Genomic DNA, 49,179 nt, shown 5'->3' with positions numbered 1-49,179 from the left:
CTAGGAAGGCGCAGGGGAACAATAGTATCCCTGACCAACCTACGAATACGAAGCGATCGCGCTTGAGCCAGTCGTCTAGAACGTCAAACCACCCTCTACTGGGGGCGCGTCCAACTGCGATGGTCATTAGAGCAAATCTCCAAATGTTTATAAGTACAGGTTGTATCTGTATTATAGATGGCGATATAAAAGCCTTCCATAAGCAGAAAGTTAACCGGGTTGTTAACCAAGTTTACAATTTTTTACACACCTTTAATCATATTAGGTGTAAATCGCTAATTTTTCTAGGGGTTTTGTAATAAAAATTAATTTTTGCTCCAGATGAGGTGGGGATTGGGGAGCAGGGGGAAAATTCCTCTCCTCTGCACCCTTCCCCTTGCCCCTCTGCCTCTTCCCCATGCCCAATGCCTCATACCCATTTCCCTAGAATCAGTCAGCTGACGCTAAAATGAGTCCTACAGTTAAATTTGATTATTGCTAAATGTTTACCATCGATTTAAGCATCAGAAACACTGCTTTCCCTATCTCAGTACAACGTAAGTCAGCAGAGGATGCTGAGGCTGTCTATCAGCTGATTTTGGCAGCAATCCGCTCTGGGAACCCTGACATTGTAGAACTCAAGTGCGAGGGCAAGACAGAGAAAAAAATTGCTGTCCGCGCTAGTGAAATTTCTGGGGTGCAGATTGTTCAGAAAGATGGTACAACCCCAGGCGGTGGCAGACCACCTGGCTTTTTTGCTGTAGCTGCTGAGTAACCAAGGTTGACAAATGGCTCAAGTGGGCATTGAGGTCAAGGATTTAAATTTCAGTTGGCCGAATGGAGAGAAAGTTATCAAATCTTGCTCTTTAGAAGTACCCAAGGGTGAATTTTGGATGCTCTTGGGTACTAATGGCAGTGGAAAATCAACATTACTTAGACTGTTGGCGGGGTTATTAGCTCCTGAATCGGGCGAAATTCGGGTTTTGCACCCCGTTGGCTTTGTATTCCAAAATCCGGATCATCAACTGGTGATGCCAACGGTTGGTGCTGATGTGGCTTTTGGATTGGTAGAAGAAAAGTTGCCACCTGCTGCCACGAGAGCAAGAGTTGAGGAGGCACTAGGAGCGGTGAATTTGCTGACACTCCTACGACGGCCTATCTATGCACTCTCTGGGGGACAGAAACAGCGAGTCGCGATCGCAGGTGCGATCGCTCGCCGCTGTGAAGTTTTATTATTAGATGAACCCACTGCCTTGCTAGACCCAGATAGCCAGTTGGATTTAGTTGCTGGTGTCCGCCGCCTTGTCAAAAGTCGAGGTATTACAGCCTTGTGGGTAACACACCGATTAGACGAGTTAAATTACTGTGACGGTGCTTTCTTGCTAGAAAAAGGCTCTCTGGTAGATAGGGGTGAAGCCCAACGCCTCAAGCAACGTCTGATGGAGGTACATAGCGAAGCCTCCTAATTAAGTGCTGAGTAAATAAGTAAAATTAATTGCACTTAGCACTCAGCATTCCTAAACACTACTAAAAAAGAACTGAAACGCGCCTTTTAAACAAAGGCGCGTTTTAAGTTGGCGCGTCTGTCTTAGGGTTTAGTTTTGTGAGGATGCCGTATTTTTTATTCTGTGTAGCATAGTGTTACATACAATGCATCAATTATTATAAAACTTATGAATGAATTTTGTTAACTCTAGAAAATTGTGATTAAAAACCATGCCCCGTTCCTTACTCCAAGCCGTTTTGTTAGTGGACGGCTACAATATAATAGGCGCTTGGCCTTGCCTTAAAAAAACGCGTGATAGCGTTGGACTAGAGGCCGCACGGGGTGAACTTGTGGAAGCGATGACTGGTTATAGTGCGTTTCAAGGTTACACAACTCAGATAGTTTTTGATGCCCAATATCAGAACACCTCTAGTAATAAAGAAATTGTTACTGAGCTTTTATCTGTTTATTACACTGATTTTGGGCAAACAGCAGATACTTATATCGAAAAATCCTGCGCTTCTTTTCGCCACCAAATAGCCCAATCTTTGATTTCTCGTGTGATTGTTGCTACATCAGATCGGGCACAGCAGTTGATGATACAAGGGTATGGGGCTGAATGGTTATCGGCACAACAACTCTGTGGGGAAGTAGAAGCAACTGTCTGCCGGATGCGACAAAAGTATCATACGCGCAAACAATCTAAGAGTCGGTTTTTAGCTAATGCCATTGATGCTAAGGCGCGGCAGCGTCTGGCTGAATTACGAATGGAATTGTAGATATTTAGTATCTCAGAGTCTCTGCTTAAGTTCCTGAATCGATTTTGGCTGCAAAAATTCTCTAAATTAAGTTTCTAAAAAAAATATTGGCGAAAGTACTTGCCAAATCTTATTTTTAGCCCTACTATTATAAATCGTGAGTGGTCCTCAGTAGCTCAGTGGTAGAGCGATCGACTGTTAATCGATTGGTCGCTGGTTCGAATCCAGCCTGGGGAGTTTATCAATTTTGGATTTTAAATTTTGGATTCTAGATTATCCATTACAGACTTATGGCCGCTTGACTCGGCTGTGACGTTTCTGAATCATGGGTCTTTTGGTGCTTGTCCTAAACAAGTGCTGGAGTTTCAACAAAGATTGCGATCGCACCTCGAACAGGAACCCCTACGCTTTTTTGGTAGAGAGTGGGAACCTCTGCTAGACGATGCCAGAAGTAAGTTGGCGGCGTTTGTGAGTGCTGATGTGCAGGATTTGGTATTTGTCCCCAATGCGACGACTGGTGTTAATTCGGTATTAAGGTCGCTGACGTTTTCACCAGAGGACGAAATACTTACAACTAACCACGAATACAATGCTTGCCGCAATGCACTTGATTTTATTGCCAGTCGCACTGGTGCGCGAGTGGTAGTGGCAAAAATTCCTTTCCCCATTGACTCGCCACAGCAAGTAATCGCAGCAGTAATTGAGCGAGTTTCGGCAAAAACACGATTAGCACTTTTGGATCATGTTACCAGCCAGACAGGTTTAATCTTCCCGATTCAAGAGTTGGCGAAGGAGTTGCAACAACGGGGTGTAGATATATTGGTAGATGGGGCACATGCGCCTGGAATGATTTCTCTCGATTTGCGAGAGATTGGCGCAACTTATTACACTGGGAATTGTCATAAATGGCTGTGTGCCCCAAAAGGAGCAGCATTTTTGTATGTGCGACGAGATAAACAGTCAGAAATTCGTCCTCTGACAATTAGCCACGGAACAAACTCGCCACGCACTGATAAAACCCGCTTTCAGTTGGAATTTGACTGGACAGGTACAGACGATCCTACAGCTTATATGTGTGTACCAGAAGCGATCGCTTTTATGGGTTCCTTGCTACCTGGTGGGTGGACAGAATTGAGACAGCAAAATCATCAGCTAGTGTTACAGGGAAGACGGCTACTTTGTGAAGCGCTGGAAGTGCAGCCGCCTTGTCCTGAAGAAATGATTGGTTCAATGGCGGTTGTGCCAATGCCTGCGACTTTGGAAAACCGCGATTTCATGTCTATACATGATGAGTTGTTTGATAAGTTTGGTATTCAAGTGCAGGTGATGCCGTGGCAGGAAAAACCTCGGCTGTTGGTAAGGATTTCGGCGCAGATTTACAATACTTTAGACCAGTATGAGTATTTGGCAAAGGTATTAAAGGGATTGTGCTGTTAATCTAGTTTAGGAAATTGGCGATCGCGTCAAGGGTATGTTTTGCACTTGTAGGAGTAAACATTGGCCCATTTGCCAAATAAATATTTTTATTAGATGCCACGTTTAAGGCAAGAGACGCGATGAATCGCCGTCTCTACAAATCGGGATATCGTAAAGACGGTGATTTATCGTGTCTTTGCGATCTGCAAAGAGATTATGGGGCTAGTGCTATTCTTTTTTATGACAATTTGCGATCGCTCTCTCCTGTGCTGGATAATCCACGGAGAGACTTCCACACAGCAAGACAAAGGTGTTATTCGCAAACTAACGCGAAAAGAGATTTTGACTCCAGAAGGCAATGCTTTTCAAGTGCCTTTAGTACAAAAATATATAGAACAGTTGCTAGAAGAAGAGTAAGCCAGCACTACACTAGTGCATTGACCTGTACCTTTGATGCATTGACCTGTACCTTTGATGCATTGACCTGTACCTTTGATGCATTGACCTGTACCTTTGATGCATTGACCTGTACCTTTGATGCATTGATTTGTACCTTTAATGCATTGGCCTGCATCTTTAATGCATTGACCTGCACCTTTAATGCATCGACTTACAAAAATTAAGTAGAGACATAGCACTGCTACATCTCTACATTTGTTATTAATATCGCTTTTTCAATTCAACTTAACTATGAAACATCACAGTTACTAAAGGCAGGAACGCCAACAGAAAGCCATGCCAGGATTGCAATTGAGCTTCTGGGGTTGGTTCTGGAGGTGCTAATAAAGCTTCTACTCTTTGTTCTAAGCGATCTGCACCAGAGGAACCTAATGCAGCACAGCAAATTTCCGATAAGACGGGGCCGCTACTAACTACTAATAAAAGTGATTCCGCTAACACCAGAGGATCTACCTGTAATGCTGCATAACCGTCGGCACGAAGTTCGCGCAAAGCTAAAAGTTCTTCCCACAAAGTCTCTGTATTCGGCAACCATGCAGTGCAAGAACGCACCCAACCCAGCCAGAAAAACCAGAACGTATCCCTATAATAGTGATGCCCTTGCTCATGGGCTAAGACGCTTTCTAAATGAGCCGGTGAGAGAGTTTGCACTAATCCTTGGCTTACCACTAATTCTGGTTGCCAAAAACCGATTTGACCTGCAAACAACGCGCCCGTTTGCAGCAGTCTGGCTCGTCTATCGCCAACATTCACTAAAGGGCAGTTACGGGCAGATTCTACAGACTGCCAACCCTGGAAAGCAAGTTTAATGCATGAAATGGCAAAAAATGCCAAATAAATTAATGCTAGTAAATAGCTAATTGAGCCTGTATACATTCCGCCCATTTGTCCTTGAGGCCCCATGAATAGGACAGCGATCGCTGTCATGAAAATTAGCAAGGGCGGAAAGAGAAACAAAAATAGCGATCGCTGCCACCGCAGATTCCAATTGCCTTGGGGTTGATTCCAGGCGGATCTTAACCACCAGGCAACTGCCAAAGCATTCAAAATCATTATCAGATGCATCATTGTTCCTCCCTGGCTTGGCGTGCAGATTGAATACGTTTGGCGATCGCAGCTATTTGCTCACTGGCTGCTTCATCTAGGCTATCGGCAAAGGCAGCAACAACATCGGGGTTACCCACCGCTAGAAATCGCTGTAATTGCTCGTGAGCTTTGATGACATCTGATTGCTGCTTACTCAGCATTGGCCGCCAATAGAATGCCCGCTCTTTCTTGTCGCAGGCTAGCCAACCTTTATCAGTGAGGCGACGTAAAACAGTGGTGACAGAAGTATACGCTAATTCGCGGTTGGGATCAGCGAGAATGCGATCATGCACATCTTTTACTGTGGCTGAACCAAGTTCCCAGATGATATTTAAAATTTCCGCTTCCAACGGGCCTACAGATAGTTGTTTAGGGCGGTAGTCGGGTAAAGGTGCCATAGCGATTTTCGATTTGGGATGAGCGGAGTGGAGGTAAAAATTTTAGTTTTTATTTGGCAAGGTTAGTCAGGATGCGTAGTGGTGCTAACTTGGAATGCCAAATACAGCTTGAGAAAATCTGTTCTTGTTTTAGATTACAGGATAGTGCAGCAAATCTGAAAGTCTAAAAGCATAAAAATGGACTTTTTGAGTATTTTTGTATTGAATGGGTTACCATCGTGCATTTTGATGCTAAAAAATTCTTTGGGAACAATTGTGACTATAGTTAGTGACACCAACTAGGTAGAATGTTATTTGCGGCAATAGTATTAAAACAGGTATATCCAGCCCGTGAAGTTATTCGTATACCACACTCCTGAATTGACTCCAACGGATAAAGCGCCAGAATGTGCGATCGCAGTCGATGTATTGCGAGCCACTAGCACAATAGCGACTGTCTTAGCATCTGGAGGCGAAGCTGTACAAGTATTCAGCGATTTAGATCAGTTAATTGAAGTTAGCGAAAAATGGCCCTCTGAAAAACGGCTGCGGGCTGGAGAACGCGGCGGTGCAAAAGTCGCTGGCTTTGAGTTGGGTAACTCTCCCCTCGACTGCACACCAGAATTAGTAGAAGGGCGGCGCTTGTTTATCAGCACCACAAACGGCACTCGTGCTTTACAACGGGTACAAGACTCTTCAAATGTCTTAGCAGCAGCCTTAATTAACCGGGCGGCGGTGGTGCAATTTCTCCTGGAGAAGCAACCAGAGACAGTGTGGATTGTCGGTTCCGGTTGGGAAGGCAGTTATTCTTTAGAGGATACAGTTTGTGCAGGTGCGATCGCTCATAGTCTTTTGGAGCAAACCCAGTTGTCACCAGAGGAATTAGCTGGTAATGATGAAGTAATTAGTGCGATCGCTCTTTACTCTCAGTGGCAAGATAACTTATTGGGATTACTTCACCAAGCTAGTCACGGCCAACGATTGTTGCGTCTTGACTGTCTAGATGATTTAAAATATTGTTCCCAAACTGATCTTTTAGATGTCTTGCCAATACAGCATGAAACAGGAGTGTTAAAAAGTCAAAAGAAATAGGGAATGGGGAGTGGGGAATAGGGAAGAAACTTAATTAACGCGACGATGTGCAATTTATGATTGGAACCCCGCTTCCATTCCTCTCCCCGTTTCGGGGAGAGGCTTTGATTATTGCTCCCCTTGCCTTGCAGAAAAGGGGTTGAGGGTTAGGTTTTAGAGAAAGTCGCACACGGCGTTAATTAACAATGCCTATTCCCCATATCCAATTTTCAAATCTTTGAGCATTTGGCGGAGTCTTTGTCGCCAATGGGGGGGATAAGTCCCTAAAATTGCCTTAATTTTTCCACAAGCAAGCACAGAATAAGCTGGGCGACAGGCTGGTGTCGGATAGTCGGCAGTTGTAATGGGGACAATACGTTCAACTTTTAAAGGGAAGCCTAGCTGTTGGGCTTCTTCAAAAATGGCAACGGCAAAGTCATACCAGCTAGCAACGCCGCTATTAGTGTAGTGATAAGTGCCGCTAACTTCTGGGGTTAACTGGGGAATCGTCTGGGCTATGACTGTGGCTATATCTTGCGCCCAAGTCGGGCTACCAATTTGATCGGCGACAACACGGAGTTCTTGGCGTTCTGCACCTAGCCGCAGCATGGTTTTTACAAAGTTACTTTTGCCAAAGGTTCCATAAACCCAAGCAGTGCGGAGGATGAGATGATGGGCGCAAGTTTCCCGAATAGCTTCTTCTCCAGCAAGTTTGGTTTTACCATAGACACTCAAGGGATTAGTTACATCGGTTTCCTGATAAGGGCTACACCCATTGCCATCAAAAACGTAATCGGTCGAAATATGAATTAGAAAAGCTCCTAATTTTTGGCTTTCTTGGGCAATAATTAGGGGTGCCGTAGCATTAATAGCGGTAGCAAGTTCAGCTTCGCTTTCGGCTTTGTCTACAGCAGTGTAAGCAGCAGCGTTAATTATGATTCGCGGCTGCTTTGATCTGATAACGTTGCGGAGGGTATCGGGTTGGGCAAGGTCTACTGTTGGGCGTTCTACTGAGATAATATCGCCATAGGATGGGAGTATTTGTTGTAGTTCCTTACCCACTTGACCATTGCTACCAATCAGCAAAATTGATTGACTCATCCTAATTAGTTCTCGAACCTAACGCAATCATTAAGCTTAATCAAATACTTCAGCACTTCTCAAAGGTTTCCCGGCTTGGTCTTTAGCTGATAAAATCGGTGACGCACTTAGGGGCCAATCTATAGCTAAATCTGGATCGTTCCATAGAATTGTGCGATCGCCTTGTGGTGCGTAGTAATCTGTAGCTTTGTAGAGAACTTCGGCTATTTCTGAAAGCACCAGGAAGCCATGAGCAAAGCCTGGTGGTATCCACAGTAGGCGTTTGTTCTCAGCACTGAGTTCATAACCCACCCACTTACCGAAAGTAGTCGAACTTTTTCTAATATCTACGGCTACGTCAAAGATAGTGCCAACAATAGCCCGGACAAGTTTACCTTGGGGTTGTTGGATTTGGTAGTGCAATCCCCGCAGGACATTTTGTTTTGAGCCAGAGTGGTTATCTTGAACAAAGTTAGTAACAATACCAGTCTCTTGGGCAAATTTTCGATCGTTGTAGGCTTCAAAAAAGAACCCGCGATCGTCTGCAAATACTTGGGGTTCGAGTTGTATAACTTCGGGAATTTTGGTATGTACAATGCTCATTAATATTATTTCGAGTAATCTGCCACAGTGTTAATTGTGAGAGTAATTTAATGCTTGTATTTTACAGCTAGCAGGTAACACTTCGACTGTGGCTTTTCCTGTTTTTAACAAGTACATCACGTTAATTCAATTTGACAGTCATCGCCAATCATAAATCGTAAGGCTTTGGGGCGACGGGGTGCAAGGGTCAATTGTGCTCTTTGCCCAATCACGCTATCAATAATGCGTTGATGGATTCCGGCAATTTTAGCACTTTCTAAAATCACACTGTGTTCTAAATCTGTATCAATGAGTGTCGCATTGTTAGCAATACTACTATAAGGGCCAATAAAACAGTTTTCTAGATGACAATTGTTACCAATGACAACTGGCCCCCGAATTGTACAGTTGATTACTTTAGAGTTTGAACCGATTTGGACTCGCCCAATAATCTGACTTTGGGCATCAACTTCGCCAAGAACTGATGCTGTCAGATAGGTATCGAGAATCAATCGGTTAGCTTCTAACAAGTCATCTTTTTTACCAGTATCTAACCACCAACCTTTGAGATTGTAAGCTAAAACTTGCTTTTCCTGATTAATGAGGTATTGTATAGCATCAGTAATTTCTAGTTCGCCTCTGGCGGAAGGTTGAATATTTGCGATCGCATCAAAGATGAGATGAGAAAAGAAATAAACTCCTACCAATGCCAGATTTGAAGGAGGAACTTTGGGTTTTTCAATTAACTGTAATACCCGTCCTGTTTCATCGACCTCAGCCACACCAAAGGCGCTAGGGTTTGCAACCGAACGCAAGAGAATCAAAGCATCTGGTTGTTGTTGGCTAAATTGTTGTAGAAAGTAACGTAACTCACCTAGTTGAATCAGGTTATCGCCCAAGTACATGACAAAGGGAGAATCTCCTAAAAAGGGACGAGCGATTTGGACGGCGTGAGCAAGTCCGGCTGGCTGTTTTTGTACTATGTAGGTGATGTTTGCTCCAAAGCATTCTCCATTACCAGTTTTCCCTTGGACTTCTGCCCCAGTTTCCGGGCTGATGATGATACCAATATCAGTAATACCAGTAGCGACCATTTCTTCAATGCCGTACCATAAAACAGGTTTGTTAGCAACTGGTACGAGTTGTTTTGCTCCGCTATAGGTGAGGGGACGTAGGCGTGTACCTTTCCCGCCAGAGAGAATTAGTGCTTTCATAGGGATTAAGGATTAATTATGAGTCATTAGTCAAGATAATCTGAAATCTGGACAAAATCCTAAATCCTGGGATCTAAATTCTGGCGTTAGTTTATCTTTTATATGTAGCGGGATAACACTTCGATGGTTGCTTTTCCTGTTTTTTCCCAACTGAATTGTTGGGAGTGAGTGATAGCTTGACTAGAAAGGCGCGATCGCAACCCCAAATCAGTTGCAATAACCTGCATCGCCTCTATAATTTCTGTGGTGTTGTAGGGGTTGATCAGAATCGCCGCATCGCCAGCTACTTCTGGTAAGGAGGAGAGATTGGAGGTAATGACGGGAGTACCGCAAGCCATCGCTTCTAGGATAGGTAAACCAAAACCTTCCCAGAGACTAGGGAAAACGAGAGCGATCGCTTCATTGATGATTTTTGGCAATTCGCTGTAAGGAACATAGTCAAGAAACTTTACCTGATTAGTTACACCCAATTCTGCAACTTGCACTTTTAAAGTAGGGGTGTAACGTGAATCACTTGGCCCTACTAACCATAGTTCATAGTCTTTGCAGTTAGGTAAAGCCGCAAAAGCACTGATGAGTCGCTGGATGTTTTTGTATGGGTCTTGGCGGCCAATGTAGAGAAAGTAGTTGCTGGTGGGGAGGTTGAGATGATGGAAGTGAGTGCGATCGTAGGCTAGGGGAATGGGAGTAATTTTGTTTGCAGAAATTCCGTAAAAGTTTGTGATGTCCTTAGCTGTAGCCTGAGAGTTACAAATAATGTGTTGTGCTTGGTTAATGACTTGGGGAATGTAGTAGCGGTGATAGGGTGTCAATGGTGAAAAACGTTTAGGAAAACGCAACGGGATAAAATCGTGAACCATCACGACAAAACGACAGTTGCTATAAAGGGGTGCTTCTGGAAGCGAGGAAAATAAAATCTGCGATTTTAGCTTTCTATAGATTTGTGGCAATTGGAATTGCGTCCAAACAAGGCGTTTCAAATGACCTTTTATCCCTTGTTCTGCGGTTTGGTTAGGAGGAATTGGGTAGCAGTTGTAACCAGGAATATTCTGAGAAACTAGGAGTGTAGGATAAAGTTGTTGTAAGTGAGGCAGCAAATTGAGAGCGTAGGTAGTGATACCTGTGGGTTTAGTTAATAGAAATGAGAGATTAATTAATAATGTCATTATTTATAATTAACCATAAAATAATTTAGTCTAGTTTTTATTTATATCTAATACTTAATAAGTATCCATTGTTAAATAAAATAATTTCAGTAGTGATGATATCCCGCTTTTGTCACTCTCCGGGAGGGCGATCGCTAGAAGCCCGATGAGGCAATCAATACAAGCTATACTATTAGAAAAAAGTTGGTCTTGTATTTGTTATTAGAAAATAATCGCGCAAACGCCTGCTATACAAAAGCTCTAGAATTCAGAAATGGCAAAATTTTTCGGAGAGTGACAGAAGAGGGATATAGCGGTTCCCACTCAGATGCGGTACAACATTATATCGCTAGGTGTAGGGGCACGGCAATGCCGTGCCCCTACGGGTGTACCTCACGTAAACGAGAACCGCTGTAGTCTATTTTAGTATTTACATATGAACTTTTTATTAAAATATTAATAATAGAATTTAATAAGTTATTTATTCTGGTTGTTTATGACATAATCCCATATACCACAAATTTTACCTAATGCAGCTTGTGGTTTTAGTATAATCCCTAAAACAGCCTTTAATATTTGAAAAGCTAATCTAATATTAAAGATAAATTTATTTGTATATTTATCCATTGTCAACAAATAGCTATACGTGCTATTCCTAATTTTTTGGAAAACATTTCTATTGGTAATACTTGATGGTTGATGCAGCACTGAAAAACTATTATTTATAGCAACTAAATGTCCTTGATTAGCATAGCGTAAACAAAAATCTACATCTTCATAATAAAGGAAATAAGCAGTATCAAAATGAGGACATTCAGTAAAATTATTCAAATTAACGATTAGACTACACCCTGAAACCCAATCACAATTAACATAGTCTACATTCATATTTGTTAATTTTTTTTGGGTAATGATTGCACCCGTTTTAGGAACAAATCGACCGCCGGCAAACCAAATTTCACCTGTCGGTGTATAGATAAGTGTACCAAGAATTGAAATTTCTGGATGCGACTTAAAAAATGGCTTAACTTTATCTAAATTATTTTCTATAAAATATGCATCTGGATTGATTATCCAAACATACGCCTGGGGATCTTGAATGTAAATCCATTTTAAGCCTAAATTACAAGCACAACCAAAACCTAAATTAGTTCCAGCATCAAAAATCAATACAGATTCAGTTTTGAGAAGATCGATAGAATTATCATCAGGTGAGTTATTGATGATAATTACTTTGTAATCAACATAGTTTGTTTTTCGTATAGAATTGATTAATTCCAATACTAAATTTGTAGAATAATAATTAACAATTAAAAAATAAATCACTATAGTTTAATTGAGTTGAAACCTTAGTTAATTTTGCTGAAAATACTTCATATAAAAACTGATAAGTGACCCGCTCTGATAGAAGTAATTTTATTGAATTATTTGTTGTTGACTATTCCGTTAAATTCTCTTTTTAATAACTTAACACCAAGTTTTTCCAAGCTTTCCTTGAAAACCGTGAAATGTTCCCAGCAAGCAAGCCCATACTTTTAAGGTTTTGTCTTCCGGGTCATATAGCAAAATTGTAACTATCCTGCGGAGTAAATATTTTATGCGTCGCCCACAACTGGTTAGTCGATACAAGCCTTGAGCGTTGCTAGTTTCTAAATAAGTATGGTTTCGATTAATGTAGTAGTTACGTAGATCAGAATATTGGTGAATAATTATTTCTCGTTGGCAAAACTTAACTTTAACTGGATTACCAAAATTATGATACATGATAGCTGTAGTAACTATCAAATTATGGAATCCTTGTTGTCGTAATCTCAGTCCATAGTCAAGATCAATCCCATCTATAAACAATTCTGCACGAGGAGGATCAACAGTTTTAGCAGCAGCAATGGAAATCAAAGAACCAGAAGTTATAGGAGAGTCGCACTCATAAAAATCAACATTCTTATTGTGCTTCCAACCTATAAACTGGTCTCCTACAAAAACTGCTCCCTGTACAACTTCTTCAGTTTTGTGATCAATGGCAGTAGGAGCAATAATCCCAATCTTGTTACCATACTCTAGGGACAACTTATTGTAAGTTTCCAAGAGAATTTCCAAACAATTCTTCGTCGGTAAACTGTCTTGATCAAAAGTCCATAAAAAATCATAACCTTCTTTTGTTGCCCATTCCAGCGCAAGTGCCAAGCCTTGACCAATCCCAATATTTTCAGGATAATGATGTATCAAAATTGACGCACTATTATCAGGTTCTAGTAATTCTTGTTCGGAATTATCTACTATGAAAACAATATCTATTGCTATAGATTGAGATTTAATGGCTTGCAGACACTTGCTAGCAGCTTGCTTATCCTTATAGAGAGTTATGTAAGCTGCAACTTTTGCTGTCATTTATTTAGATGTATGTAACAACTCGATTTATGGGTTTTATATTCTAATGATGAGCTAACAAAAGTTAATATCCAGATAGTTTTAAAACAACTTCTTAGGATAAGCAATATTTCTAGATGCTTGAGCATAATAAATCTCCTCTAGTATCTGTCGAAGATTATATTTGTATTCCCATGTTGGATAGTGAGAACGAAACTTTCTTACATCTGAAATATACCAGATATGATCGCCAGAGCGATTCTGTTCTGTATAAGTGGATTGCAGCTTTTTACCTACGAGATTTTCGCAAATTGATATTGCTTCTAACATAGAACAATTGCTATGGCGAGAACCCCCAATATTATAAACCTCTCCACATCTGGGATTTTGATAAAAATGGTAAAAAGCATTGACAAGATCGTAACTGTGTATATTATCTCTAACCTGTTTGCCTTGATAGCCAAAAATGGTATAGGTTTCGCCAGCAATAGCACATTTCATTAAGTACGCTAGAAAACCGTGCAATTGAGCGCCAGAATGGTTTGGCCCGGTCAGGCAACCTCCTCTAAAGCTAGCAGTTTTCATGCCGAAGTATTTACCATATTCTTGAACTAGTATATCTGCGGCAACTTTAGAAGCACCAAATAGAGAATGTTTGGAGTTGTCGATTGCCATTGACTCATCAATGCCTTCTTTATATTGATGAGCTGGTTCGATTTCCCAGCGAGTTTCTAACTCCTGCAAGGGTAGATAATTAGGAGTATCGCCATAGACTTTGTTAGTTGAGGTAAATATAAAAACTGCATCAGGGCAGTATTGCCGAGTTGCTTCTAGTAATACTAAAGTGCCATTGGCATTAACTGTAAAATCTGTATGAGGGTCTTTTGCTGCCCAGTCATGGGATGGCTGTGCTGCTGTATGGATAATGAGAGAAATATCGGAGGAATATTCTTGAAATAAGTTTTCTATTGCGGAGCGATCGCGGATATCAATATCATAGTGACGATAGCTATCACCATATTTATCTTCTAGGATGCGACGATTCCAGTCTGTGGAGGCAGATTCACCGAAAAATACCGCCCGCATATTATTATCGATACCGACAACATGAAAACCGTTTTGGACAAAGAAATGAACGGATTCCGAACCAATTAGACCCGATGAACCAGTAATTAAAACGGTGGGCATAATATTTTGACTCACCTCATAGTACAAACAACAGTTTAGGATAAAATGGGCTTTAGGATTGTTTCATACTCAATAATCCAGTTATAAATATCTTTGAGGGTTTTCTCTGGACTCATGATTGGTTCCCATCCAGTCTTAGAACTTATCTTGGAAGAGTCCGTAATATAAATGGGGATATCACCTTGTCTGGCTATTTCTTCTGATTTGATAGGAATAGATTTACCAGTGATTGTCTCGCATAGTTTAGTAGTTTCTAGTAGAGATAGACTATTATCAGCACCTCCACCAACATTTAAAACATCCCCATCAAGTTCTGAAAAATTTTCTAACTGATAATTAATTAAACTTAATAAATCCTCAATGTGTAATAAATCTCTAACTTGTTTACCTGTACCGCCATAGCCTATGTAGCTTAGAGATTTTTCAAAATAGTGTGCGGCTAACCACAAAACAAAAACACCTTGGTCAACTTTACCCATTTGCCAAGGTCCTGTAATTACACCACAACGGTTGACTATTGCCTGAATACCATAAGCTTGCCGATACTCTTCGATTAGCATTTCCGAAGCAAGTTTGGTAGTACCATAGAGAGAACGGTAGTTTTGAAGTGGAAATTCCTCCGCTATACCGAGATGAGATACTCCTGATATTGTCTGTTCAGGAGCAATGCTAAAGCGAGTTGGTAGTTCTACTAAGTTAACTGACTTAAGCGTTTCAATCGGATAAACGCGACTAGTGGAGAGGAAGAGTAAACGAGCATGGATTTGCCTAGCTAGTTCAAGAACATTAATAGTTCCTAATAAATTAGTTTGCAGGACGTATTGTGGAGAGGCAAATCCTGCAAGGACAGAAGGTTCAGCAGAACAATCAATGATAGTATCGACGGAATTAAAGATTGCGGGATCTAAATCGCTAGGAGAGCGAATATCACCGTGAATAAAGTCAATGTCTAAATTTTTAAATCTAGGAAGGTTTAGTTCTGAACCACGCCTTCGGAGATTATCGAAACATATAATTTTCCCGGACGAGTGATGCTTTTTTAAATTAATTGCTAAGGAACTGCCAACAAAACCAGCTCCTCCTAAAATCAGAATATTCTCAGCCATTTGATTTAAACCTTTGATTTGCTAGCAGTCTTTTTTTGCTTAGATGATAATCTCCACGCGATAAATGTTTTTCTAGCCAGATGTAGAGAACTATAAACAAATATCGACTGCCCATTTCTTTTAGCTTTAGCTTAGAAACTCCTGTAGTTCTATTTCTCCAAGTTATGGGAATAGTTGTATAAGAGTATCCTCTTACTATGGCTTTGAGTGGTATTTCTACTGTTAAATTGAAATGATGAGATACTAATGGAGAGATGCCTTCAATAACATCTTTACGATAAATTTTGAATGCATTAGTAGTATCGTTAAAATTTAAACCAAATAAAATTTTAATAAATAAGTTAGCTAAACGATTTACAATTAATTTGTGGCTGGGATAGTCAATAACTTTACCTCCTCTAATAAAGCGGGAACCAAAAACACAATCGTATCCCTCTTGCAGTTTATGGTAGTAATTTACGATGTCTTCTGGTGCATCTGAACTATCTGCCATAACGACCGCTACAGCATCTCCTGTAAAATTTTCTAATCCACAGCGAACTGCAAAACCAAAGCCATTAGGATAATAATTATTGATGTAACGCAGCTTACTATTTTCAGAATTTATCTGCTGTAATAATTGTTCTGTATTATCTTTGCTGTTGTCGTTAACGACTAAAATTTCGTAATTTATTTTTTCTTGTTCCAAAACTCTGCTAATAGTGTGAACAGTTTGAACTATGCAGTCTTCTTCATTGTAGGCTGGAATTACTATTGATAAAGTCTTGACAGATTTTGAGGCATCTACTGTTATTGATTCATCTCTGATCAAGGTAGAATTTACTGATAGAGCTGGAGCCAATGATTCTGGATAATATGTAGCTGATGTTTTTTGTGTTGGGGTTTTAAATACAAAGCGATCGCTAATCAAATAATTAATTGATGCACTCAGAAGTGCGCCTATTATAGTATTGATAGCATAGTTAACTTTCAACCAATCTAAAATCGGAAAAATAAATAAAATGCGGGTAATAACTGCAAGTCCAGCAGAAACATGGTAAAGAGGAAGTTGTCGGAATAATACTTCTCTTATGTTCCAAATACCGCCAGTCCAAACCCAAGTCCGGTAAATAAAAAAACTAAATATTAGGGAAATTTCAATCGATACTACATTAGCAATATTACGCAAAAAAGGTGTATTGAATCCTAGCTTTTCAATTATTAAATAAATCAGTACTAAGTTTAGTGCAGCTGCTAAACCACCACCTAGTAAAAACTTTAGTATTTTGGGCTGGAATAATTTTTTTAGCATAATGTATGTTTATTAAAATCATGAATAATAAATTTCATTTAATGAACTTAATAAATAATTGCCTCTACTAGCTAATGCTTAATTAATTTTATAGACCAAGGTTCTGGATTAGTTGGAATTATCATTTCATGTCCAGTTGGTAATTCCATAAATCTATCAGCGTACTTAGCAAATTTCAAATCAGTAAAAGCCGGATGTTGCCAGTCAGTTACTATGCCAATTGACATAGTTGCTAGTATCGTTAAAGCGAACATCTTCCCAATGCGATTTTTTTGGTTGTATGCCTTGTGAAAAATCCATATAGTTCCTAATGAAAAGGCTAATACTAAGTTAAACCAGTAACGTGCACCGACACCAATAGGCTCAAACAAAGTTATATTAGGAAACTGTAAAGCTATTGCTGTAAAAGGAATAAGAGCCGCAAATATTATAAATGATCTGAGTTCTAAAGGGGATTTAAGCAACAAATAAACTGAGACAATAATCCCTACAACTAATATAGTTATATTCAAAATAATATACAATAAATCTGGTAATACATTTATGAAATAATTAGTAACATTAGTACCGAAAATGCTCATTGAAAAAACTTGATTTGTTAAAATTTCTAATATTTTCCTTACATCATTAAAAGATAAAAAATTAGAGCCTACTTTACTCATTCTTTCTTGACCAATTTGATTAGTATTGAGAACTATAATTTGGGTTAATGCTGTAGATATCAGCACTACGAATTTTAAATAAAATAAATCATTGAGTTTTTTATTACTAATTTTTGTTGCAAAAATTAAAAATATAATCGCTGGCACTATCAGGATTGAAAAAGGCCCAGTTAATCCTCCTATCAAAATGATTATAAGGTCAAACAAATTAACCAAAATATGAGATGATTTAGCAATAATAGCCATAAATATTAAAAGTGCTATGCGCCATTGTGCATTAGTAATGTTTGCATGAACCTCATAGCATCCAGGTAAAACTAAATAGAGAAATGATATGGCAATTCTATAATTTATATTTGGTATTAATTTTGAGAATCTAGAGGAAATTAATAAGGTTACTGGCAGAACTTGAATTATAATGGCAATCAAATTAAAAACAAGTGGTGCTGATTTTAAAGAGAAAAATATACTAAACGCCGCAGTTAATCTGGGCACGGCATGTAAATATCCTGCATAAGGTGAAAATAATGAATTTAGAATTCCATTGTTGTATGCTTGGGCATAAAACACAGTTCCATCTTCTGCCCAAAATTGAGGATTTAAGATTGCATCAGGCCGCCTAGAAACAATTACTATAAAAGCGAGCAAAAACATTGTTATATGAACATAAAATAATCTGCGATCACTTGGATTGTGTGAAGAGATAGCACGGTTAATTGTCATAAATCATATCCTGACTGCATTAGACTTAGTTGCGGCATTGTGAAAATAAAATTATAAATTTTTTTTATTTCAACAGCCCAATCTGCATGGTTATTTATTATTTCTTGGGCAGCATTAATTCTAATATGTTCTAAATCTTCATAGCGTTCAATTGCTTCTGAAATTGTTTCAGCTATATATGTAGCGCTTGGATAAGATAAAAGACAGTTTTGCCTATCTTTCAATAACCATTTTGTACTATTGTTGATATTAGAAACGACCAATACACCACACGCCATCATCTCAAATGGTAAGTAAGAGGGATGCTTAGTCATCATCATAGATAGTCCAATATGACAAGAACGATATAAATCTCCTGTTGCTTCATAAGTTAGCAAACCCAGATTTTCTATCACTCCTTCTAACCCATAGTCTTCAGGCTTCCAGTTTGCACCAGCAGATAATATTTCAATATTAGAACCGTAGCGATTTTTAAGTTGACGCATAGCTGTAATTGCTAGCTCAAAAGCGTTCCGAGGATGTCCAGGACGACCATAAAAAAAGATACGTTTAGGGTTATCTTTCCTAGAACTATCATCTTTATAAAAAACTTTAGTATCTACGCAAGGAGTAAAGTGAATAGATTTTCCTCCATATTCACTTTCATATATATTTTTTAAACTAATAGTATTCGTAATCCCATAAAATCCAAAACGGTATGTTGCCTCAGCTTGAGCATAGGTGGAGCCGGCTGGATAGAATAAAGGTTCAAAATCCTGAATAAAATAAAACTTCAATCCCGTATTTTGAACCTTTAGCAATACATAAGCTGTTGTCCAAAGTGTGGCTATTGAAAAATCTGCGGGTTGTATATTCTCAATTGCTTGTGCACTGTTAATAACTATAACTTCACAAGTTTTTAATTCTGGAAATGCTTTAATAATATTACCAAAAATAACATCAGCCTTGGCTTCACCACAAATCAAAAATCTTTGATGCATTCCTCCTTTTTGGAGTAAATATTCAGCCGTTCGGAGTATTGTCATGACTCCGCCATAAAAAGCATTTTCAAAGGATGGTAGATACCAATTGACAATATGAGGCCCAGATTTAACAACTCTTTCTGGATGTTGCTGAACTTGAGAAATGTCACTGTAGGAAAAATCCATAACTGCGGCTAATGCAGTCGCATCTTCAGTGTACTTATCTAGTGGAATTAAGTTCTTTTTAATTAGGTTTTTGTCTAGGGGAATTAAGCTCTTTTTAATTAGCTTCTTGATCAATATTGGAATTTTCATGAAACTTCTCCATTTTTTGATCTTAATTTCAAAGGAACTACAGATGCAAATGCAGGATGAAAATAAGGATCATCTGCTAATGAATCATCAAACTTTGGCACATTATTACCCGGTAAATCTAGCAAGAACGCTCTCGCATGGGGATTTACCAAACCACGTTTATTAGTAGCCCGGCTAGCTTGACAAAGCTTAATCATTGAATGCTGCACAGAAGAAGAATCTATAGATAATCCTCCTAATGTTAAGTAATGTTCGTAACTAAAAGCTACTGCCCAAGGAGAGCTAGCGCTACAGTTTCGATACCATAATGCTCCACCAAAGATTTCCCAAGAATATAAGTTACTGCCATAAAATAATGGAGAGCCATTGCCATATTTATCAACAATCAATCCGGCTTCCACAACTATATTTTGATTTGTCAAAATAAGTGCTGAAGCAAATCCAATATCTGGATGATTAAGAACCCAACCACTTAATTCTTCTATCCATCCCTTTTCAAATTTAACGACTTGGCCTGATACGAATAAAACTACATCAGTAGTATCCTGTTTCGCTGCCTCTGCTAAAGTTGCTAGCTTAGAATTTCCTTCACTCACCAGCAGCCAATCAACAGGTAAATTGATTTGTTCTATGAGTATTTCCCGTTCACTTGCTTGTAAATAATAATTAGACTCAGGTAAAACGATTTTGGCTTTATGCAACTTCGGGTCAGCAGATTCCGAAATAGCACTTATGCAAGCTGATAAGTAGTCCCAGGAAACATCACCATCAATAACAATTGATACTTTAGCAGGTGGAGTTTTCCATTCTAATCGAAAACCACATTCTGGATGTGGTGAAATTGTTGCTGGTAGTTGCGTTCGACTCAGATGATCTTTAAGAGACTTCAGTTGTGCTTCAAGTGCATAAGGTTTAGAATCTATCCCCAAAGAAGTTGATCCTTGTATAATGCGCCAGTGGTAAAGTACAGAATTAATTCGCGCAATACGTGATGTTTGTTCTGTAATACGTAAAAATAAATCCCAATCTTGTGCTCCATCAGTTTCTGGATTAAATCCGCCTATACGATTCACAAGAGCGCGACGAGCGATACACAAATGAGTTAAATAGTTAGCTGAATATAAAATTTCTGGACTCCACTCCGGCTTGAGTAGGAGCCGAGACCGTACCATGCTGTTTGCACTAATACAGTCTTTGTCTGAGTAGATGAAATCTAAGTCTGGCTGCTTGTTTAGTTCATTTACTATTTCATAAAATGCCCAAGGTGATAATAAATCATCATGATCTAGTAAAGCTATAAATTCACCAGTAGCCATTTCTAGAGAAACATTGGAGTTGCCAGAAATCCCCCTGTTTTCTGGTATGATAGCTAGCTTAAATCGTTTATCTTGTAGACTTAACTTTTTTATGTATTCAATTGTTTGTAAATTACTGATATCTGCAAATGCAATACACAACTCCCAGTTTGCATAAGTTTGTTGCAATACACTATTTATTGTCTCTTTTAAGATAACTAAAGGTAATTTATAAACCGGGAGTATAACACTTAAAACAGGTTGGTAATTAAAAGATAAAGCTTTAATTTTTTGTTGTTTAAGTTCTTCATTTGTAAACTCGTAGTCTTTAATCCATTGATCATATTCTGAAGAGTCAGCCAAATTTTGCAAAACTTCTGCTACTAATGTATCTGCGAAACTAAACCTAGTCCGAAAGCTCATCATTTGATTGTTTAAAAAATTCAACGCCCGTTTGTTAAATATCTGATAGCCTTCTTTGCGGATTATAGTAATACTCTTATTAGCAAGTTTTAATAAAGGTGGATTTATCCCATAGGTTATTTTTTCTTTTAAATTTAAATATATTTTTCGTAATTTCCAAAATTTGCTAGTTTCCATCCAAGAGACAAAATTTTGACAACTTTCCAATTCAGCTTGAGTTGCTTGTAGCAGAGATTGGGAAGTTTCTAATTCAGCTTGAGTTGCTTGTAGCAGAGATTGGGGAGTTTCTAATTCAGCTTGAGTTGCTTGTAGTAGAGATTGGGAAGTTTCCAATTCAGCTTGAGTTGCTTGTAGCAGAGATTGGGAAGTTTCCAATTCAGCTTGAGTGGCTTGTAGCAGAGATTGGGAAGTTTCCAATTCAGCTTGAGTTGCTTGTAGCAGAGATTGGGAAGTTTCCAATTCAGCTTGAGTGGCTTGTAGCATAGGTTGGGAAGTTTCCAATTCAGCTTGAGTTGCTTGTAGCAGAGATTGGGAAGTTTCCAATTCAGCTTGAGTTGCTTGTAGCAGAGATTGGGAAGTTGCCAATTCAGCTTGAGTTGCTTGTAGCAGAGATTGGGAAGTTTCCGATTCAGCTTTAAGAGAATTTACTTTAGATTCTAAATCTATTAGTTTAGCTTGGATATTATTTCTATTATTTATCTCGGTCTTTAAACTATCAAATTGCCATTCAATGAATTCAATAAGCTTATTAATTTCGCTAATTTCATCTTCTATTCTTCGTAATAAAATGCCATGAGGTACTAAGTCATATATATTAAAATTGTAATCAGGAATGAAGCCATTATCTAGAAATATCTTGAGCCAATTAATCCGAGGTAAAACCGTTAAATGCGTTGGTTCTGCAAAATCCTCAGCAGTAGAGGAAAAAAATACTACTTTGGCATATTGACACATATTTTTAATTGCATCTAATGCCTCATGCCGTGGCATGTGCTCAACCACTTCAATACATGTTATTAAATCATACTGATGTTGAGCTTTCTTAAAAGCACTTGAATCAGCAGCAGAAGCAACAAAAACATAAGGTTTTAAATCTACTCTTACACAAGATATTGCGTATTCAGAATAATCAAAACCATGTACAAAAATACCTCGGTTGTAAAATGCTTCCACTAAAAAACCTTTGGCACAACCAACATCTAAAACAGAACTAGGCGACACATAATTTACTAACTTATCGGCGACTGCATTAAAAAAACGTAGCCAATGTCCAGCGTTAGCTGTCCTATCATAAGGAATACCAGGTACCATTCCTAGATAATAATTTTCATTGTAAAAATCTTGATAGTCTAAGTTATTCATCTTTAGCTATTGTCTGTATATCTTAATGTACTCAGATAATGTTTGATTGTTTCTTCAGGTTCGCCTATAAACTCTACCTTTCCTTGAGCTAAACAAACTAACTTATTGCAATATTGCTTAACAAAATTCAAATCATGAGATACTACTAAAACTGTTGCATTTCCATTCCAAAAATTATCAATTCTTTGCTTACATTTATTCTTAAAACTTTCATCTCCTACCGATAACACCTCATCTAAGATTAAAATATCTGGCTGCACATCTGTCGCTATCGCAAATCCCAAACGTGCTGACATACCCGAAGATAATCCCTTAACTGGAACAAAAGCATAATCTTGCAATTCTGCAAATTCCAAAATTGAAGGTGCTCTATTCCGCATTTCCGATCTAGAATATCCCAGCAGAACACCATACAGCAGAATGTTATCCATTACGGAAATTTCCGAATCAAAACCTGCTCCTAATTCAATCAAAGGAGCTATTTGACCTCGTACCCGCACTGTTCCACTGGTAGGTTGTAAAATCCCAGAAATGACCTTTAGAAGAGTGGATTTACCGGAGCCATTCGCACCAATAATACCAATCTTTTCACCTTTTTCAACCACAAAATCAATTTTATCCAGTACTAACTTTTTTACTGGCTGACGATATTTACCCTCTAAAATAGATAGCATTGTTTTCTTAAGGTCATAAGAAAACTCCTCTTGTGTCCGTCGCAACAGCGAAACATTATCTAGGCGAATTACTTCCATTCACAGCAAATCCATAAATTGATGTCGCCACAAGTGAAAACAAGTCCATCCTAGGGCTAAAATAATTACCCCACTAAGCAAAGCTCCCCAAATTAAGCCCAAATCCGGTAGAGAACCTGATAATGTAATTTGACGCAGACTTTCAATAATTGGTGCTAGTGGATTTAAACGTAAAAACTGCCTTATCTGTGGTGGAACAATAGCTGCTGGATAAAATATAGGGCTACTGAGCCAAATCACAAATACTACTAACTCATAAAAGTAAGGCAAGTCTCTAAAAAATACGTACAAAGAACTTACTAAAAAACTGATTCCTGTAGAAACTAAAACTAGGGCCAAAATTGGAAACACCAGCGCTAATACATTGACTAAACTCTTGGAATTAATCAAAGTCATCAATGCCAGCAACGGAAATGTACCTACCGAAAACTGAAATACGTTTGCGGTAATCATTGATAGAGGAAAAACGCTTACTGGTAGACTAATTTTATTTAATAATGAGCCATTGCCTACTACACTACTCAATGCCTGGGAGGTAGAAGCTGAGAAAAAATTGATTACTACCAGTCCTGTAAAGGCTGCCAATACGTAGTTCAGTATTGAGTTGCCGTAATAGGAGGCAAAAGTTGCGCCGAAAATTGCAGTGTACAGCCCGGTCATGATCAACGGGTTCAACAGCGACCAATAAACCCCTAGAAACGAACCTCGATAACGTACTTTAAGATTTCGTGCTACCAAAACGTGCAGCAATTCCCAATAACGCCGCACTTGCAACCAAGTTGAATTATCTTTAAGCGAAATTCTCATCCTTAAAAACCACCACACACCACAGGCAAGTTATTTGCGAATTTTATACTACTGGAGCGTACTTTGCCGCACTAGCCTACCATCAAAAACTTTATTTTAAAAAGCATTGTTAAACACACAACCTACTAATTACCATTTTTCTCCTCTTAAGCACATCCTACCCTGGCAAGACCAGTTAATTTATCAATTGGTTCCTAATAACTCTCTGAACAAGCCAGCAGGCTGCAAATATCACAAACAGGTTTAAAAGTCAAATGCGATCGCTTTTTAGGATGTTTACCCATTGCAATGATTGAAGCGCTACTCCATTCGCTAACTCAAGTTATCTGGATCAACTCCCTGCGATCGCAAATATTCTGCCAATCGCTCTGCACGTTGATGTTCTTGTTCACCCCGCTGGCGCTCTTGTTCTGCTTGTTCCTTTCGCGTCGGCACCCAACCTGCCGCATTGTACCAACGCAACCACTAATCTGTGGTCTGCTGATAAGAACCTTGCCAAAGACCCAATCCTAGTTCTAACTCTTCCAACCATAAGCGGTTCTCTGCTAAAGATATTGCCTCGTAGCGAGTGCCTATGAGTTGAAATGCACGCAAATGATTTTCATAGCGGTCATAAATGCTGTTAGGTCAGAAGTTAGAAGTTTGGAATTTTCTCCCTTATCTCCACTGAATTTGTGAGAGCAGAGTCACGGATTCCGCTACACTGAGATTTGGTTTATTGCATTGTAATCAGGCATGGAAATCGGACAAAAGGTTAAAGTCTTTCGTTTGCGCGATCGCGTTTCTCCCCCAATTGTGAAAAAACTAGGACAAGTGGGTATTATCCAAGGCTACAAAGTCACCGATGGTGCTGGGATCGGTGTAGTCGTGCTGTTTGACGACAATACTTCCACTTGGTTTTTTGAAGATGAAATCAAACCTGTGTAGTAATAAAGAACTCAAACCCTGGTTTTTCTTTGACTCTGAAGTTTAAAGCACAGGCTGAGAATCTTTGTTGAGTGCTAAGTTGGAGTTGAAAAGACCGGCGGTGAAAATAGGAATCAAGTAATGGCTCTAATATTGACATTTTTGGGCAAAGGCGGCACCGCTCGTACCAAAATTGCGATCGCCGCCGCCAAATTATTGGCAAGTCAAGGCAAGCGCGTACTTCTAGCAGGACAAGCAGAACCAACATTGTCAATTCTGCTAGGTATTCCCATTGCTGCCGATCCCCAGGAAATCGCTCCCAATTTGCAAGCAGTCCAGTTTCAAGCATCTGTACTGCTAGAGCGCAACTGGGACGAAGCGAAGAAACTTGAGGCGCAATATCTCCGCACGCCCATATTCAAAGACGTTTTTGGTCAAGAACTGGTAGTGTTACCAGGTATGGACAACGCCCTGGCCCTGAATGCTATCCGTGAATATGATGCCAGTGGCAAATATGATGCGATCGTCTACGATGGCACGGGTGACTCTTTAACGTTGCGGATGCTGGGTTTACCAGAATCTCTCAGTTGGTATGTCCGGCGATTTCGGCAATTGTTTGTCAACTCCGATTTGGGTAAGACGATTACTGAATCGCCCTTGATTCAACCGCTAATTAGCAGCTTTTTCAATGTCAATTGGACAGCAGATAACTTTGCAGGGCCTACGAACCAAGTCAATAATTTCTTAGAAAAGGGGAGAGCCGCTCTTGCTGACCCTAAGCGTCTCGCTGCGTTCATAGTGACCACAGGAGATCCCATTGAGGTAGCAAATGCTCGTTATTTGTGGGGTAGTGCTCAACAAATTGGTTTAACTGTTGGTGGTGTTCTGCTTGTGTCTACTGAGACTAATGCTAATCTCTCAGAAGAATTTATACCTCTACCTGTGAGCGTTGTTCCTGACTCGCCAACAGGTGATTGGCAACCACTGATAGATGCCCTACCTAACTTTGAAGCACAAGCGTTACAGGCTCCCAAACCAATTGAAATAGACATCCACAATCGTCAGGTACGCTTATTTTTGCCAGGCTTTGACAAAAAGCAAGTCAAACTTACCCAATATGGGCCAGAAGTCACGGTAGAAGCAGGAGACCAGCGACGGAATATTTCCTTACCCCCGGCTTTGAGTGGCAGACCCGTTGCTGGAGCCAAGTTTCAGAATAATTATTTGATAATTTCGTTTTAATTTAGTTAGGAGTTAGGAATGAAGAGTTAGGAATAAAACAATAATTCATAACTCCTAGCTCCTAACTTCTCGCTCTAAAAAAAATACGCCTTATGTCAGAATCAACTCCCATTACCCCAGACCCCAACCCATCTGAGGTATTAGACTCAGTGGCAAGTAATCCCAGCGAACAAGCACTTGCATCTGCCGATCGCAGTGCAAAAACTAGGCAGCTACTGGGGATGAAAGGTGCAGCAGCAGGGGAAACTTCAATTTGGAAAATCCGTTTACAGCTCATGAAGCCGATTACCTGGATTCCCCTAATTTGGGGAGTAGTCTGTGGTGCGGCTTCTTCTGGTAACTATACTTGGACGTTGGAAAATGTCTTGAAGGTAGCAACCTGTATGCTGCTGGCTGGGCCATTGATGACAGGTTACACCCAAATCCTTAATGATTACTATGATCGCGAAATTGATGCCATCAATGAACCATATCGCCCCATTCCCTCTGGGGCAATTCCTCTACCCCAGGTAATTATTCAGATTTGGGTATTACTGATTGCTGGTATTGCTTTGGCGTTTGCGCTAGACGTGTGGTCTGGTCATGAATTCCCGACAATTACAGCGATCGCCATCATCGGTTCTTTCATCGCCTATATTTATTCTGCACCTCCCCTGAAGCTCAAGCAAAACGGCTGGCTAGGCAGTTACGCTTTAGGTGCAAGCTATATCACCTTACCTTGGTCTACTGGACACGCTTTGTTTGGCGATCTCAATTCCACAATTGTGATTTTGACAATGTTCTACAGCTTGGCTGGATTGGGAATTGCCATTGTCAATGATTTCAAGAGTGTAGAAGGCGATCGCCAGCTAGGATTAAATTCACTACCGGTAATGTTTGGCATCACCACTGCGGCATGGATTTGTGTAGTGACAATTGACGTATTTCAAGGATTGATTGCAGCTTATCTCGTCAGCATCCATGAGAATTTGTATGCAGCAATACTAATACTGTTAATCATCCCGCAAATCACCTTACAGGATATGTATTTCCTGCGCGACCCGGTGAAGAATGATGTTAAGTACCAAGCCAGCGCCCAACCGTTCCTTGTTCTGGGAATGCTTGTCACTGGTTTAGCGCTGGGTCATGCTGGCATTTAACAGTAAGATAAGCTGTTACGCATTTAATTTGTACATTTACCTTATGACTGATGATTGATGACTGTTAACCGTCAACAGTCATCAATCATCAGTTAACGACCATCAAGAGTGTTTATATACTTTAGACGCGCATCAGCTTAGTTAGTGTCTTGACTAGACAATGCCACAAGCGAAAACCAAGCTAAAAAGTATATATTGCAAGAGGGAGATTTGGGTTTTGGGAAACAGGACTTCTGCCCTTGGTGGGAATGTCAGACCAATAGAACTACGGAGACAATAGAGGCTATTCCCGATGAATTGGGAAGCACCGTCCGTCTATAGGTTGGGTAGTTCACCTTATACTTCTATAGTGAGAAGTTAGGAAGTAGGAGTTAGGAGTTAATATACTTCTAACTCCTAGTTTGTATCAGGACATATTGTGTTTAAACTGATATCTTTCCTTATTCATGGGATTCAACCTTTGTTAGTCCCGATTTGCTTTGTCGTTGCTTGGACTGTAATTATTCTCGTTGTTTTGAGTCTCTGGGCGGCGGCGCGAGATAGTGTGACTACAGCCAAGCAAATGCATCAAATCCCCTGTACTGGTTGCCAATTTTTTACCGATAATTACCGTCTTAAATGCACTGTACGCCCATCTACTGCCAATACAGAAGAGGCTATCCATTGTCCTGACTATCAACCGAAGACGAATCCTTATCTGTACTAAAGGGATGAGGGAGCAAGAAGAGAATCATAACTTTTAACTCCTAACTTCCAACTCCTAACTCCCAACTCCTAACTCCTAACCAATCTCTAACAATATCTTTAAAACACCCCGACTCTGAGCGTGTTCAAAAGCCGTAAGCCCTTCAATCAGGGGGTAACTAGCATAAATCAGGGGTTGCACATCAACTTGTCCTGTAGCTAGTAGCTGGAGAGCAGAGGGAAAGGGGCCACAACGGGAGCCTATGAGAGTTATTTCATCCACTACTAAAGAAGAAGCATCTATGCTGAGGTTACCAGCATAAGTACTTTTAAGTACAAGCGTACCACGGGGACGTAGGGCGCGGCGGGCGATCGCAAATCCTTCTGGGTTGCCAGTACATTCTACTGAGATATCGAAATATCCATCTTTCACAGAATCAGCTAAACCAGTTTTAATCCCCCGTGCCTCTAAGTTAGCCAGTTTGTCTCGATGTCTCCCCACAGCTAAGAGTTCACAGCCAGTTAGAGCTAGTGTCTGAGCAACCAACTGCCCTAGTTTGCCATCTCCAACCACTAGCACCCGATCATGTGGACGTAATGGCACTTGCTGCTGAATTTCCAAAGCTGCTGCTATAGGTTCGGTAAATGTTGCTACTTCTGTCGGCACATTATCAGGGACGGGATGCAGGTTCTCTATTGGCAAACAGAGATATTCAGCAAAGGCACCGTGGCGGTTGACAATACCCAAAACTGTGCGATTTTCGCAGTGAGTTGGTTGTTCACTGCGACAAAACCGACAATGCCCACACACAGCGTTGATTTCTCCAACTACGCGTTGGTTAACTAAGTGTTCTGGCCCTTGTGCAACAACACCAACAAATTCATGACCTAAAATACCAGTGTAGGGATAGTAGCCTCTAAGTAGTTCCAAATCGGTGTTACAAATACCCGCACGCAAGACACGTACCAAAGCTTCTCCCGGTGGTGGTGCAGGAATGGGAATATCCGTGCGTAATTGCAACTGGTTGTTTTCGAGCCAAAGTCCTTTCATTTTTATTCATGTCTTTTGCCTAATATTTTGTCATACCATTTTCAAAATCTTTGCAACATAATCAATCGGCTATAGGGGCGGACATCTGTACGCCCCTAACCATGTCTATGCACTTGTAGTAAATATGTCTTTAATTTTGGGAACTTACATCAATTTTGCTTAACCAAGTAACCAAGTCATTTGAGTCAAGTGCTATCTCACTTCCTAAGGTTTTGATATAAAGAAGGCCGTCACTAATAATTAAATCTCTAATTGGATACCATGAATCTCGTGTTCTAATCAAAAGTTCCAAGGGAATCCCTAGTCTTGAAGTATACTTGCGATATTTCCACCAAGCTCGCCATAGAAGCACAGATTTAGTACAGTGCATCTCATAGCCTTTGGGAACTTCACAGTATTGATACTGATAGAAACCTCGACTATCTACTTCTCCTTTAAGCAGGTAACTATATTCTGCTAATGCCTGATTTATCAATTCCCATTGGGATGATTTTGGATAAATCAAGAATTCAGATAGGGTGTTAGATAGTTGGGCAGTGGCAATCACGCCTTCAGATTTTGCTGTCAGTTGGTTGGTTTTATACACTGTTTGCGCTGTCAAAGCAGGATTTGACAACAAAACTTCTTTTCTCTGGATAGAGTTTTGTACAAACTCTCGAATTAAATCTAGGTTAGACAACATAAAATTTTTTATACTAAAATAACCAGTGTGATGAAAGCCACAACACTACTTAAATTAATAAGTACACTGATTTTGCACTTAAATCAGGATTATTACCAGCTTTATTTATACTAAATTCTTTGTTTGATTAGGGACTTGTTAAGTTTAATATCGGGTATGCCGCCCACTAGGCTAGTTGACAAAATAACTGTTTTCAGGCGGATGAGCGGCAGATTAAATTAAATTTTTACGCCTTCGAGAAAAGGTTGAAATACCGGAACTAATTCGGGACGACTAACCACAAGCGTGGGAAAAGAGCGATCGCTATAATCTTCTCCCGCTGACAACGGAAATGGCTCTGACTTAAGCGATAACCAGACCCCACCAGCAGCCTGGACAATTACCCAAGCTCCCGCTAAATCCCAAACTTTTGGTGTCGCCTCAATACCACCTAGAGTAGCCCCAGTAGCAACTGTCAAAAAGTTATAGCTAGCCACACCCAACATGCGGATTTTGCAGGGAAAGCCGTTTTTGATAGCTGCGGTGCTACGAGAACAGAGGTTAAAAAAGTGATTGTTGCTGGGACTATCTATACTAGTGTGGATGGGGTGGTGGTTGAGAAATGCTCCTGTTGGAGTTGCTAAACCAGATGAACCTGCCCAGAAACCATGAAAAGCTTGATTCAAGGTAGGCGCGTAAATATAACCGAAAATGGGTGTACCTCGATACAGTAAACCCAGAGATATTGTCCAGAGGGGAATGCCGCGGGTGAAATTGGTTGTACCGTCTAGAGGGTCAATTACCCAGCACCACTCAGTACCGGGAAATGACTGATCGCTCTCTTCACTCAAAATACCGTAACCAGAAAAATTAGAAGCGATCGCATCCCGAATTTCCTGATCTGCCCATTTATCTGCCTGCGTCACCAAACTACCATCAGCTTTTTGGGAAGCCTGTACTTGCCCAAAATCTTGCATTAGCTGCTTGCCCACTCTGGTAGTGGTAGTTTGGGCAAAATCAAGAATTGTTGTCCAAAAATCATTCATTGGTTAATTCTGGCGCAAAGGCTTTCCTGAGCGACGATTAGGTAGATTCGGGTTGGGTTAAATTTCTAGTTTAGTCTAAATCGCTTTCCAAAACCGCAGCGATCGCTTGCTTGGTACTTGTTTGAAATTCTGTGACGTTCACCCGATTGAGAAACCAAATCGACAGCACCATTCCCACGGCTTCTAAGGCAAATACCAATCCATAAGCTAACTCTAGGCTTGGTAGCAGCTTGCGTCCAATATCCAAAACTGTACCTCCGATTACTACCGCCACACCTCTAGAGAGGGACTGCGCTAATCCCCATGCCCCAATAAACGTACCTGCGGCTTCTGCTGCTGTAAGATCCAACATCAAGCTAATTGCAGCCGTAGTTAAGAAACCTGTGGCTAAACCGAACAATACCAAACCTAGTTTGAGAACCGCTGCATTAGCTGTGAATCCTGATATACCTAGCAATATTGCACAGAATGCTACCAACATACAGCCTAGACGTGCAGTTCTGCGCTTACCTAATCGCGGCACTATGAAAAAGCCCGTAACGCCGTAGGCAATCAGTAAACCCGTTCCATAAAAAATATTTAATTTGGTACTTTCCGCTAGGGGCATACCAAAAACTTGACCCGCATAAGGTTCCAAAATCGGGTCTTGCATAAACAAACTGATGGTCATCACCAATAAAAAGGTGAAGAATATACCTGTTTGTGGGCTAGCCGTCAAGATTTTCCAAGCATTGCCTAGAGTAATGCTGTCTTCCCGGTTCGCCAGTGTGGAACGGGTTGAGTATTGAGAGTACTTTTTTTCTACGCCGAATGTTGCTGCGATCGCTAAACCAAATACAATTGCAGGGACGATAGTAAACAATCTGTTGATTGCTGGCTGCAAGATTTCTACAGTTGCTTCTGGTGTTAACTGTTTTAGTAAGCTGGCGCTGATAATCGCCCCAACAATAATCCCCACCATTAGCATCGACCAAACCACACCAACTACTTTGGAACGGTTATCTTCTTCAGATATATCCACTAATAAAGCAGCAAAGGCAGTACCGCTGGCACAAATTCCTAGACCGTATACAGCGAAAACTAAAGCCAAAAGCCCTGTCCAGCCGATTGTTTGGGTTGTCCATACCCAAGTACCTGCACTATTTCCAGCAATATTCATCTGCCACATTACTTGTACAGCTAAAAATGCTGCGATCGCAAATATTGCCGCGCCCACCCAAACATAAGCTGTGCGGTGGTATCCCCATAAAGGTTTAGCATCGGAAATCTGGCCAAACCAGATCCGTGAAGGAGCAACAAATAAAGGCAGTGCTAAAACTACTGATACCAGCGTCGCCGGAATTGCTATTTCTTGAATCATGACTCTGTTGAGTACCCCCAGAGTCAAAATGGACATCATGCTCAACCCCATCTGAAATAAACCCAGCCGGAACATGGTCAGCAGGTTTACCCTTGGCACAGATAAGGATTTAGTTTTGGTATCAAATACTTCACCGCTTGCCATAGCTACTTTTTCGTATAGTTTATAGGATTTAATCTCTCTCTCTTTAAATAAAGATAAACCCTACTCGCTCGAAATCAGCGAAGGAAAAGTTGAAGTTGCGTTAGCGTAGCTCACCAAAGGTATCGCACTTACTTTTGCAAATACCAATTCATGAAAACTATGACACATTTATCTCCCGACTTAGCACAGTTAACACCTCGATTAGTATAACCTTCAGCCAAGTTAGGATTAATTTTTATGGCTTGGTGGTAATCCGCGATGTCTACAACGGGCTATGCATACGCATAACGAGAGAATTTTAGGATGAAGTAGTGAAACGAGACTCTATTTACTATCAAATTTTTAAGCGCTTTCCTGCGTTACTCTTTGAACTGGTTGATAATCCTCCTCTGCAAGGGCAAAACTATCGATTTGAATCAGTTGAAGTCAAAGAAACCGCTTTTCGCATCGATGGTGTATTTTTACCTCCAGAGGATGTAACATCTAGGGTGATCTTTTTTGCTGAAGTTCAATTCCAAAAAGATGAAGCCCTTTACCATCGGTTCTTTACCGAGTCGCTGATGTACCTGAACCGGAATCGTTCTCAGTACGATGACTGCTTTTATGTGGTAATTTTTTCATCACGCTTTTTGGAACCAAGGGATCAACAAACTCATCGAATATTTCTTAACAGCGACCAAGTGCAGCGAATTTATTTAGATGAGTTAGGCGCGACCAATCAGCAGCCAATAGGTATCAACTTGATGCAGTTGACTCTAGCATCGGATGAAGTTATGGCAGAGCAAGCCAAGCAATTGATTGAGTGGGTAAAATTAGAGGAAACGGACACACTGCCGAAAAACGAAATACTAGACATCATCACCACAATCGCCGTTTATAAGTTTTTTTCGTTGAGTAGAGAGTAAGTTGAAGCTATGCTAGGACTGACTTTGGAACAAACAAGGGTTTATCAGGAAGGGAAAGCCGAGGGTCGAGAACAAGGTCGAGAAGAACAGAAAGCTGAAATGTTGAAACTTACTGTGCCTTTGTTACTAAAAACAGGGATGAGTGTGGAGCAGATTGCTCAACACCTCAATGTTGATATAGAAGCTGTCCAGATTGCCGCACAGCAAAACACATAGAATGGTCATTTCATGTCTGTTGTCATATTTTTGCAAAATGAGGAGAGCTTGATTAAAATCCTCAATAGCCTTTTTATGGTTTTCAGAGTGAGCGCACCAAAATTTGACAAATTAAGATGCTCATGATTTCATCAAAGAGTAAATAAATCCTCTGTTTAAGCTGCTAGATTCTTCACTTCATTGAAAAGCAGAAGCTACAGAGGTTAGAGAGCTTTGTTTTAGTATCAAATACTTCACCGATTGCCATAGCTAATTTTTTGTATGGCGGTGATACGATCACGCCAAAATGTGACAGATGTAAGATGCTCATGACTTCATCGGAGGCGATCGCATCTGATGCCCAATTGGGAACCATAAGAAAATAAGCTACTACCATGCTTTGGTATGAAGCAAAGAAACGTAATACATCACAATATATTTGTTTATCCATGTCTAACGAACAAGAGCGTAATTCCGCTTTTAACGCTGCTGCCAACATTAACGTTCAACACGCCCAATTACAGGATTTATCCTTAAGTGCAGCCCGTAGATTATATAAAGGTGGGATTCGACCTGGTGATCCTATAAGAACCAGAATGCAAGCCCAAGAAATGTTAGATAAAATCCCTCCATCTCAAAGAGCAGCGATTAATGGCAAATCTACTGATATTAATACTCAAAAATACCTATCAGATAAACACGCTAGTCACATAAAACCCCACAGCAAAGGTGGCTCAAACGATCCCAAAAATATCGAGTGGGAAAAGGCCAAAGATAATTTAGCCCGTGGCGATAAACCCATGACTTCGCAGGAGCAAATGAGACTAAATGCCAAAGGACATTTTGATAACCTAACAGGTGCAGTCAAAGCAGGAGTTAAAGCCGCGCCCCTTGGAGTAGCCATTGGTGTAGCGACGACAGCGCCATTTTCGTTACTAACCAACGCGCTGCGGGTAGTTCGGGGTGAAATTTCTGCACAAGAAGCCGCTATAGAAACATTGAAAGATACCGTAAAAGGCGGCACAGTTGGCGGTGTGACAGCATTTGTAACCACAACAGTAGCAGCAGCTTGTCCACCAATTGCGATCGCTTTAACCGCAGCAGCACCAGTTTTAGCTGTTGTTGGAACTGCGGGTATGGTTTACGAGTTTTTCAAAATCCTCGATGACCATAAACAAACGGTGAAAATCTATTATGAATCTTTAACTCAACAAGAATTAGAAAAATTACAAGCAATTGAAAACGAACTGATTTATGAACACCAGAAGAATCTAGAATTTTTGGCTGAATCAGAAGCAATTAATCAAGAAATTACAAATCGCCCAATTGCACCGGGAATAGAGGGGGCTATGCAACGGTTACGTGAATCAGTAGCTATTGCTCAGTTTTTAGGACTAGCATCAACTGATAGTAAGTTACTGCCTGATTCTCAACTTCTTTACCTTCCTCCTCATTCCTAGAGAATTAGTCAAAAATTGTATGATTTTTATAATTCCTCTTCTGTTTGGTGCTTTAGGGGCGGCAGTTGGTGCTGTCGCAGGTACTTTTACTGCTCATGCTGCTGGAGAAAAGGACAGACAAGCAGGCAAGCATCACAGACAAGTTGCAAATGAATTAACAGACAAATACGCCAATTTAGAGAAGAAATATTATGAATTTGCTGATCAGAGCAAAAGGCAGATTAATGATTTAACTCGCCAACACGCATTAGATGAAGTAGAAAAAGACTGTTTGCGTTTAGCAGTACGACTGCAACAAAATCTCATTTCCTTAATGTGGGAGATTGATAGAGAATCTACAACAGATGGTTTAAATAGATTTCAAGCAGCAGTAGAGCAAACTAACCAAGTTCTATACCTCTTAAAAGAGGAGTTAATTATTGTTCCCAATGACTACTATGCACGTCTTTTAACAGCAACAGCAGCAACTAAACAAATCAACACTGTAAAACCCAACAATGTTGGCAGTAAAACTCTTCTCAGTGTTGATTTAGGTAGAACTTCCACAAAAAGTTGTGTGAGTCGTGAACCAAGCAATGTGGTGTTCGTACCTGCCAATATTAAGCAGATGTCAATAAACCAAGTACGCGGCAATGTGTTTGAAGCTCGTGCTACTGACCCTCTGATGGATTTGTGGCTAGAGTATCAAGATAATGGGTATGCTCTTGGTCAACTAGCAGCAGATTTTGGGGCGAATTTAGGAGTTGGCCAATCTAAAGTAGAGGCTGCACTGGTAAAAGTGTTAGCAAGTGCTAGCTACTTCAAACTCAGAGACGATATCTCAGTTGTACTGGGTCTGCCTTTTCTTTCCTTAGAGCAATTTGAAAAGGAAAAAGCATACTTGATTAGTCAAGTAGGCGGGCCTCATGTGTTGAACTTCCGAGACGAATCTGTGTCGCTAAATGTTAGTAAGGTATGGGTAATGCCAGAGGGCTATGGCAGCCTGTTGTGGTCTGAAGCTCAACCTAAGAAAAGTCCTAACAGTCCCGATTTTACAAAAATATCGGTGGCGATAGTTGATATCGGACATCAAACCGTCGATCTTTTGATGGTAGATAAATTCCGTTTTTCTAGAGATGCTTCTAAGAGTGAAGACTTTGGTATGCATAAGTTCTATGAACTGGTATCTGCTGAAATAGAAGGTGCTGATAGTCAATCTCTAGCGCTGATTTCTGCTGTTAACAAACCCAGAGGCGAGCGTTTTTATCTTCCTAAAGGAGCAAGCAAACCCACTAACTTAGACGATTTTCTTCCTAACCTCACAGAGATGTTTTCTCGTGAAATCTGTAGCCGTGTTCTAGCTTGGTTGCCAGAGCGTGTAACTGATGTGATTATTACTGGTGGTGGCGGTGAATTCTACTGGGATGACGTTCAACGTCTACTCAAAGAAGCAAAGATTTATGTCCATTTAGCGGCACCCGCTAGGCAAGCTAATGCTTTGGGGCAGTATATTTATGGTGAGGCGCAATTACGCGCCATTGATCGCCGTGCTAGGTCAGAAAACTGATGTTACTTTGAATTTATCCCAAAGCAAAGATAATTTTTGGTAGCTGTAAAGATTGATTTAACATGCCAGTAAACAAATGAAAATTAAACTTTCTGATGATGTCAAACAGAGACATTATAAAGAGTGTATTCCTCTTAACCAACCGAAAGACTTTAAGGCAGGACAGGAATTGCTTGTAATACCAATTCTGTATGAAGATGCGCTAAACCTAAGTAAAAGAAAGAAAAACGAACCGCAAAGGACGCAAAGGACGCAAAGGACGCAAAGGACGCAAAGGACACAAAGAAAGAAGTTAAAAGGGTTTGGCGCAGCCTCACAAAGAAATGGTATAAACAAAGAAAATATTTACAAGCTACCGGATAAAAATTGGGAAGTTTGTTATTTTGATTTAGAAAAAGAAGTGACTTACCCATTTCTAATAACGCACGATGAGATAAAAAATGATTCTAGAAAAGAAATAATTTTTTTAATTGATATTGAATCTGAGTTTGAAGAACTAATTACAATACCCGAAATAAAGGAATTGATAGACTCTCAGAGGGTAGCGATATCTCGTTCAATGACTACATTAGCGAGTACATTTGAATTCCTAGATACTTATCAACCTTTTGAGCCATATTATCAAAGTCTATCTTGAAATAGGCGCGTGACTATCAAATCGATACAGCTTGTTAACAATCACCAATGCCCTATTTGCAGTCTTTCCTATGACGATACATTATAAAAGTCAAAAAGCTTTAACAAAGACTGACCCCAACATTGAGCAGGAAATAGCTAAGAAATAGCGATCGCACTCCAGCAACTACAATGAGAGTACAACTAGTGTTGTACCTCCAATTTACATGATTTTGAGCCTTAACTGAACCGTATTGCTTTATGACACTAGTGTTTGGACATTGGATTACAGAGATTTGAGTTGATTTAAGAGTCTAGAATTGTGGTCTCCGTAATCATTACACAGGTAAATTTAAACATTATGAAAATGTGGTTTTAACTACGCTATTCCATTCAATTAGTAAGATAAACTTGCCGTATGTATGTCATCAAAATACTTAGCTTCATCCAGTAACCAAAAAGGCATAAGTAATGAGTCAAGCACCAGTCAAAGTAATATTATGGGAAGAAAATCAAAAAGATTTTCTCAAAAAGTTCTATGATCTTCAATTTACTCCCAGAGTAGGAGAGGAAGTTTACCTAAAAAAAGAGAAATGGAAAGTAACCAGAGTTGAGCATGATGTAGAAATTAGTGAAATTAATGTCTACATGCAATTAATCAAAAAAGTCAAGCAGGAGAAACCATCTAATTCATAATTACCAGTAAATACACTCAACTATAGCAATCCTATTCGATTTGTGAGAATTGCAGCCCGCAGATCCCCGACTTCTCGAAGAAGTTGGGGATCTTGTTTATGCGCCTTTGATTCAGGTTTTAAATTTTTATGCAAGGTGCGATGTCTACGACGGGCGTAGCTGCGACACCACAAGATTTACAGCCAAGTAGTGACGATCGCACCCAATCTTGTCTGTAACGATACACTATAAAAGTAAAGAAATGTAAATAAACTAAATTTTGCAACCGTGGAAAACATCACATTGGGGCAAAATGGCCCATCTGTTACGCCCTTGTGCATTGGCACTTGGGCTTGGGGTGATAAACTATTTTGGAATTATGGCGATCGCTACGGCCCAGAACAGTTACAAGAAGCCTTTACCGCAGCCTTAGAAGCTGGGATTACGTTCTTTGATACTGCCGAAATCTACGGAATGGGAAAGAGCGAGGAATTTTTAGGGCAATTTCTGCAACAGACACAACAACCTGTACAAATCGCCACAAAATTTGGCCCCGTACCGTGGCGATTTACAGCCCAATCTGTCTCTGATGCTTTAACAGCCAGCCTCAAACGCCTACAACTTGAGCGAATCGCCCTGTATCAAGTGCATTGGCCTTTTGCCTTCTTTTTAAGCCAACAAACTCTGATGAATGCCTTAGCGGATGAAGTGAAGCGGGGCAGAATCGCAGCAGTCGGTGTGAGTAATTACTCAGCAGAGCAAATGCGAGACGCGCATCAAATATTGGCAGCCCGTGGAGTGCCTTTGGCTGTAAACCAAGTGCGTTATTCTTTACTCAGTCGCCAAATTGAAAGCAAAGGTATTTTGGCAACTGCGCGTGAGTTGGGTGTGACTATCTTGGCTTACAGTCCTTTAGCACAGGGATTACTTACAGGCAAGTACAGTATTGATAGTACTGAAATCCCCACTGGTGCGAGAAAAATAGACCCGCGATTTAAGAAAGAAGGTCTGCAAAAAATTGCGCCAGTTATATCTTTGCTACGCAACTTCGGAGAAAAATATGATCGCACTCCTGCCCAAGTTGCTCTCAATTGGTTAATTGCTCAGGGGAACGTCATTACCATTGCTGGGGTGAAGACAGCCGAACAGGTACGGCAGAATGCTGGTGCTTTGGGCTGGAGATTGAGCGATGATGAAATTGGAGAATTAGAACAAGTTAGTCGTCCTTGGCTGTAGTATTTTTGAACTACTCAAACACAGGAGGCCAAATTTCTGACACTACTAGCTCCCAACCCGGTAGTAAGTCTGGTAGTGTCAGTTTGTCGTTGTTCTGCAAAACTATTGATTCTTGGTTAAGCCGATAAACTGTGAGCGTCAATTTGTCAGGATCAATCAGGATACCAACCGTAGTTCCAAGTTGTAAGAATAGCTGAATCTTTTCTACCAGTGGTTTGATCCGGTCTGACTTAGATTTTATCTCTACCATCAAGTCAGGCACCAGTTCCACAAAGTCGCGCTTGCTTGTTTTCAGTCTATCAGCACGAACAAAAGATACATCGGGAGCGCGAAGATTTCGTTTTTCGTTATCAGCTTCTTTCCCGTTTTCAGTTTCTAATGTAGGCAAAATGAAACCCGCGCTAGAACCAGTTACCCGTCCTAGCCTCTGTGGGCGTACCCAGTTACCGAGTAATCTAACTAACTCAGCGCCTATTTCTTCTGACTCATAATCTGATGGGCCCATAACAACTATATTTCCATCTACCAGCTCCATCTGCCATTCTGGATGCTCTGCTTGTAGCTGCTCTAAGTCTGGAATAGTGAACATAAGACCACGAAGAATGCATCTTTAAATTTATCTTCTTACAAAGAGGTAAAATAAATTACCCAAAAGCCAAAAAGTCAAGAGCCAAAGCCAAAATCTTGACTCTTAACTCTCAACTTTCCAATTTTATATTTGGATTTTGGATTGAAGAAAAAATCTAAAAATCTAAAATCCAAAATTGATTAACTTCTAACTGTTGACTAAGAAGCTGATTCTCTAGCTGTAGGTGAACCTATCTTTTTACTGGGGGATGCAGAAGACTCATGCCCACTTGTCCGCAGTTTTGGCTTGGGAGAAGAATGTCTTTCTTCACCATTGTTGCTATCTGATTTCCACGCAGAACGGGGGCGATCGCTGGAAGATTCACGACGCTTGCCCAATCTTGGTTTGGGAGCGGAGGATTCTTCTTGGGGAATTTCTACGTCTGAACTCAACCAAGCGGGACGAGTTTGATCGTAAGCGATTTGCAGTGCAGCTGCGGCGATCGCTTGAGCATCGTATTCTTCAATCAGTTCGCTAACAATTGGCAAGAATGAAGCCAAACGCTCACCTGTCAAAGCTTCTCGCACTTGTTCTTGCAATTTCAGGATGTGCCGTGCTTCAATTTGTGCGCGTGTAGGAATCGACAGCAATTGCCAACTTTGGCGATTATGACGTTCAAATGTTTGCTGTTTGCGCCGCTCAAATGGTTGTACTAAAGAAATTGCTGTTCCTTCTTTACCAGCACGACCAGTACGACCAATGCGATGGACGTAAGTTTCGACGCTATCGGGTAAGTCGAAGTTGATTACATGAGAGAGTTGATCGACATCTAACCCTCGTGCCGCAATATCAGTTGCTACAACCCAGCGGACTTGACGGTTACGGAATCTGATTAATAACCGTTCCCGCGCTTGTTGCGACAAGTCACCGTGGTATTCATCTACACTGTGACCGGCCCCTTGTAATTGACTGGTGAGTTCTGCGGCTGTGCGTCTGGTGCGGACAAAGATTAAAGCTGTTTCTGGATCTTCCATTTCCAGAATTGGCTGTAAAGCTTTGGCTTTTGTCCAGTGGCGGGGGATCAAGTAAGCTACCTGATTGATTTTGTTGGGAGCGGCTTTTGGCTGCTCAACGGTGACAGTTGCAGGCGATCGCAAGAACTTGTTCACCAACATCCGAATTGATGGTGGCATTGTTGCCGAGAATAAAGCTGTTTGGCGATCTACGGGCGCTTGAGAGAGGATTTTCACCACATCATCAATAAAGCCCATGCTCAACATTTCATCGGCTTCATCCAACACAAACCACTTCACTTGATCGAGCTTTAAACAGCCTCGATCGAGCAAATCGATCACCCGTCCTGGAGTACCCACAACCATGTGAACGCCACGTTTCAGTTGTAACATTTGGCGGTCAATTGATTGACCACCATAGATTGCTAACACCCGCAATCCTTCATTACCGATGAACTGCGCGATCGCATCGTGAACTTGCATTGCTAATTCACGAGTTGGTGTTAAAACTATAGCTTGAACGGCTCTTTGATTAATATCCAGCCGCTCTAAAATTGGCAGTGAAAATGCTGCCGTTTTGCCTGTTCCTGTTTGAGATTGACCTACTACATCACGACCAGACAGCAATTGGGGAATTGCTTGCACTTGAATGTTAGTGGGTTCGGTAAAACCGATTTTTTCTAGTTGTTCGACACGTTCTTGGGAAATGCCTAATTCTTGAAATGAAAGAGTCATTAATTCGTCCTAAATTTTATGTAAGGATTTTGGCTTAGTCATTAGTCATTAGTTATTAGTCATTAGTCATTAGTCATTAGCCATTAGTCATTAGTGAGCTAAGGGCGGTAGCGAAGCCTCAACTCTTGGAGAGGCTATGCCAACAAGTCCGCCAGCGTTTCAGGTAAACCCTCATGAAAACTGCTATTAATGCAGCATTGACCTTAGTATAAGGATGAATCTGTAAGGGTCATTTAACAAAGGACAAAGGACAAAAGACAAATGACAACTTAGTTATTGACTACTTGACCATAGAGGTCGTATGTATCAGCGTGGTGAATCGCTATTGGCACGATGGTTCCTAACTTTGCCTGGCCTTTGACATACACCAGACCATCAACCTCTGGGGAAAATCTACCTGAACGACCTATTAATTCACCACTTTCAGGATTTTCTTGCTCAATCAGGACATCGACTATTTTGCCTACTTCCTGTTGATTTTTCTTTTGAGAAATCGGTTGCTGGAGTTCCATCAGTTGGTATCGGCGATCATCCATCACCTCTTGGGGCAACTGATTTGGTAGCTTATAAGCTGGGGTTCCTTCCTCAGGTGAAAAGGTGAAGACGCCAACATGATCGAATTCATGCCGCTGAACGAACTCTAGTAGATGCTCAAAATGCTCGCTTGTTTCTCCTGGGAAACCAACAATAAATGTTGTCCGCAGTACGGCTGTTGGTAGCGCCGTCTTGATGCGATCTATAATCCCATCATTTACCCGCCCTTGCCAAGGACGGTTCATGGCGCGGAGAATATCTGGATGAGAATGTTGCAAGGGCAAATCCAGATAAGGCAAAACGTTTGGTGTTTCTTGGATGGCCGCTATCACATCTGGGGTTAGTCCCGTGGGATAAGCGTAATGCATTCTGATCCACGGTATATCTACTTTCCCCAAAGCGCGAAGTAATTCCGCTAATTTTGGCTTACCGTAAATATCCAAACCGTAATTAGTGGTGATTTGGGAAATTAGAATAATTTCCTTTACCCCTTGACTAACTAACTGCTCTGCTTCGGCGACTATAGATTCAATAGTACGCGATCGCTGGTTCCCTCGAAGATGAGGAATGATACAAAATGCACAACGATAATCACATCCTTCTGCAACCCGTAGGTAAGCTACGCCCTCGGTTGTAGTGCGGTAGCGCGGTGTAGTTTCGTCGGCAATGTAGGTTGGTTCGATACTAACCTGTTTGACCCGCTCGCCAAGTTCAACACGCTCAATTACATTTACAATTTTGTGATAATCGCCAGTACCCACAACGGCTACTGCTTCGGGCAACTCCTCCAAAAGTTGTTCTTGGAAGTGTTGCGCCATACAGCCAGTGATTACGATCTTTTTATTTGCCTCTGCCAGTTCTACCAAAGTTCTGACAGATTCTTGCCGGGCTGCTTCAATAAAACTACAGGTATTAACAATAACGTAATCTGCTAACTCTTCATTTGTATCTACACCGTAGCCTGCTTCTACGAGCATTCCCAGCATGTGTTCTGTATCAATTCGGTTTTTCTCGCAGCCCAGGTGAGAAATGGCAATTGTTGGCTTGTCACCCATATTTTGAAAAAATCTTCATTTTTTTCTTCTTGTAGTCAAACATTCCGGCGCTAACTTCGCGTTTTTGCTATCAGCATCCTCATGAAAATAGTGCAGTGGCAAATTCCCACTGTCAGTAACTGTCCGTGGACTCATAACCCTATCAATAAATAAAAATAGAGGTCATGTTATGATATTCCTATCAATCTGTTCCCCAGGGTAAATTGAAGTGTCTTTGGGTACATTTGACACTTGTAATCTTTTTTAACAATTCGCCTATTGGTATTTTACATTACCGCAGCGTGTGCGTTGTTAATCTACCCATCGGGAAGCCGCCCAAAGGGCTTGTTGTGAGAAGTCGCTACCCTCAGGGAAATCGACGAAAGCGACTACGCCTATAAAGCAGTAATGCTACCCTGGCGATTGGCAAGTCCTACGACTGGGCGCGGACAAGACGCCTAAACCACGGAAAGCTGCCTTGCGTCTAGTGAGTGGCAAACTCCTCTTGTAGCCAAGTTTTATCTTAACATATCTTATGGGAGGTTTGAGGCCAATTTCCATCTGAGGAAGGAGGCAATAAACCGACTATCATAAAACACATTTGACTAGTTAATGAAAACTCAAGAGTCAAGGGTCATACAGTCAATAGTCAAAAAATTCTAGACTCTGGACTCCGCGAGGCGGATTAAAGACGTGGACTTATATCAATTATTTAAAACTCGCTCACCGATTATTGGCGTGGTTCACCTGCTACCACTGCCGACCTCACCTCGTTGGGGAGGTAGCCTAAAAGCGGTGATTGACCGCGCCGAACAAGAAGCCGTAGCCCTTGCCAGTGGGGGGGTTGACGGTCTGATTGTGGAGAATTTTTTCGACGCGCCGTTTACCAAAAACCAAGTCGATCCAGTGGTTGTGAGTGCCATGACCATTGTGGTGCAGCGGATACAAAATTTGGTGACTTTGCCTGTAGGGTTAAATGTTTTGCGAAACGACGCTAAAAGTGCAATGGCGATCGCTAGCTGTGTGCAAGCACAATTCATCCGCGTCAACGTTCTCACAGGGGTGATGGCAACCGACCAGGGATTAATTGAGGGAGAAGCCCATCAACTACTCCGCTATCGACGGGAGTTAGGCTGCGATGTTAAAATCCTGGCCGATGTGTTGGTGAAGCACGCCCGTCCTTTGAGTTCTCCAAATCTCACAGTTGCTGTGAAAGACACCATTGAAAGGGGTTTAGCAGACGGAGTGATTTTGTCTGGTTGGGCTACTGGTAGCCCTCCTAACTTAGAAGATTTGGAACTAGCTTGTAGTGCAGCAGATGGCACGCCAGTGTTCATCGGTAGTGGGGCTAATTGGGAAAATATTGATACATTGATGCAGGCAGCAGATGGTGTCATAGTTTCCAGTTCCCTGAAACGTCACGGACGTATAGAGCAACCAATTGATCCAATTCGTGTCAGTCAATTTGTGGAAGTCGCGCGTCGCAATTGGAACTCCAAAGGTGAAAGCAAATCAGCAGAACAAGTGAAATTACATTCTTAAATGGGGCATGAGGTATGGGGAAAAATTACTAATGCCCCATGCCTAATACCCAGTGCCCAGTGCCCAATGCCCAATGCCCAATGCCCATTAACTAATAACAGTTTATGATTCGCCGCCGTTCTACTCCTTGGATTCATAAATGGTCACGTCCATTGATTGCCGCGATCGCTGGATGTGGTGCCCTGATAACAGGTTATCTCGCCATAGAAAAGTTAACAGGAGGCAGTGCAGCTTGTGTGGCACAGGCTGGTGTCAAGGGCTGTAATGATGTACTTTCCAGCCCTTGGGCAACGGTTTTTGGTCAGCCATTAGCTTTGTTTGGGTTTTTGGCCTACACCAGTATGGCGATATTTGCTTTGGCTCCCTTGGTATTTAACTCAGGGGACAACAATAGTCGCAAGCAATTGGAAAATTGGACGTGGTGGCTGTTGCTGGTGGGTGCGATCGCTATGTCTGTCTTTAGCGGCTACTTAATGTATGTGCTGGCATCTCAAATCAAAGCTATTTGTCCTTACTGTATTGGTTCAGCTTTGTTCTCCCTCAGTCTTTTGGTACTGACGATTATCGGTCGGACTTGGGAGGATATTGGACAAATCTTATTTACCGCCCTAATTGTGGGGATGGTAACGCTGATTGGCACTTTAGGCGTCTATGCTGGCGTGAATCAATCAGATGTTACACCTGGAACTCCAGGACAACCCGTAAAAATTACCTTTACTCCCAAGGAAAACCCTAACCCAGCTTTCGGTTGGAAAGTTACCACTACTTCTGGTGAGGCGGAAATAGCTTTAGCACGCCATCTGGCGAAGGTAGGGGCAAAGGAATACAGTGCTTACTGGTGTCCTCACTGTCATGAACAAAAGCTGCTTTTTGGTAAAGAGGCCGAGCCAATAATCAACAATGATATTAAGGTAGAGTGCGCTCCTGATGGTCTCAAAGCTCAACCAGAATTGTGTAAATCCGCAAAAATCGAAGGCTTCCCCACTTGGATAATCAATGGAAAAAGCTATAGCGGAGTCCAAAACTTAGAAGAACTAGCGAAAGTTTCTGGTTATACAGGCCCTCGTAACTTCAAGTATTTTAAGTAATTGTCTTGAGTCAGCCTCAGCGGCAGTTCCCAATAATTGTGAACGCTACACTGACCTAGCGGTATGGTGTAGTTCATACCCCATAGTCAACTGGATGAGTACAGCAAAGTCTGTTTCCAGTTGGCTTTTTTGTTTTTGGTAATAGATAATAGGTATTGTCCAATACTCAATTACCAATTTTCCTGCGGCTTTTTTATCCGCAAATATTTCAAGCGCAAGGAAATTCCTCAAATATATTTACCCTAATATAATGTATCGTTTAATTTCTTTTTACGGCACTTGGGAGCTACCTTGGGATGTAATCATGTCAGAGCCAAACCCAAAGGTGTGTCTATTGGAAGTTCCCGTAATTCTCAATAAAATACCTAATTGATCAAAAATGTATGAGTTTAATAAGTAGGCTTTACCAGACAAGGCTTTGGGCGTTAAATTTGCTGAACTCACTTTCAATAATATTTATACTTAACTTGTGTTGATAGCCACAAAAGTCCCAGTTGCTGTTTGTTCAGATAATTGGCCTCAATATATGGTGATACATCACAAATACCACAATGTGTTAAATAACCTTGCTGATTTGAAAAAACTCTTAGAAACTCTATTTAGCTCCCGCTTGAGCTATGTTAGTCCAATAGTTAATAGCTATAAGGAAATAGAGAATATTTCTCCCCACTAGGTAATGGGAATGAATCAGCAGCTAGGCAAGCGTTTTGTAAAGTTAATCTTTGGACTGAAACAATCGCTTAGTCGAGGACACAGAGAATTGATTACTGCCGTCAGTGTTGCAGTCTGTGTCCTGCTTTTGCACTCCATTGGATTATTGCAATCTTTGGAGTTGGCAGCTTTGGATCAGTTTTTTCGCTTACGTCCAAATGAACCCCCAGAAGAGCGTATTACTCTCGTAGTGATTGATGAGGCCTATTTAGACGAAGTAGGTTCGTGGCCGATTCCAGATACGAAGATTGCCCAGTTGTTGCAAAAATTAAACATCTACAAACCCCGTGCTATTGGCTTAGATATCTTCCGAAATTTGCCAGTAGAGCCTGGTAATCAAGAACTACGTAATGCTTATAAGTCGATACCCAACTTGATTGGTATTGAACTCCTGGCAAATGACAAAAATAAAAACATTAGTGTTTCACCTCCACCGGAACTGAATCAGGATCAAGTGGGCTTTAACAACGTGCTGTATGATCTTGATGGTAAAGTGCGTCGCAGCTTGTTGTACTGGCACATTAAAAGTCAGTTACACGAAAGTTTTGCCCTGAAGTTGGCTTTATTGTATTTAAAGGCAGACGGAATTACTCCCACCCAAGCAAAAAACAACCCTGAGTATTTGCAATTGGGTAAGGCAGCATTTACTCGTTTTGAGGCTAATGATGGTGCTTATGTGGGAGCAGATTCCAGAGGCTACCAAATTTTGACCAATTTTCCCAAACCCAAATGTAAAAGTTTATCTGAAGAATTGTGTAGTTTTCGCCAAGTATCGATGAGAGATGTACTGGCAGATAAAGTCAAAGATAACTTAATCAAAGATCGGATTATACTTATTGGCTCCACTGCACCCAGTCTCCAGGATTTTGTATTCATCCCATACTCCAGCAGTCTAATGGGTACGGCAAAGCCTGTACCTGGTATTCAACTGCAAGCTTATTTTATCAGTGAGTTAATCTCTGCCGCTCTGCAAGGACGACCTTTACTCAAGGTCTGGCCTGACTTAGTGGAAGACTTGTGGATTTTTATCTGGTCTTATCTGGGAGCTGTGACGACATGGCGGATACGACACGCAACTAGAAGCCTCCTCAGCATTTTAGTTTCTTGCTTTGTATTGACCCTGAGTTCATACCTTGCTTTCTTGTATGGTTGGTGGATACCGCTTATTCCCTCACTGTTTAGCTTTGGTAGTTCAGCTATTTGGATGACCAGTCATATTGCCCACATGCAGGAAGAGTGGAAACGTTCCAAAGAATTTTTGCATCACGTAATCAACACGATTCCTGATCCAATTTTTGTGAAAAATGAACAACATCAGTGGATTGTTTTAAATGAGGCGTATTGTCGATTTATCGGTTATCCAAATAAGTTGTTAATTGAAAAGTCAGACTATGACTTTTTCCCTAAACATGAAGCCGATGTGTTTCGACAACAGGACGATCTTGTGTTCCGAACTCAGCAACCCCAGGAACATGAAGAAGAATTTACAAATGCAGATGGTCAGACTCATCAAATTGCCACTAAGCGATCGCTCCATAAAGACTCAGCTGGCAATTTCTTTTTAGTTGGAGTCATCCGAGATATTACTCAGCGCAAGCTCATGGAAGAACAGCTTAAACGTACTGCTGCTGAACTATTCCGCTCTAACAATGAATTAAAACTCAAAGAAGACCACTTGCGTTACTTAGCATATCACGACCCCCTGACTGGTCTATCCAATCGCAAATTTTTTGCAGAACAACTTTACGAATCGTTAAATTGGGCGCAACACAACAACTTGTTGCTAGGGCTGCTGTTTATTGATTTAGATGGCTTTAAGCAAGTCAATGATACTCTAGGACACGAGACCGGCGATCGCTTGCTAATGACTATTGCCGGACGACTCAGCAACTCTTTACGGGCTAGTGATACAGTTTCTCGCTTGGGTGGCGATGAATTTACTGTGATTTTACGGGCAATTCCTAATGTCCAAATAGCTGCTAAAGTCGCCGAAAAAATCTTAAGTAGTATTACCAAGCCAATTGTTTTGGACGGGTATTCAATCCGAGTCTCTGCCAGTATTGGCATTAGTGTCTACCCATACAACAGTCTAGACAGTGAAACTTTGATGAAACAAGCAGATGTAGCAATGTACCGTGCCAAGCGCCTAGGTAAAAATCGCTACGAGTTTGCTTAATTAGTCAAGAGTCAAGTCTTCAGATTTTTTTACTTTAGTCACAATTTTTACCTTAAAACTAGGGATGTGGACTGGAGATACGTCCAAGGCACTATCTTGAAAAAGTATGGCGCATATGCTGCGAACTGGTTTTTTAGGCAAGATAGAGACTTAGTAAGGCTTTTTTACCTGAAGACTAAACCTAAGAACACAGCTAAGAAAGGTATGAGTCATCAGAGGTAATTAGTAAATTAATTATTAATGTAAATATTTTTACTATCACTAATTATACTCATACTTAGTCGGTTTATTACGCTATTTCATAGTTCTAAAGTTTTTAAAATCCTTATTATACGGCAATTACGTTGTTTTATCTTTATGTATCTTTACAATAATTAGTTTTTAAATATACAATTAAACAAGGATTATTTAATGTTTTCCTAAACTATTAGCTAGTAAACATAGTGTTTATACTTAAAAATATTAAAATATTATTAATAAATAGTGATTTAGACAAAATGCTTCAAGCGATAAATCAACATATCTAACTTTAGACTGATGTAAAAACGGCTTATTATGAATACCACTTAAGTATATAGACTATTTAATGCCAATAGATAAAGCTTAATATACAAGCTTTTCCCATAATTACTTGTACACTACCAGCAATAATTAAATTAATTGAATAAAGTTATTTTTTCAATAAAGTCGGTAAATATACGGCAGGAAATAAAAAAGCGTTTTTAAATGAAAAAATAGTAAATTTACTGAAAGCCATGAAGACTAACTTCCGAATCACAAAGGTTATAATATTCTGTATAGGTGCTTACATACTATTACCGAAAGTTGCCGCTAGCATAGGTATATTGAATACTGCAAGTGCTAATACTTTTCACCCTACTAAGCTAATCAGCATTTAAATTGCAATATAACCATTATTTCCTTTGTTTTTTATATTTCGATGCCACTTAATGACTAACTCACCCTGATTCAATAGCTTATCAAGTATTGACTTCAACTCATCTACT

45 protein-coding genes, 1 tRNA gene and 2 pseudogenes are annotated in these 49,179 nt (G+C 40.6%); 20 read left to right on the top strand and 28 right to left on the bottom strand.

Annotation, left to right across the window (positions count from 1 at the left end):
* Positions 1–127: pseudogene (locus tag H6G92_RS28500) on the bottom strand (photosystem II D2 protein (photosystem q(a) protein)); the annotation flags it as partial.
* A 354-nt stretch (positions 128–481) separates the two neighbouring features.
* On the opposite strand from H6G92_RS28500, the gene H6G92_RS28495 reads away from it, so the two are divergent.
* From H6G92_RS28495 to H6G92_RS28470, 6 genes are all read left to right on the top strand, one after another.
* Positions 482–754: a hypothetical protein gene (locus H6G92_RS28495; protein WP_012410874.1), complete on the top strand. Its 273-nt coding sequence runs from the start codon at positions 482–484 to the stop codon at positions 752–754.
* 13 nt (positions 755–767) lie between these two features.
* On the top strand, positions 768–1,445 hold the full coding sequence (locus H6G92_RS28490) for an ABC transporter ATP-binding protein (protein WP_190898839.1): 678 nt from the start codon (positions 768–770) through the stop codon (positions 1,443–1,445).
* Positions 1,446–1,695: 250 nt separating this feature from the next.
* Positions 1,696–2,244 carry an NYN domain-containing protein gene (locus tag H6G92_RS28485; RefSeq protein WP_190898837.1) on the top strand — a complete coding sequence of 183 codons (549 nt, stop codon included), beginning with the start codon at positions 1,696–1,698 and terminating at the stop codon, positions 2,242–2,244.
* A gap of 144 nt (positions 2,245–2,388) precedes the next feature.
* Positions 2,389–2,460, top strand: a tRNA-Asn gene (locus tag H6G92_RS28480).
* A 24-nt stretch (positions 2,461–2,484) separates the two neighbouring features.
* Positions 2,485–3,660 carry an aminotransferase class V-fold PLP-dependent enzyme gene (locus tag H6G92_RS28475; RefSeq protein WP_190898835.1) on the top strand — a complete coding sequence of 392 codons (1,176 nt, stop codon included), beginning with the start codon at positions 2,485–2,487 and terminating at the stop codon, positions 3,658–3,660.
* A 159-nt stretch (positions 3,661–3,819) separates the two neighbouring features.
* Complete coding sequence (locus H6G92_RS28470) at positions 3,820–4,056, top strand: hypothetical protein (protein WP_190898843.1); 237 nt, start codon at positions 3,820–3,822, stop codon at positions 4,054–4,056.
* Between the two features lie 267 nt (positions 4,057–4,323).
* On the opposite strand, the gene H6G92_RS28465 is transcribed toward H6G92_RS28470, so the two are convergent.
* Positions 4,324–5,163: a M56 family metallopeptidase gene (locus H6G92_RS28465; RefSeq protein WP_190898841.1), complete on the bottom strand. Its 840-nt coding sequence runs from the start codon at positions 5,161–5,163 to the stop codon at positions 4,324–4,326.
* Entirely contained in the window at positions 5,163–5,582 is a 420-nt protein-coding gene (locus tag H6G92_RS28460) for a BlaI/MecI/CopY family transcriptional regulator (RefSeq protein ID WP_190898833.1), read from the bottom strand. Before H6G92_RS28460 ends, H6G92_RS28465 begins: the two co-directional genes overlap by 1 nt.
* A 330-nt stretch (positions 5,583–5,912) precedes the next feature.
* Between H6G92_RS28460 and H6G92_RS28455 the strand changes: the two genes are divergently transcribed.
* Positions 5,913–6,653 (top strand): 2-phosphosulfolactate phosphatase family protein, encoded by a 741-nt coding sequence (locus H6G92_RS28455; protein WP_190898831.1) that lies wholly within the window; start codon positions 5,913–5,915, stop codon positions 6,651–6,653.
* 189 nt (positions 6,654–6,842) lie between these two features.
* On the opposite strand, the gene rfbD is transcribed toward H6G92_RS28455, so the two are convergent.
* From rfbD to H6G92_RS41245, 16 genes are all read right to left on the bottom strand, one after another.
* Positions 6,843–7,733 carry a dTDP-4-dehydrorhamnose reductase gene (rfbD, locus tag H6G92_RS28450; RefSeq protein ID WP_190898829.1) on the bottom strand — a complete coding sequence of 297 codons (891 nt, stop codon included), beginning with the start codon at positions 7,731–7,733 and terminating at the stop codon, positions 6,843–6,845.
* 36 nt (positions 7,734–7,769) lie between these two features.
* Positions 7,770–8,315 carry a dTDP-4-dehydrorhamnose 3,5-epimerase gene (gene rfbC, locus H6G92_RS28445; protein WP_190898828.1) on the bottom strand — a complete coding sequence of 182 codons (546 nt, stop codon included), beginning with the start codon at positions 8,313–8,315 and terminating at the stop codon, positions 7,770–7,772.
* 116 nt (positions 8,316–8,431) lie between these two features.
* Positions 8,432–9,508, bottom strand: coding sequence for a glucose-1-phosphate thymidylyltransferase (locus H6G92_RS28440; protein ID WP_190898826.1), 1,077 nt, complete (start codon positions 9,506–9,508; stop codon positions 8,432–8,434).
* 98 nt (positions 9,509–9,606) lie between these two features.
* Entirely contained in the window at positions 9,607–10,674 is a 1,068-nt protein-coding gene (locus tag H6G92_RS28435; RefSeq protein WP_190898824.1) for a glycosyltransferase family 4 protein, read from the bottom strand.
* Between the two features lie 456 nt (positions 10,675–11,130).
* A complete protein-coding gene (locus H6G92_RS28430) occupies positions 11,131–11,979 on the bottom strand; it encodes a glycosyltransferase (RefSeq protein ID WP_190898823.1) in 849 nt (282 codons plus the stop codon).
* 141 nt (positions 11,980–12,120) lie between these two features.
* On the bottom strand, positions 12,121–13,041 hold the full coding sequence (locus H6G92_RS28425) for a glycosyltransferase (protein ID WP_190898821.1): 921 nt from the start codon (positions 13,039–13,041) through the stop codon (positions 12,121–12,123).
* A gap of 81 nt (positions 13,042–13,122) precedes the next feature.
* Positions 13,123–14,208 carry an NAD-dependent epimerase/dehydratase family protein gene (locus H6G92_RS28420; protein WP_190898819.1) on the bottom strand — a complete coding sequence of 362 codons (1,086 nt, stop codon included), beginning with the start codon at positions 14,206–14,208 and terminating at the stop codon, positions 13,123–13,125.
* A gap of 35 nt (positions 14,209–14,243) precedes the next feature.
* A complete protein-coding gene (locus tag H6G92_RS28415) occupies positions 14,244–15,314 on the bottom strand; it encodes an NAD-dependent epimerase/dehydratase family protein (protein WP_190898817.1) in 1,071 nt (356 codons plus the stop codon).
* Complete coding sequence (locus tag H6G92_RS28410) at positions 15,307–16,605, bottom strand: glycosyltransferase (RefSeq protein ID WP_190898815.1); 1,299 nt, start codon at positions 16,603–16,605, stop codon at positions 15,307–15,309. The genes H6G92_RS28415 and H6G92_RS28410 overlap by 8 nt, the downstream gene beginning before the upstream one ends.
* Positions 16,606–16,676: 71 nt before the next feature.
* Positions 16,677–17,990, bottom strand: coding sequence for a hypothetical protein (locus H6G92_RS28405; RefSeq protein WP_190898813.1), 1,314 nt, complete (start codon positions 17,988–17,990; stop codon positions 16,677–16,679).
* Positions 17,987–19,267, bottom strand: coding sequence for a glycosyltransferase family 4 protein (locus tag H6G92_RS28400; RefSeq protein WP_190898811.1), 1,281 nt, complete (start codon positions 19,265–19,267; stop codon positions 17,987–17,989). Before H6G92_RS28400 ends, H6G92_RS28405 begins: the two co-directional genes overlap by 4 nt.
* Positions 19,264–22,347 (bottom strand): glycosyltransferase, encoded by a 3,084-nt coding sequence (locus tag H6G92_RS28395; RefSeq protein ID WP_190898809.1) that lies wholly within the window; start codon positions 22,345–22,347, stop codon positions 19,264–19,266. The genes H6G92_RS28400 and H6G92_RS28395 overlap by 4 nt, the downstream gene beginning before the upstream one ends.
* Before the next feature lie 2 nt (positions 22,348–22,349).
* A complete protein-coding gene (locus tag H6G92_RS28390) occupies positions 22,350–23,099 on the bottom strand; it encodes an ABC transporter ATP-binding protein (protein WP_190898807.1) in 750 nt (249 codons plus the stop codon).
* On the bottom strand, positions 23,100–23,906 hold the full coding sequence (locus tag H6G92_RS28385; RefSeq protein WP_190898805.1) for an ABC transporter permease: 807 nt from the start codon (positions 23,904–23,906) through the stop codon (positions 23,100–23,102).
* 312 nt (positions 23,907–24,218) lie between these two features.
* Entirely contained in the window at positions 24,219–24,368 is a 150-nt protein-coding gene (locus H6G92_RS41250) for a hypothetical protein (RefSeq protein WP_390667108.1), read from the bottom strand.
* A 3-nt stretch (positions 24,369–24,371) separates the two neighbouring features.
* The gene (locus H6G92_RS41245) at positions 24,372–24,500 is read right to left on the bottom strand and encodes a hypothetical protein (RefSeq protein WP_390625451.1); all 129 of its coding nucleotides are present in this window, start codon (positions 24,498–24,500) and stop codon (positions 24,372–24,374) included.
* 141 nt (positions 24,501–24,641) lie between these two features.
* On the opposite strand from H6G92_RS41245, the gene petP reads away from it, so the two are divergent.
* The 4 genes from petP to H6G92_RS28360 all read left to right on the top strand — a co-directional run bounded on the left by petP (position 24,642) and on the right by H6G92_RS28360 (position 27,899).
* The gene (gene petP, locus H6G92_RS28375) at positions 24,642–24,833 is read left to right on the top strand and encodes a cytochrome b6f subunit PetP (protein ID WP_190898803.1); all 192 of its coding nucleotides are present in this window, start codon (positions 24,642–24,644) and stop codon (positions 24,831–24,833) included.
* A gap of 120 nt (positions 24,834–24,953) precedes the next feature.
* Positions 24,954–26,054 carry a Get3/ArsA fold putative tail anchor-mediating ATPase NosAFP gene (locus H6G92_RS28370; protein ID WP_190898801.1) on the top strand — a complete coding sequence of 367 codons (1,101 nt, stop codon included), beginning with the start codon at positions 24,954–24,956 and terminating at the stop codon, positions 26,052–26,054.
* Between the two features lie 92 nt (positions 26,055–26,146).
* A complete protein-coding gene (gene chlG / locus H6G92_RS28365) occupies positions 26,147–27,193 on the top strand; it encodes a chlorophyll synthase ChlG (RefSeq protein ID WP_190898800.1) in 1,047 nt (348 codons plus the stop codon).
* Positions 27,194–27,611: 418 nt separating this feature from the next.
* The gene (locus tag H6G92_RS28360) at positions 27,612–27,899 is read left to right on the top strand and encodes a hypothetical protein (RefSeq protein WP_190898799.1); all 288 of its coding nucleotides are present in this window, start codon (positions 27,612–27,614) and stop codon (positions 27,897–27,899) included.
* 75 nt (positions 27,900–27,974) lie between these two features.
* Here the strand turns inward: H6G92_RS28360 and H6G92_RS28355 are convergent, their stop codons facing one another.
* The 4 genes from H6G92_RS28355 to H6G92_RS28340 form a co-directional block, all read right to left on the bottom strand.
* Positions 27,975–28,928: an MDR/zinc-dependent alcohol dehydrogenase-like family protein gene (locus tag H6G92_RS28355; protein WP_190898798.1), complete on the bottom strand. Its 954-nt coding sequence runs from the start codon at positions 28,926–28,928 to the stop codon at positions 27,975–27,977.
* Between the two features lie 130 nt (positions 28,929–29,058).
* On the bottom strand, positions 29,059–29,610 hold the full coding sequence (locus tag H6G92_RS28350; protein ID WP_190898797.1) for a hypothetical protein: 552 nt from the start codon (positions 29,608–29,610) through the stop codon (positions 29,059–29,061).
* A 218-nt stretch (positions 29,611–29,828) separates the two neighbouring features.
* Positions 29,829–30,635: an inositol monophosphatase family protein gene (locus H6G92_RS28345; protein ID WP_190898796.1), complete on the bottom strand. Its 807-nt coding sequence runs from the start codon at positions 30,633–30,635 to the stop codon at positions 29,829–29,831.
* A gap of 70 nt (positions 30,636–30,705) precedes the next feature.
* A complete protein-coding gene (locus H6G92_RS28340) occupies positions 30,706–32,139 on the bottom strand; it encodes a BCD family MFS transporter (protein ID WP_190898795.1) in 1,434 nt (477 codons plus the stop codon).
* A gap of 311 nt (positions 32,140–32,450) precedes the next feature.
* On the opposite strand from H6G92_RS28340, the pseudogene H6G92_RS28335 reads away from it, so the two are divergent.
* Positions 32,451–33,260: pseudogene (locus H6G92_RS28335) on the top strand (Rpn family recombination-promoting nuclease/putative transposase).
* Positions 33,261–33,432: 172 nt separating this feature from the next.
* Here the strand turns inward: H6G92_RS28335 and H6G92_RS28330 are convergent.
* Positions 33,433–33,615 carry a hypothetical protein gene (locus H6G92_RS28330; protein ID WP_190898794.1) on the bottom strand — a complete coding sequence of 61 codons (183 nt, stop codon included), beginning with the start codon at positions 33,613–33,615 and terminating at the stop codon, positions 33,433–33,435.
* 73 nt (positions 33,616–33,688) lie between these two features.
* On the opposite strand from H6G92_RS28330, the gene H6G92_RS28325 reads away from it, so the two are divergent.
* The 5 genes from H6G92_RS28325 (at position 33,689) to H6G92_RS28305 (ending at position 38,771) form a co-directional block, all read left to right on the top strand.
* The gene (locus H6G92_RS28325) at positions 33,689–34,699 is read left to right on the top strand and encodes a hypothetical protein (protein WP_190898793.1); all 1,011 of its coding nucleotides are present in this window, start codon (positions 33,689–33,691) and stop codon (positions 34,697–34,699) included.
* Positions 34,700–35,114: 415 nt separating this feature from the next.
* Positions 35,115–36,245, top strand: a complete 1,131-nt coding sequence (locus tag H6G92_RS28320; protein WP_449289986.1) for a ParM/StbA family protein — start codon at positions 35,115–35,117, stop codon at positions 36,243–36,245.
* Between the two features lie 76 nt (positions 36,246–36,321).
* Entirely contained in the window at positions 36,322–36,882 is a 561-nt protein-coding gene (locus tag H6G92_RS28315) for a hypothetical protein (protein ID WP_190898790.1), read from the top strand.
* Between the two features lie 449 nt (positions 36,883–37,331).
* Positions 37,332–37,556 carry a hypothetical protein gene (locus H6G92_RS28310; protein WP_163934026.1) on the top strand — a complete coding sequence of 75 codons (225 nt, stop codon included), beginning with the start codon at positions 37,332–37,334 and terminating at the stop codon, positions 37,554–37,556.
* 267 nt (positions 37,557–37,823) lie between these two features.
* Positions 37,824–38,771, top strand: coding sequence for an aldo/keto reductase (locus H6G92_RS28305; protein WP_190898788.1), 948 nt, complete (start codon positions 37,824–37,826; stop codon positions 38,769–38,771).
* Positions 38,772–38,781: 10 nt separating this feature from the next.
* Here the strand turns inward: H6G92_RS28305 and H6G92_RS28300 are convergent, their stop codons facing one another.
* The 3 genes from H6G92_RS28300 to rimO form a co-directional block, all read right to left on the bottom strand.
* A complete protein-coding gene (locus tag H6G92_RS28300; protein WP_190898786.1) occupies positions 38,782–39,360 on the bottom strand; it encodes a Uma2 family endonuclease in 579 nt (192 codons plus the stop codon).
* A 197-nt stretch (positions 39,361–39,557) separates the two neighbouring features.
* On the bottom strand, positions 39,558–41,087 hold the full coding sequence (locus H6G92_RS28295; RefSeq protein ID WP_190898784.1) for a DEAD/DEAH box helicase: 1,530 nt from the start codon (positions 41,085–41,087) through the stop codon (positions 39,558–39,560).
* Between the two features lie 269 nt (positions 41,088–41,356).
* Positions 41,357–42,676 carry a 30S ribosomal protein S12 methylthiotransferase RimO gene (gene rimO / locus H6G92_RS28290; protein ID WP_190898782.1) on the bottom strand — a complete coding sequence of 440 codons (1,320 nt, stop codon included), beginning with the start codon at positions 42,674–42,676 and terminating at the stop codon, positions 41,357–41,359.
* 672 nt (positions 42,677–43,348) lie between these two features.
* Between rimO and btpA the strand changes: the two genes are divergently transcribed.
* Both btpA and H6G92_RS28280 read left to right on the top strand, forming a co-directional pair.
* On the top strand, positions 43,349–44,197 hold the full coding sequence (gene btpA, locus H6G92_RS28285; protein ID WP_190898780.1) for a photosystem I biogenesis protein BtpA: 849 nt from the start codon (positions 43,349–43,351) through the stop codon (positions 44,195–44,197).
* 104 nt (positions 44,198–44,301) lie between these two features.
* A complete protein-coding gene (locus H6G92_RS28280) occupies positions 44,302–45,285 on the top strand; it encodes a vitamin K epoxide reductase family protein (RefSeq protein WP_190898778.1) in 984 nt (327 codons plus the stop codon).
* Between the two features lie 45 nt (positions 45,286–45,330).
* On the opposite strand, the gene H6G92_RS28275 is transcribed toward H6G92_RS28280, so the two are convergent.
* Positions 45,331–45,516 (bottom strand): hypothetical protein, encoded by a 186-nt coding sequence (locus tag H6G92_RS28275; protein WP_190898776.1) that lies wholly within the window; start codon positions 45,514–45,516, stop codon positions 45,331–45,333.
* A 451-nt stretch (positions 45,517–45,967) separates the two neighbouring features.
* Between H6G92_RS28275 and H6G92_RS28270 the strand changes: the two genes are divergently transcribed.
* Positions 45,968–48,172 carry a CHASE2 domain-containing protein gene (locus H6G92_RS28270; protein ID WP_190898774.1) on the top strand — a complete coding sequence of 735 codons (2,205 nt, stop codon included), beginning with the start codon at positions 45,968–45,970 and terminating at the stop codon, positions 48,170–48,172.
* Positions 48,173–49,179 lie beyond the last annotated feature (1,007 nt).

This window comes from Nostoc foliaceum FACHB-393 (assembly GCF_014698505.1).
Classification (GTDB): domain Bacteria; phylum Cyanobacteriota; class Cyanobacteriia; order Cyanobacteriales; family Nostocaceae; genus Nostoc; species Nostoc foliaceum_A.
The sequence above is the reverse complement of the archived record's forward strand: the minus strand, read 5'-3'. Positions and strand labels throughout refer to the sequence as shown.

What these genes read in the sequence shown, in the direction of transcription:
- H6G92_RS28345 (WP_190898796.1), bottom strand. Translation starts at nt 30,635, where the DNA reads ATGAATGATTTTTGGACAACAATTCTTGATTTTGCCCAAACTACCACT.
- rfbD (WP_190898829.1), bottom strand. Translation starts at nt 7,733, where the DNA reads ATGAGTCAATCAATTTTGCTGATTGGTAGCAATGGTCAAGTGGGTAAG.
- H6G92_RS28310 (WP_163934026.1), top strand. Translation starts at nt 37,332, where the DNA reads ATGAGTCAAGCACCAGTCAAAGTAATATTATGGGAAGAAAATCAAAAA.
- H6G92_RS28440 (WP_190898826.1), bottom strand. Translation starts at nt 9,508, where the DNA reads ATGAAAGCACTAATTCTCTCTGGCGGGAAAGGTACACGCCTACGTCCC.
- H6G92_RS28395 (WP_190898809.1), bottom strand. Translation starts at nt 22,347, where the DNA reads ATGAATAACTTAGACTATCAAGATTTTTACAATGAAAATTATTATCTA.
- petP (WP_190898803.1), top strand. Translation starts at nt 24,642, where the DNA reads ATGGAAATCGGACAAAAGGTTAAAGTCTTTCGTTTGCGCGATCGCGTT.
- H6G92_RS28400 (WP_190898811.1), bottom strand. Translation starts at nt 19,267, where the DNA reads ATGAAAATTCCAATATTGATCAAGAAGCTAATTAAAAAGAGCTTAATT.
- H6G92_RS28425 (WP_190898821.1), bottom strand. Translation starts at nt 13,041, where the DNA reads ATGACAGCAAAAGTTGCAGCTTACATAACTCTCTATAAGGATAAGCAA.
- H6G92_RS28465 (WP_190898841.1), bottom strand. Translation starts at nt 5,163, where the DNA reads ATGCATCTGATAATGATTTTGAATGCTTTGGCAGTTGCCTGGTGGTTA.
- H6G92_RS28340 (WP_190898795.1), bottom strand. Translation starts at nt 32,139, where the DNA reads ATGGCAAGCGGTGAAGTATTTGATACCAAAACTAAATCCTTATCTGTG.
- H6G92_RS28485 (WP_190898837.1), top strand. Translation starts at nt 1,696, where the DNA reads ATGCCCCGTTCCTTACTCCAAGCCGTTTTGTTAGTGGACGGCTACAAT.
- H6G92_RS28330 (WP_190898794.1), bottom strand. Translation starts at nt 33,615, where the DNA reads ATGGTTCCCAATTGGGCATCAGATGCGATCGCCTCCGATGAAGTCATG.
- H6G92_RS28490 (WP_190898839.1), top strand. Translation starts at nt 768, where the DNA reads ATGGCTCAAGTGGGCATTGAGGTCAAGGATTTAAATTTCAGTTGGCCG.
- chlG (WP_190898800.1), top strand. Translation starts at nt 26,147, where the DNA reads ATGTCAGAATCAACTCCCATTACCCCAGACCCCAACCCATCTGAGGTA.
- H6G92_RS28355 (WP_190898798.1), bottom strand. Translation starts at nt 28,928, where the DNA reads ATGAAAGGACTTTGGCTCGAAAACAACCAGTTGCAATTACGCACGGAT.
- H6G92_RS28385 (WP_190898805.1), bottom strand. Translation starts at nt 23,906, where the DNA reads ATGAGAATTTCGCTTAAAGATAATTCAACTTGGTTGCAAGTGCGGCGT.
- H6G92_RS28270 (WP_190898774.1), top strand. Translation starts at nt 45,968, where the DNA reads ATGAATCAGCAGCTAGGCAAGCGTTTTGTAAAGTTAATCTTTGGACTG.
- rfbC (WP_190898828.1), bottom strand. Translation starts at nt 8,315, where the DNA reads ATGAGCATTGTACATACCAAAATTCCCGAAGTTATACAACTCGAACCC.
- H6G92_RS28350 (WP_190898797.1), bottom strand. Translation starts at nt 29,610, where the DNA reads ATGTTGTCTAACCTAGATTTAATTCGAGAGTTTGTACAAAACTCTATC.
- rimO (WP_190898782.1), bottom strand. Translation starts at nt 42,676, where the DNA reads ATGGGTGACAAGCCAACAATTGCCATTTCTCACCTGGGCTGCGAGAAA.
- H6G92_RS28415 (WP_190898817.1), bottom strand. Translation starts at nt 15,314, where the DNA reads ATGGCTGAGAATATTCTGATTTTAGGAGGAGCTGGTTTTGTTGGCAGT.
- H6G92_RS28435 (WP_190898824.1), bottom strand. Translation starts at nt 10,674, where the DNA reads ATGACATTATTAATTAATCTCTCATTTCTATTAACTAAACCCACAGGT.
- H6G92_RS28280 (WP_190898778.1), top strand. Translation starts at nt 44,302, where the DNA reads ATGATTCGCCGCCGTTCTACTCCTTGGATTCATAAATGGTCACGTCCA.
- H6G92_RS28325 (WP_190898793.1), top strand. Translation starts at nt 33,689, where the DNA reads ATGTCTAACGAACAAGAGCGTAATTCCGCTTTTAACGCTGCTGCCAAC.
- H6G92_RS28300 (WP_190898786.1), bottom strand. Translation starts at nt 39,360, where the DNA reads ATGTTCACTATTCCAGACTTAGAGCAGCTACAAGCAGAGCATCCAGAA.
- H6G92_RS28390 (WP_190898807.1), bottom strand. Translation starts at nt 23,099, where the DNA reads ATGGAAGTAATTCGCCTAGATAATGTTTCGCTGTTGCGACGGACACAA.
- H6G92_RS28370 (WP_190898801.1), top strand. Translation starts at nt 24,954, where the DNA reads ATGGCTCTAATATTGACATTTTTGGGCAAAGGCGGCACCGCTCGTACC.
- H6G92_RS28315 (WP_190898790.1), top strand. Translation starts at nt 36,322, where the DNA reads ATGAAAATTAAACTTTCTGATGATGTCAAACAGAGACATTATAAAGAG.
- H6G92_RS28405 (WP_190898813.1), bottom strand. Translation starts at nt 17,990, where the DNA reads ATGACAATTAACCGTGCTATCTCTTCACACAATCCAAGTGATCGCAGA.
- H6G92_RS28460 (WP_190898833.1), bottom strand. Translation starts at nt 5,582, where the DNA reads ATGGCACCTTTACCCGACTACCGCCCTAAACAACTATCTGTAGGCCCG.
- H6G92_RS28420 (WP_190898819.1), bottom strand. Translation starts at nt 14,208, where the DNA reads ATGCCCACCGTTTTAATTACTGGTTCATCGGGTCTAATTGGTTCGGAA.
- H6G92_RS28295 (WP_190898784.1), bottom strand. Translation starts at nt 41,087, where the DNA reads ATGACTCTTTCATTTCAAGAATTAGGCATTTCCCAAGAACGTGTCGAA.
- H6G92_RS28410 (WP_190898815.1), bottom strand. Translation starts at nt 16,605, where the DNA reads ATGCTAAAAAAATTATTCCAGCCCAAAATACTAAAGTTTTTACTAGGT.
- H6G92_RS28495 (WP_012410874.1), top strand. Translation starts at nt 482, where the DNA reads ATGTTTACCATCGATTTAAGCATCAGAAACACTGCTTTCCCTATCTCA.